This window comes from Aquamicrobium sp. LC103, from assembly GCF_001014615.2.
Classification (GTDB): Bacteria; Pseudomonadota; Alphaproteobacteria; order Rhizobiales; family Rhizobiaceae; genus LBCQ02.
On sequence record NZ_LBCQ02000006.1, the window covers coordinates 335,336 to 386,121 of the forward strand.

General features: G+C 64.0%; 49 protein-coding genes and 1 riboswitch (1 of these 50 cut by a window edge). Of the genes, 19 read left to right on the forward strand and 30 right to left on the reverse strand.

Annotation, left to right across the window (positions count from 1 at the left end; genetic code table 11):
• Positions 1-1,086: the 5' portion of a urate hydroxylase PuuD gene (locus XW59_RS14235; RefSeq protein WP_047145970.1), read on the reverse strand. The gene continues 132 nt to the left of window position 1, outside the view; only the first 1,086 of its 1,218 coding nucleotides appear in the window; it begins with the start codon at positions 1,084-1,086; its stop codon lies beyond the left edge, outside the window.
• Positions 1,087-1,221: 135 nt separating this feature from the next.
• Here XW59_RS14235 and XW59_RS14240 point away from each other — a divergent pair, with 135 nt between their 5' ends.
• Positions 1,222-2,142, forward strand: a complete 921-nt coding sequence (locus tag XW59_RS14240) for a LysR family transcriptional regulator (RefSeq protein ID WP_047145971.1) — start codon at positions 1,222-1,224, stop codon at positions 2,140-2,142.
• 40 nt (positions 2,143-2,182) lie between these two features.
• Here the strand turns inward: XW59_RS14240 and XW59_RS14245 are convergent, their stop codons facing one another.
• From XW59_RS14245 to uraH, 5 genes are all read right to left on the reverse strand, one after another.
• Entirely contained in the window at positions 2,183-3,040 is an 858-nt protein-coding gene (locus XW59_RS14245) for a hypothetical protein (RefSeq protein WP_052958170.1), read from the reverse strand.
• 206 nt (positions 3,041-3,246) lie between these two features.
• Positions 3,247-4,083 (reverse strand): xanthine dehydrogenase accessory protein XdhC, encoded by an 837-nt coding sequence (xdhC, locus tag XW59_RS14250; protein ID WP_047146075.1) that lies wholly within the window; start codon positions 4,081-4,083, stop codon positions 3,247-3,249.
• A gap of 33 nt (positions 4,084-4,116) precedes the next feature.
• Positions 4,117-6,471 (reverse strand): xanthine dehydrogenase molybdopterin binding subunit, encoded by a 2,355-nt coding sequence (gene xdhB / locus XW59_RS14255; RefSeq protein WP_047145972.1) that lies wholly within the window; start codon positions 6,469-6,471, stop codon positions 4,117-4,119.
• 88 nt (positions 6,472-6,559) lie between these two features.
• Entirely contained in the window at positions 6,560-8,029 is a 1,470-nt protein-coding gene (xdhA, locus tag XW59_RS14260) for a xanthine dehydrogenase small subunit (protein ID WP_047145973.1), read from the reverse strand.
• A gap of 7 nt (positions 8,030-8,036) precedes the next feature.
• Positions 8,037-8,402, reverse strand: coding sequence for a hydroxyisourate hydrolase (gene uraH, locus XW59_RS14265; RefSeq protein WP_082137609.1), 366 nt, complete (start codon positions 8,400-8,402; stop codon positions 8,037-8,039).
• Between the two features lie 219 nt (positions 8,403-8,621).
• On the opposite strand from uraH, the gene puuE reads away from it, so the two are divergent.
• The 4 genes from puuE to XW59_RS14285 all read left to right on the forward strand — a co-directional run bounded on the left by puuE (position 8,622) and on the right by XW59_RS14285 (position 12,078).
• Positions 8,622-10,037 (forward strand): allantoinase PuuE, encoded by a 1,416-nt coding sequence (gene puuE / locus XW59_RS14270; protein WP_047146077.1) that lies wholly within the window; start codon positions 8,622-8,624, stop codon positions 10,035-10,037.
• Positions 10,038-10,063: 26 nt separating this feature from the next.
• Entirely contained in the window at positions 10,064-10,906 is an 843-nt protein-coding gene (locus XW59_RS14275) for a bifunctional allantoicase/(S)-ureidoglycine aminohydrolase (protein WP_047145974.1), read from the forward strand.
• Between the two features lie 72 nt (positions 10,907-10,978).
• Positions 10,979-11,488, forward strand: a complete 510-nt coding sequence (locus XW59_RS14280) for an ureidoglycolate lyase (RefSeq protein ID WP_047145975.1) — start codon at positions 10,979-10,981, stop codon at positions 11,486-11,488.
• A complete protein-coding gene (locus XW59_RS14285) occupies positions 11,485-12,078 on the forward strand; it encodes a nucleoside deaminase (protein WP_047145976.1) in 594 nt (197 codons plus the stop codon). Before XW59_RS14280 ends, XW59_RS14285 begins: the two co-directional genes overlap by 4 nt.
• Here the strand turns inward: XW59_RS14285 and XW59_RS14290 are convergent.
• Positions 12,075-13,031 carry a cation diffusion facilitator family transporter gene (locus XW59_RS14290; protein ID WP_047145977.1) on the reverse strand — a complete coding sequence of 319 codons (957 nt, stop codon included), beginning with the start codon at positions 13,029-13,031 and terminating at the stop codon, positions 12,075-12,077. The genes XW59_RS14285 and XW59_RS14290 overlap by 4 nt on opposite strands.
• Positions 13,032-13,184: 153 nt before the next feature.
• Between XW59_RS14290 and vapB the strand changes: the two genes are divergently transcribed.
• Positions 13,185-13,433: a type II toxin-antitoxin system VapB family antitoxin gene (gene vapB, locus XW59_RS14295; RefSeq protein WP_047145978.1), complete on the forward strand. Its 249-nt coding sequence runs from the start codon at positions 13,185-13,187 to the stop codon at positions 13,431-13,433.
• On the forward strand, positions 13,433-13,840 hold the full coding sequence (locus XW59_RS14300; protein WP_047145979.1) for a type II toxin-antitoxin system VapC family toxin: 408 nt from the start codon (positions 13,433-13,435) through the stop codon (positions 13,838-13,840). Before vapB ends, XW59_RS14300 begins: the two co-directional genes overlap by 1 nt.
• On the opposite strand, the gene pcaF is transcribed toward XW59_RS14300, so the two are convergent.
• The 3 genes from pcaF to XW59_RS14315 are packed head-to-tail and all read right to left on the reverse strand — an operon-like array spanning position 13,837 to position 16,435.
• The gene (pcaF, locus tag XW59_RS14305) at positions 13,837-15,045 is read right to left on the reverse strand and encodes a 3-oxoadipyl-CoA thiolase (protein ID WP_047145980.1); all 1,209 of its coding nucleotides are present in this window, start codon (positions 15,043-15,045) and stop codon (positions 13,837-13,839) included. The two genes, XW59_RS14300 and pcaF, sit on opposite strands and share 4 nt — an antisense overlap.
• Before the next feature lie 2 nt (positions 15,046-15,047).
• Positions 15,048-15,719 carry a 3-oxoacid CoA-transferase subunit B gene (locus tag XW59_RS14310; RefSeq protein WP_047145981.1) on the reverse strand — a complete coding sequence of 224 codons (672 nt, stop codon included), beginning with the start codon at positions 15,717-15,719 and terminating at the stop codon, positions 15,048-15,050.
• A complete protein-coding gene (locus XW59_RS14315; protein WP_047145982.1) occupies positions 15,719-16,435 on the reverse strand; it encodes a 3-oxoacid CoA-transferase subunit A in 717 nt (238 codons plus the stop codon). The genes XW59_RS14310 and XW59_RS14315 overlap by 1 nt, the downstream gene beginning before the upstream one ends.
• A 169-nt stretch (positions 16,436-16,604) precedes the next feature.
• Between XW59_RS14315 and XW59_RS14320 the strand changes: the two genes are divergently transcribed.
• Positions 16,605-17,378 (forward strand): IclR family transcriptional regulator C-terminal domain-containing protein, encoded by a 774-nt coding sequence (locus XW59_RS14320; RefSeq protein ID WP_047145983.1) that lies wholly within the window; start codon positions 16,605-16,607, stop codon positions 17,376-17,378.
• 27 nt (positions 17,379-17,405) lie between these two features.
• On the opposite strand, the gene XW59_RS14325 is transcribed toward XW59_RS14320, so the two are convergent.
• Positions 17,406-18,128, reverse strand: coding sequence for a haloacid dehalogenase type II (locus tag XW59_RS14325; RefSeq protein ID WP_047145984.1), 723 nt, complete (start codon positions 18,126-18,128; stop codon positions 17,406-17,408).
• 212 nt (positions 18,129-18,340) lie between these two features.
• On the opposite strand from XW59_RS14325, the gene XW59_RS14330 reads away from it, so the two are divergent.
• From XW59_RS14330 to XW59_RS14345, 4 genes are all read left to right on the forward strand, one after another.
• A complete protein-coding gene (locus XW59_RS14330; RefSeq protein ID WP_246666097.1) occupies positions 18,341-19,654 on the forward strand; it encodes a tetratricopeptide repeat protein in 1,314 nt (437 codons plus the stop codon).
• Between the two features lie 175 nt (positions 19,655-19,829).
• Positions 19,830-21,284, forward strand: coding sequence for a xylulokinase (xylB, locus tag XW59_RS14335; RefSeq protein ID WP_047145986.1), 1,455 nt, complete (start codon positions 19,830-19,832; stop codon positions 21,282-21,284).
• A gap of 49 nt (positions 21,285-21,333) precedes the next feature.
• Entirely contained in the window at positions 21,334-22,644 is a 1,311-nt protein-coding gene (xylA, locus tag XW59_RS14340) for a xylose isomerase (RefSeq protein WP_047145987.1), read from the forward strand.
• Between the two features lie 87 nt (positions 22,645-22,731).
• Positions 22,732-23,391, forward strand: coding sequence for a glutathione S-transferase family protein (locus XW59_RS14345; protein ID WP_047145988.1), 660 nt, complete (start codon positions 22,732-22,734; stop codon positions 23,389-23,391).
• A gap of 9 nt (positions 23,392-23,400) precedes the next feature.
• Here the strand turns inward: XW59_RS14345 and arsB are convergent, their stop codons facing one another.
• The 10 genes from arsB to thiC all read right to left on the reverse strand — a co-directional run bounded on the left by arsB (position 23,401) and on the right by thiC (position 31,146).
• Positions 23,401-24,519 (reverse strand): ACR3 family arsenite efflux transporter, encoded by a 1,119-nt coding sequence (gene arsB, locus XW59_RS14350; RefSeq protein ID WP_047145989.1) that lies wholly within the window; start codon positions 24,517-24,519, stop codon positions 23,401-23,403.
• A gap of 33 nt (positions 24,520-24,552) precedes the next feature.
• Positions 24,553-24,978: an arsenate reductase (glutaredoxin) gene (arsC, locus tag XW59_RS14355; RefSeq protein WP_137327030.1), complete on the reverse strand. Its 426-nt coding sequence runs from the start codon at positions 24,976-24,978 to the stop codon at positions 24,553-24,555.
• 8 nt (positions 24,979-24,986) lie between these two features.
• On the reverse strand, positions 24,987-25,529 hold the full coding sequence (locus tag XW59_RS14360; RefSeq protein WP_047145991.1) for an arsenate reductase ArsC: 543 nt from the start codon (positions 25,527-25,529) through the stop codon (positions 24,987-24,989).
• Entirely contained in the window at positions 25,522-25,884 is a 363-nt protein-coding gene (locus XW59_RS14365) for a metalloregulator ArsR/SmtB family transcription factor (protein ID WP_047145992.1), read from the reverse strand. Before XW59_RS14365 ends, XW59_RS14360 begins: the two co-directional genes overlap by 8 nt.
• A 73-nt stretch (positions 25,885-25,957) precedes the next feature.
• A complete protein-coding gene (locus XW59_RS14370) occupies positions 25,958-26,761 on the reverse strand; it encodes a hydroxymethylpyrimidine/phosphomethylpyrimidine kinase (RefSeq protein ID WP_348639317.1) in 804 nt (267 codons plus the stop codon).
• On the reverse strand, positions 26,731-27,336 hold the full coding sequence (locus XW59_RS14375) for a thiamine phosphate synthase (RefSeq protein ID WP_047145993.1): 606 nt from the start codon (positions 27,334-27,336) through the stop codon (positions 26,731-26,733). The genes XW59_RS14370 and XW59_RS14375 overlap by 31 nt, the downstream gene beginning before the upstream one ends.
• Positions 27,333-28,103, reverse strand: coding sequence for a thiazole synthase (locus tag XW59_RS14380; protein ID WP_047145994.1), 771 nt, complete (start codon positions 28,101-28,103; stop codon positions 27,333-27,335). The genes XW59_RS14375 and XW59_RS14380 overlap by 4 nt, the downstream gene beginning before the upstream one ends.
• A gap of 29 nt (positions 28,104-28,132) precedes the next feature.
• Positions 28,133-28,330, reverse strand: coding sequence for a sulfur carrier protein ThiS (gene thiS, locus XW59_RS14385; protein WP_047145995.1), 198 nt, complete (start codon positions 28,328-28,330; stop codon positions 28,133-28,135).
• Entirely contained in the window at positions 28,299-29,309 is a 1,011-nt protein-coding gene (gene thiO / locus XW59_RS14390; RefSeq protein ID WP_047145996.1) for a glycine oxidase ThiO, read from the reverse strand. The genes thiS and thiO overlap by 32 nt, the downstream gene beginning before the upstream one ends.
• A gap of 4 nt (positions 29,310-29,313) precedes the next feature.
• Positions 29,314-31,146: a phosphomethylpyrimidine synthase ThiC gene (gene thiC / locus XW59_RS14395; protein ID WP_047145997.1), complete on the reverse strand. Its 1,833-nt coding sequence runs from the start codon at positions 31,144-31,146 to the stop codon at positions 29,314-29,316.
• A 107-nt stretch (positions 31,147-31,253) separates the two neighbouring features.
• Positions 31,254-31,371: riboswitch (TPP riboswitch) on the reverse strand.
• Positions 31,372-31,551: 180 nt separating this feature from the next.
• Here thiC and mobA point away from each other — a divergent pair.
• From mobA to XW59_RS14430, 7 genes are all read left to right on the forward strand, one after another.
• Positions 31,552-32,190 carry a molybdenum cofactor guanylyltransferase MobA gene (gene mobA, locus XW59_RS14400; RefSeq protein ID WP_047145998.1) on the forward strand — a complete coding sequence of 213 codons (639 nt, stop codon included), beginning with the start codon at positions 31,552-31,554 and terminating at the stop codon, positions 32,188-32,190.
• A 118-nt stretch (positions 32,191-32,308) separates the two neighbouring features.
• Positions 32,309-33,730 (forward strand): sodium:alanine symporter family protein, encoded by a 1,422-nt coding sequence (locus XW59_RS14405; protein WP_047145999.1) that lies wholly within the window; start codon positions 32,309-32,311, stop codon positions 33,728-33,730.
• 145 nt (positions 33,731-33,875) lie between these two features.
• A complete protein-coding gene (locus tag XW59_RS14410) occupies positions 33,876-34,814 on the forward strand; it encodes a glycosyltransferase family 2 protein (protein ID WP_047146000.1) in 939 nt (312 codons plus the stop codon).
• On the forward strand, positions 34,811-35,632 hold the full coding sequence (locus XW59_RS14415) for a glycosyltransferase (RefSeq protein ID WP_047146001.1): 822 nt from the start codon (positions 34,811-34,813) through the stop codon (positions 35,630-35,632). Before XW59_RS14410 ends, XW59_RS14415 begins: the two co-directional genes overlap by 4 nt.
• Before the next feature lie 131 nt (positions 35,633-35,763).
• On the forward strand, positions 35,764-36,231 hold the full coding sequence (locus XW59_RS14420) for a hypothetical protein (protein ID WP_136068238.1): 468 nt from the start codon (positions 35,764-35,766) through the stop codon (positions 36,229-36,231).
• Between the two features lie 152 nt (positions 36,232-36,383).
• The gene (locus XW59_RS14425) at positions 36,384-38,561 is read left to right on the forward strand and encodes a glycosyltransferase family 2 protein (protein WP_206077710.1); all 2,178 of its coding nucleotides are present in this window, start codon (positions 36,384-36,386) and stop codon (positions 38,559-38,561) included.
• Positions 38,562-38,605: 44 nt separating this feature from the next.
• Entirely contained in the window at positions 38,606-39,937 is a 1,332-nt protein-coding gene (locus tag XW59_RS14430; protein ID WP_136068240.1) for a class I SAM-dependent methyltransferase, read from the forward strand.
• A 63-nt stretch (positions 39,938-40,000) separates the two neighbouring features.
• Here the strand turns inward: XW59_RS14430 and XW59_RS14435 are convergent, their stop codons facing one another.
• From XW59_RS14435 to XW59_RS14475, 9 genes are all read right to left on the reverse strand, one after another.
• The gene (locus XW59_RS14435; protein ID WP_047146081.1) at positions 40,001-41,410 is read right to left on the reverse strand and encodes a DUF2793 domain-containing protein; all 1,410 of its coding nucleotides are present in this window, start codon (positions 41,408-41,410) and stop codon (positions 40,001-40,003) included.
• A gap of 223 nt (positions 41,411-41,633) precedes the next feature.
• Positions 41,634-42,752, reverse strand: coding sequence for a class I SAM-dependent methyltransferase (locus tag XW59_RS14440; RefSeq protein ID WP_052958174.1), 1,119 nt, complete (start codon positions 42,750-42,752; stop codon positions 41,634-41,636).
• A 15-nt stretch (positions 42,753-42,767) separates the two neighbouring features.
• Positions 42,768-43,697 (reverse strand): dTDP-4-dehydrorhamnose reductase, encoded by a 930-nt coding sequence (rfbD, locus tag XW59_RS14445; RefSeq protein ID WP_047146003.1) that lies wholly within the window; start codon positions 43,695-43,697, stop codon positions 42,768-42,770.
• A complete protein-coding gene (gene rfbB, locus XW59_RS14450; protein ID WP_047146004.1) occupies positions 43,694-44,767 on the reverse strand; it encodes a dTDP-glucose 4,6-dehydratase in 1,074 nt (357 codons plus the stop codon). The genes rfbD and rfbB overlap by 4 nt, the downstream gene beginning before the upstream one ends.
• Before the next feature lie 9 nt (positions 44,768-44,776).
• A complete protein-coding gene (rfbC, locus tag XW59_RS14455; protein WP_047146005.1) occupies positions 44,777-45,340 on the reverse strand; it encodes a dTDP-4-dehydrorhamnose 3,5-epimerase in 564 nt (187 codons plus the stop codon).
• Positions 45,337-46,218, reverse strand: a complete 882-nt coding sequence (gene rfbA / locus XW59_RS14460) for a glucose-1-phosphate thymidylyltransferase RfbA (protein ID WP_047146006.1) — start codon at positions 46,216-46,218, stop codon at positions 45,337-45,339. Before rfbA ends, rfbC begins: the two co-directional genes overlap by 4 nt.
• A gap of 292 nt (positions 46,219-46,510) precedes the next feature.
• Positions 46,511-48,814 (reverse strand): TonB-dependent receptor, encoded by a 2,304-nt coding sequence (locus XW59_RS14465; protein WP_082137600.1) that lies wholly within the window; start codon positions 48,812-48,814, stop codon positions 46,511-46,513.
• Positions 48,815-48,986: 172 nt separating this feature from the next.
• Positions 48,987-49,958, reverse strand: a complete 972-nt coding sequence (locus tag XW59_RS14470) for a FecR family protein (protein ID WP_246666091.1) — start codon at positions 49,956-49,958, stop codon at positions 48,987-48,989.
• Between the two features lie 113 nt (positions 49,959-50,071).
• Entirely contained in the window at positions 50,072-50,587 is a 516-nt protein-coding gene (locus XW59_RS14475) for a sigma-70 family RNA polymerase sigma factor (RefSeq protein WP_047146007.1), read from the reverse strand.
• Positions 50,588-50,786 lie beyond the last annotated feature (199 nt).

Below are 50,786 nucleotides of genomic sequence, written 5' to 3' on the forward strand. Positions count from 1 at the left end.
GGCTTCATCGGTGTCGAGCCTCACGCCCTTCGGCGCGAAATGGATGCCGTCCCAGCCGGGCTCGGCCGCGTGGCACATCGAGCAGCGGCCCATCACCGTGTCGCGGACGGCGGGAAAATGCGTCGACGCCATGAAGGTCTCTCCGACCGCGGAAACCTTGTCCTCCCCCGTCAGCGCCCTGGGCACGGTCGACAGCCACATGATGACGATGAACAGCAGCGTCGCGGCCAGCCACGTCCAGTGCGGATTGCCTTTCCGCGCGTACACCGTGTTGAAATAATGCCGGATGAGCACGCCGATGATGAAGATCAGCGAGGCGATGACCCAGTTGAACTGCGTGCCGAATGCCAGCGGATAGTGGTTCGACAGCATCAGGAAGATGACCGGAAGGGTGAGATAATTGTTGTGCAGCGAGCGCTGCTTGGCGATCTTGCCGTATTTCGCGTCGGGCTTGCGGCCGGCGATCAGATCCGCGACGACGATCTTCTGGTTGGGGATGATGATCAGGAAGACGTTGGCCGACATGATCGTCGCGGTAAACGCGCCGAGATGCAGGAACGCCGCCCGCCCGGTGAAAAGCTGCGTGTAGCCCCAGCTCATGAAGACCAGCACCGCGTAGAGCACCAGCATCAGGCCGGTGTCGCTCCTGCCCAGCGGCGACTTGCACAGAAGGTCGTAGATCACCCAGCCGAGCCCGATGGAGGCGAGCGAGATGAGGATGGCGACCGGCGCCGACACGTCGAGCACGTTGCGGTCGATGAGGTAGAGGTCGGCGCCCGCATAGTAGACGATCGCGAGAAGCGCGAAGCCCGACAGCCAGGTGGCGTAGGATTCCCATTTGAACCAGGTCAGGTGCTCCGGCATCTGCGCCGGCGCCACCAGATATTTCTGGATATGGTAGAAGCCGCCGCCATGGACCTGCCATTCCTCGCCATGGGCGCCTTCCGGCATGCCGGAACGCTGGCGCAGGCCGAGATCGAGCGCGATGAAATAGAAGGACGAGCCGATCCAGGCGATGGCGGTGATGACGTGCAGCCAGCGCGCCGCGAAGCTCAGCCAGTCCCAGAAAACCGCGAAATCGTACATGCTCGGTCCCTCACCCCTCGACGCTCCGACTTTACGGGCTCCAGTTCAAACCGAAAGAGGTGAGATGCGCGATGACTTTCAAAAAATTCTGGAAAATAATGCGGGTCCTGCCAGCCAACCGCCCGCCGGAGAAACATGGCCTATCTCGACAATATCGCCGTCTTCGTCCGCGTGGTCGAACTGGGCAATCTTTCCTCCGCCGGACGCGACATGCGGATTTCGCCAGCTGTGGCTTCCAACCGCATCAAGGAGCTGGAGAAGCATCTCGGCGTGCGCCTTTTCAACCGCACCACGCGCCAGTTGATGCCGACCGAGCACGGCCGCGCCTTCTATCAAGGCGCGAAACGCGTGCTCGAGGCGGTCGAGGAGGCCGAAGCCGCCGTCAGCGCGCTTTCAGGCCAGCCGCGCGGCACGATCCGGGTGACCGCCCCGCTCGGCCTCGGCCGCCGCCTGATCGCCTCGGGCATTCCCGAATTCCGCGACAGATATCCCGACATCGAGGTGCGGCTGCGCCTCTCCGACCATAATGTCGACATCATGAAGGAAGGCATCGACGTCGCCTTCCGGCTCGGCCTCCTGGAGGATTCGAGCCTGCGCATGCGCGGCATCTTGGATTGCGAGCGCGTCCTCGTCGCTGCGCCGAGCTATCTGGCGGCACGCGGCGAGCCTGAAAAGCCGCAGGACCTGGTCGACCGGAAGCACGATTGCCTGCTCCTGCGCTTTCCTGGCGCCCGCGAATTCTTCTGGACGCTGACGACCGAGAACGGTCCGCAGAAATTCGAGGTGCACGGCCCCTTCGATTCCGACGACGGCGACGTCCTCACCGGCTGGGCACTCGCCGGACGCGGCATCGTCAACAAGCCGCGCTTCGATGTCGAACCTTTCATCCGCGACCGGCGGCTGAAGATCATCCTGCCGCAGACGCCGCCGCTGCCGGTCCAACTCGCCGCGGTCTATCCGCACAAGAACTTCCAGGATCCGAAGGTCCGGCTTCTGCTCGACTTCATGGCCGAGCGCTGCCAGCGCATGATCCGGGACCTGCTGGCGGGGCGCTGAGCCTCCTCGCGCCCGCCGACGGCCCTTTGCCAGGGCCCCTCTACCAAGGCTTGTACCAGCCTTCGACGACCATCTGCTTGTCGCGATGGTTGCCACCGAGCGTCGCTCCGTAATAAGCGGCGGCGGCGCTGACGGCGAGCGAGGCGGCGACCATGAAAGCCGTGATCATCGCCACGCGACGTGCCGTCTCGGCCGTGTCGCGCGCCTGCTCGACGATCTGGTCGATGCGCTGCTCCGCCTCGGCGGGCTCTATGCCCGCCCGGGTGGCAACCACCGACACGAGATAGCTGCGGTCCCCGGCATCGAACTCGCCGTCGCCCAGCGTGGTCGCGAGCATTCTGGCGACCTCCTCGCGCGTTCCCTCGTCGATCGGCTGGGCATTGGGGCCGCCGCGCAGCGCGCGGTCGACGAGCAGCGTGTCCACTCCGAACCGGTCGGCCGTTTGGGTCACGACGGACCCTGCCGCGCCGATGGCCGATGTCGCGGTGGAAACGGTGCCGCCGATGCCCCAGAAAGCGATGAAGGCGCTGACGAGCAACCCGAGACCCCATACCACGAGGCCGTTCACCCCGTCGCGGACGTCGGATTCATATTCCGTCGCGTCGCCATGCCTGCGGCGCATCCGCCCCGCCACATAGCCGCCCGCCAGGAAGCTCGAGATCTGCACCCACAGGAGCCAGAGGGCGGCCACGATCGCCATCCAGAAGAGCGACATGCCCTCCCCTGCTTCCGCGGAGCTCATGGAGAGGCCTATGGCCGAGCCGAACGTAAGGAGCAGGAATGAAATGGCCGTCGCGAGCACGGTGCCCGCGAATATCGCCGGCCAGTCGATATAGGATCTGTCGTCGTCGCCGACGACGACGGCGTCCACGTCATTCGCGGGTTGGATGTTCGTCATTCCTGCCTCCCAGGCGCGTGAAAAGGACCACCGTGCGTTGCCTGCTAGCGAAGACCGAGCAGGGACAGGATGGCCATGATGACGACCACGAGGCCGATGAGGTAAATAATCCCGTGCATTGGAAAAACCTCCTTCGAGAATTCCCCAATCCAACTATTTGCGAGCTTCAAAGTTCCGAAAGCACACGGCTATCGTCGTTTTTACCACTACCGTGGATTTACTGCGCGAACGCGCGAAAAAGCCTGGATCACCTCGGCCGCGGCTAGCGCGGCGATCACCGCGGGCCGCTTGTCGTCGACCCCGGCGCCGCCGATGGGCGAGACGAGGCGCATGAACCTCTCCTCGCTGCCGCCGGCCTCCTTTAGATACCAGCTCCGGAACGTCGCCTTCTTGGTCTTGGAGCCGATCATGCCGACATAGGCCGCATCGTCCCGCTTCAACGCCTCGGCCACGATGAGGAAGTCGAGCGCGTGATCGTGGGTGAGCACGATGAAGGCCGAGCCGGGCGGCGCTGCGCGCACCGCCTCCTCCGGAACCGGCGTCAGCGATGTCTCGACCGTAGCCGGAACGCCCTCCAGCGCGGCCGCGCGCGTCTCCACCACCATCGTCTTTACCGGCAGCAATGCGAGGGCGGCCGCAAGCGCGTGACCCACATGGCCGCCGCCGAAGAGATAGACATGCGGACGGCCCGCGCTTTCACGGCTCTCCCTTTCTAGAAGTTCCGCGCGTTTCGCCTTGTCCACCGGCGAGATCGCGAGTTCGACCCGCCCGCCGCAGCATTGGCCGATCTCCGGGCCGAGCGGAATGGAGAGACTGGCCATGCCCGCCCGTGCGGAAGCTGCTGCGTCCGCCAGCAGCTCCCGCGCCTTGTCGATCGCCATGAATTCGAGCTGGCCGCCGCCGATCGTTCCGAGGATCGCGTCTGGCGACACCAGCATCCAGGCGCCCTTCTCGCGCGGCGTCGAGCCTCTCGCTTCCGCCACCTCGACCAGCGCGGCGGCCGGCGAGACGGCGAAGAAGGCGGAAAGGTGGGACGACGTCATGGCCGCAAGCATAGCCTCATCAACGAGCCGCGCCTACTTTCCAGTCTCTCCACGCAATCTCTCCACCGCCATCAGCACCCGCTCCGGCGTCGCGGGCGCGTCGAGGCGCGGGCAGATCCGGTGGTCGGCCACGCTCGCCACCGCATCGGACAGCGCGTGGAACACCGACATCGCCAGCATGAAGGGCGGCTCGCCGACCGCCTTGGAGCGATGGATCGTCGGCTCGTGCGCCTCCGCCCAGTCGGCGAGCGCGACGTTGAAGATTTTCGGCCGGTCGGAGGCGAGCGGGATCTTGTAGGTGGAAGGCGCGTGCGTGCGCAGCCTGCCCTTCTCGTCCCAGACGAGCTCTTCCGTCGTCAGCCAGCCCATGCCTTGCACGAAGCCGCCCTCGATCTGGCCGAGATCGATCGCGCGGTTGAGCGAGCGTCCGGTCTCGTGGAGTATGTCGCTACGCTCCACCATATATTCGCCGGTCAGCGTGTCGATCGACACCTCCGAGCAAGACGCGCCATACGCGAAATAGTAAAAGGGGCGACCCGCGCCCCTGTCGCGGTCCCAATGGATTTTCGGCGTCTTGTAGAAACCCGCCGCCGAAAGCTGGACGCGCGCCATATAGGCCTCGCGGATCAGTTCGGCGAAGGGAATTTCCTGATTGCCGACGCGCACCCGGTTGGGCAGGAACTTTATCTGGTCCTTGGGCAGGCCGTATTTCCTCGCGGCGAAGTCGCACAGCCGGTCCTTGATCTGCCGCGCGGCGTTCCGTGCAGCCATGCCGTTGAGGTCGGAGCCTGAGGAGGCCGCCGTCGCGGAGGTGTTCGGCACCTTGCCGGTGGTGGTCGCGGTGATCTTCACCCGGTCGAGATCGATCTGGAACTCCTCGGCCACCACCTGCGCGACCTTGACGTAGAGCCCCTGCCCCATCTCGGTACCGCCATGGTTCAAATGCACCGAGCCGTCGGTGTAGACATGAACCAGCGCGCCGGCCTGGTTGAAATGAGTGGCGGTGAAGGAGATGCCGAACTTCACCGGCGTCAGCGCGATGCCGCGCTTGACGATCCCGCTGTTGGCGTTGAAGGCCTCGATCTCGCGGCGGCGGCGCTTGTAGTCGGCGCTCGCCTCCAGTTCCTCGACGATGCGATGAACGACGTTGTCCTCGACCGTCTGGTGATAGGGCGTGACGTCGCGTCCCTCATCGCCGTTCCTGCCGTAGAAATTGCGCTTGCGGATTTCCAGCGGATCCTTGCCGAGCGCGAAGGCCACCTCGTCGACGATGCGCTCCGCGCCCATCATGCCCTGCGGTCCGCCGAACCCGCGGAAGGCAGTGTTGGAGACCGTGTTGGTGTAATAAGGCGCAGAGCGCGCCTTCACCGCCGGATAGAAATAAGCATTGTCGCAATGGAACAGAGCCCGATCGGTCACCGGACCGGAAAGGTCCGAGGAAAAGCCGCAGCGCGCGCCATAGGTGAAGTCGACGCCGAGAATGTTGCCTTCGTCGTCGAAGCCCACCTCGTAGTCGATCAGGAAATCGTGGCGCTTGCCGGTCGCGACCATGTCGTCGTCGCGATCGGGCCTGATCTTGACCGCGCGTCCCAGCCGCTTCGCCGCGATGGCGGCTACGGCGCCGAACTGGTTGGCCTGCGTCTCCTTGCCGCCGAAGCCGCCGCCCATGCGCCGCACCTCGATCGTCACCGCATGCGACGGCACGCCGAGCGCATGCGCCACCATGTGCTGGACCTCGCTCGGATGCTGGGTCGAGGAGAAGACGGTGACATCCATGTCCTCGCCCGGCACCGCCATGGCGATATGGCCCTCGAGATAGAAATGGTCCTGTCCGCCGACGCGCATCTGCCCAGCCACGTGCCGCGGCGCGGCCGTGATTGCCGCGGTCGCATCGCCACGCTGAAGCGTCAAGGGCGCGGTGACGAGCCGATCGCCGCCTGGGTCGAGGCCGTCGATATCGAGCAGCGCCGGCAGTTCGTCATAGTCGATCCTGGCAAGCCGGCAGGCGCGCCGCGCCTCCTCGCGCGTGCGGGCGACGACCGCAAAGATAGGCTGGCCGTGGAACTCGACCTTGCCGGTCGCCAGAACGGGCTCGTCATGCTTGCCGGAGGGCGATATGTCGTTTTCGCCCGGCACGTCCTCGCCGGTGATGACGTCGACGACGCCGGACGCGGCGCGCACGGCCGAAAGGTCGATCGAGCGGATTGTGCCGTGCGCCACGGTCGAAAGGCCGAGGCAGGCATGCAGCGTGCCTGCGGGCTCCGGCATATCGTCGATATAGACCGCGCCGCCGGTGACGTGCTTGCGCGCGGAATCATGCTTCTGGTCGGTCGCCACTCCGCCGGAGATTCTCGCGGCGCCGAGGCCGGTCGAGGCGTGCTTGTTCATGGCCCAACCTCGCAAAGATTGCGCTCGTCCCGGGAGCGGGGAGAGCAAGACGATTGCGGTGGAGGGGGCGCAGAGATCGTATTTCTCATCAAACCGCCTCGAACCGCTTGACCGTGATCGGCGTCGTCGTCCCGGTCGTATCCAGATAAAACCGCTTGAGCAGGTTCTTCGCCGCCAGCATCCGGTATTCGGCCGAGGCGCGCATGTCCGAGATCGGGGTAAAGTCGGTGCGATAGGCCTCCATCGCCGCCTCGATCGTCGCGATTTCCCACGGCCTGCCGACGAGCGCGGCCTCCACCGCGCGCGCGCGCTTCGGCGTCGCCGCCATGCCGCCATAGGCGATCCGCGCGAAGGCGACCTTGCCGTCCGCTCCAACCGAGACGCTGAAGGCCCCGAGCGCGGCCGTTATGTCCTCGTCGCGGCGCTTGGTGACCTTGTAGGCGGAAAAATGCGTGCCGGCATCCGGAACGGGCACATGCACGGCCTCGATGAACTCGCCGGCGGCACGATCCTGTTTGCCGTAATCGATGAAGAAGTCCTCGAGCGCGATCGTCCGGCGCGCCGCGCCCTTGCGCAGCGTCAGCGTGGCGCCGAGCACGATCAGCGGCGGCGGAGTGTCGCCGATCGGCGAGCCGTTGGCGATATTGCCGCCGATCGTGCCCATGTTGCGGACCTGCTCGCCGCCGATGCGGTCGATCAGCGGCCCGAGCGACGGTATCCTCGCCCGCAGCAGACGGTGGGCCTCGGAATAGCTGACGCCCGCGCCGATGGTGATGATGCCGTCCTTCTCCGACATCGAGCGGAGCTCCTCGATGCCGCCGATGAAAACGGCGGGCGAGATTTCGCGCATGAACTTGGTGACCCACAGGCCCACATCGGTCGAACCGGCGACGATCGTCGCCCCCGGCTCCCGTTCCAGCACCTCGGCGAAATCGTCGATGGTCGCGGGGACGATCAGACGGTCCTTGCCGGTGCCGATCTCGACGCGGGCACCATCGCGCAATTCGGCAAGGCGCGCCGCAACGGCTGAGCGCTCCGTGGCCAGAGCGTCCTTGCCGGCATCGCCATAGGAGGAAACCGCGCGCGCGGCGCGCATGATCGCCTCGTAGCCGGTGCAGCGGCAGAGATTGCCCTGCAGCGCTTTCTCGATCGCCTCGTCGCTGGGGTTGGGCGCACGCATCCACAATGCGTAGAGCGACATCACGAAGCCGGGCGTGCAGAAGCCGCATTGCGATCCGTGGAAATCGACCATCGCCTGCTGCACCGGATGGAGTGCGTCGTCGCTGCCCTTCAGATGCTCGACCGTGACGACATGGCACGCGTCGAGCGAGCCCAGGAAACGAATGCAGGCGTTCACGCTCTCATAGACGAGCTCGCCATCCACCAGCCTGCCGACGAGCACCGTGCAGGCGCCGCAATCGCCCTCCGCGCAGCCTTCCTTGGTGCCGCGCAGCGAGCGGGTGAGCCGCAGATAGTCGAGCAGCGTCTCGTCCGGCCGGATATCGGACAATGCGACCTGCTCGTCGTTCAAGAGGAAGCGGAGCTCGCGGCGGGCCATGTTCTCCTCAGCTGCCCCTGTAGGTCGAATAGCCGTAGGGCGAGAGAAGCAACGGGACATGATAGTGCCCCTCCTCCGAAATGCCGAAACGGATGGGAATCTGATCGAGGAAGGCGGGCTCGGCGAGCGCCGTGCCATTCGCACGCAGGTAGTCGCCGGCGAAGAACACCAGCTCGTACTGGCCGGCCTGGAAGGCCTTGCCCTCCAGGAGCGGCGCATCGCAGCGCCCGTCGGCATTGGTGACCACATCCTTGAGCTTGCGATGCGAGTTGCCGCTGACGCGGTAGAGCGCGATCGTCAGCCCCGCCGCCGGCCTGCCGGCCGCGGTGTCCAGCACGTGGGTGGTCAGGCGCCCGCCTCCTGCCATCGGCATATTCCCCTTGTTATCCTTCTTCACCGGCCGGCGATTGTGCGGCAAATATTTGCATTGCATAAGTCCTGGGCGTTCCGAAACCCCGCAAAAAGACTTTCAAATTTTTGAAGGGGAATGTTCGGGACTCCGTTTCGATTATTCTGAAGATAAATAGGGCAATTGCTGCCGAGGAAAGGACCGACCGGCGTGGCAAGCGAGCTGAAGCGATATCCGAGGGACATGCGCGGTTACGGCGCGAATCCGCCCGACCCGAAATGGCCGGGCGGCGCGCGCGTCGCCGTGCAGTTCGTGGTCAATTACGAGGAAGGCGGCGAAAACTGCATCCTTCACGGCGACGCGGCCTCCGAAGCTTTCCTTTCCGAAGTCGTGGGCGCCGCTCCCTGGCCGGGCAAACGCCACTGGAACATGGAATCCATCTACGAATACGGCACGCGCGCCGGCTTCTGGCGGCTGCACCGCATGTTCACCGAGGCGGACGTTCCAGTCACCGTCTACGGCGTGGCGACGGCGCTTGCCCGATCGCCGGATCAGGTCGCGGCGATGCAGGAGGCCGGCTGGGAAATCGCCTCGCACGGGCTGCGATGGATCGACTACCGCGACCACGAGGAGGAGGCCGAGCGCGCCGATCTCCTGGAAGCCGTCCGCCTCCATGCCGAAGTCGTCGGCGAACGCCCGACCGGGCTCTATCTCGGCCGCACCTCGTGCTGGTCCGTACGCATTGCCGCCGCCGAGGGCGGCTTCACCTGGATTTCCGACACCTATGACGACGACTTGCCTTACTGGCTCGACCATGACGGGCACGGCAACGCGATCCCGCCGCAGCTCGTCATTCCCTATACGCTCGACGCCAACGACATGCGCTTCGCCACCGCGCAGGGCTTCAACTCGGGCGACCAGTTCTTCGCCTATCTGAAGGATGCCTTCGACACGCTTCATGCCGAGGGCAAAACCGGGCGCGGCGGCATGATGAGCATCGGCCTGCATTGCCGGCTGATCGGCCGGCCCGGCCGCGCCGCCGCCCTGCGGCGCTTCATCGATTACGTAAAAGGTCATGACGACGTCTGGCTGGCGCGCCGCATCGACATCGCCAACCACTGGATCGAGCATCACCCCTACCGGCCCGCGCCGCTGCGCCCCAGCCGCATGGGCCGCGAGGAGTTCATCGCGAAATTCGGCGGCGTCTTCGAGCATTCGCCGTGGATCGCCCAGCGTGCGCATGGCCTGGAACTGGGTCCGGCGCATGATTCAGCCGGCGGGTTGCACAATGCGCTCGCCCGCATCTTCCGCTCGGCGAGCGGGGATGAACGGCTCGGCGTTCTCAAGGCGCATCCGGATCTTGCCGGCAAGCTCGCGCAGGCGAAGCGCCTGACGAAGGAATCAACCGGAGAGCAGGCGTCCGCCGGTCTCGACGCGCTGACGGATGCCGAGCGCGAGGCCTTCACCAATCTCAATGCGGCCTATGTCGAGAAATTCGGCTTCCCGTTCATCATCGCGGTCAAGGGGAAGACGAAGGACGAGATACTCGCCGCCTTCGAAACACGCATCGCCAACGGCCGCGAGGAGGAATTCGCCGCCGCCTGCCGCCAGGTGGAGCGAATCGCGCTGCTGCGGCTCAAGGACATTCTGCCCGCCTGACGGCAGGACAACAAAGGACCTCAGGGATGAACGCCCGCACCTACTACGCCCCGCATGGCGGCCTGCCGCCACAGACGCAATTGCTCACCGACCGCGCCGTCTTCACCGAGGCCTATGCCGTCATCCCCAAGGGCGTGATGAGCGACATCGTCACGAGCTGCCTGCCCTTCTGGGAGAAGACCAGGGCCTGGATCCTGTCGCGGCCGCTCTCCGGCTTTGCCGAGACCTTCTCGCAATACATCATGGAAGTCGCGCCCGGCGGCGGCAGCGACCGGCCGGAGCCGGACGAAGGCGCCGAAGGCGTGCTCTTCGTGGTGGAGGGCGAGCTGACTGTCGTTCTGGACGGGGAAAGCCACCGCATGGTGCCGGGCGGCTATGCCTTCATCCCGCCGGCAAGCGAATGGTCGGTGCGCAACGAGGGCCGCGAACCCGTCCGCTTCCACTGGATCCGGAAAGCCTACGAGAAGGTCGAAGGCATCGAGGCGCCACGGCCGATCTTCGTCAACGAGGCGGAGATCGCGCCAACCCCAATGCCCGGCACGGAAGGCAAATGGGCGACGACCCGCTTCGTCGATCCCGAGGATCTGCGCCACGACATGCATGTGACGGTCGTCACCTTCGAGCCGGGCGCGGTGATCCCGTTTGCCGAAACCCATGTCATGGAACACGGGCTCTACGTGCTGGAGGGCAAGGCGGTCTATAGGCTCAACCAGGACTGGGTGGAGGTCGAGGCCGGCGACTATATGTGGCTGCGCGCCTTCTGCCCCCAGGCCTGCTATGCCGGCGGTCCGGGCAAGTTCAGATACCTGCTCTATAAGGACGTGAACCGGCATATGAAGCTGGGAACAGCCAACCCCTCGAGACGGTAGAATCATCCCAATGCTCTCGCTGCCCACCAGCATGGGGAGCCAACCAATCAGACCAGGACGAGCGGTTGCATCATGACCCGCATCATTACCGCCCACTCCCTCACCCGCGAAGCCTTCGCCGAGTTCGGTGACGTGCTCGACACCGACTGGCCGAACCATTTCGCCATCAACAACGGCAGGACCGAGCGCTACCACGATCTCGCGAAGGTCGAGGCGGAAGGGCCGAATGCGCGCGTCCTGGTCTCCATCTTCAAGGGCACGCCATACGAGTTTCCCTTGAAGCTCTCGATGGTCGAGCGCCATCCCTTCGGCAGCCAGGCCTTCATGCCGCTGTCGCCCGCTCCCTTCCTCGTCGTCGTCTGCCACGACACCGAGGACGGCCCCGGCGAACCGCATGCCTTCGTCACCCGGCCCGGTCAGGGCGTCAGCTATCCGCGCAACACCTGGCACGGCGTGCTGACGCCGATCGGCGCCGCGCAGGATTTCCTGGTCGTCGACCGTGGCGGCGACGGCTCCAATCTCGAGGAGCATTTCTTCGACGAGCCTTACGAAATCCGCCTTCCGGAAGGATTCGAGCCGTGACCGATATCCCGCTCATCCGGCGCCTGTTCGACGTGATCGAGAACGACATCGCGCCGAAGACGGCAGCAGGCGTGGCCCGCGGCAACAAGCTGTTCGGCGCCGCTATCCTGCGCAAGGACGATCTGTCGGTGGTGATGGCCGAGACCAACAACGAGATCGAGAATCCGCTCTGGCATGGCGAGATGCACGCCCTGAAGCGCTTCTACGAGCTGCCGAAGGCGGATCGGCCGGACACGAAGGACTGCATCTTCCTTTCCACGCACGAGCCATGCTCGCTTTGCCTTTCGGCGATTACCTGGACCGGCTTCGACAATTTCTATTATCTCTTCAGCCATGAGGACTCGCGCGACAGCTTCGCCATTCCGCATGATCTCAAGATTTTGAAGGAAGTCTTCACGCTCGATCCCGGCGGCTACAATGCCGAGAACGCCTATTGGAAGAGCTTCGCGTTGCGGAAGATGGTACGCGAGCTTCCCGGAAGCGACCGGATGGCCTTGCAAGGGCGGATCGAGGCGATCTCAAGGCGCTATGAAGCGCTTTCCGGGGAATACCAGGATTCCAAATCGGACAACGACATACCGCTGAACTAAGCCGGCGGATCGCCGAGGATCGCCTCGCGCCGGCTGATCCAGGTCGCGTTCTTCTGCGGCTTGACGAAGACAGCGACGACCTCCGGCACCCGCTCCTTGACCGCCGCCTCGATGCGTTCCACGCAGATTTCGATCTCATGCGCGGTGAGCTCGTCCTTGAAGTCGATGCTCAGCCCGACGACGATCTGCGTCGGCCCGAGATGGACCGTCAGCGCCCCATTGGCCGCCTCCACCGCCGGGTCGGCGCGTGCGACCTCGATCACCCGGGCCTCGACCTTCGGCGAGGCCGGCTCGCCCATTAGCAGGCTCTTGCTCTCACGCGCGAGCAGGATCGCGGTGGCGCCGAGAATGCAGCCGATGCCGATCGACGCCGCGCCGTCGAGCTCGGGCATGTCGAAATAGTGCGCCGCCGTGATGCCGGCGAAGGCGAAGAACAGGCCGAGCAACGCTGCCGTGTCCTCGAAGAGAACGGTGAAGACGCTCGGATCCTTGCTCTTGTGCACGGCTTCCAGATAGCCCATCTTGCCCTTGACGCTCTGGAACTCCTTGAGCGCCACGCGCCACGAAAATCCTTCGAAAAGCACGGCGAGACCGAGCACCACGTAGTTGACGGTCAGGTTCTCCGCCGGATGCGGATCGAGAATGTGGATCACGCCTTCGTAGAAGGAGACGCCGGCGCCCAGCGCGAAGACCAGGAGCGCGACGATGAAGCTCCAGAAATAGAGCTCCCGGCCATGCCCGAACGGATGGGTCTTGTCGGCGGGGCGCGCCGCGCGTCTCATGCCGTAAAGCAGCAGGCCGCCATTGCCGGTATCGACCAGCGAGTGGACGCCCTCCGACAGCATCGACGAGCTTCCGGTGAGGAACGCCGCCACGAACTTGGTCACCGCGATCATGAGATTGCCGGCCAGCGCGGCGTAGATGACCGTCTTCGAACCGCTTTGAGACGCCATGGACGCATCCTGCCATTGTGGTCCGGAACATACATTACGCATCTCCGTAACGACCGGGCAAGCTGCATTCCTGGAACCGGCATGCCGACCACTTGAGAAGACTGCGGTGGCGATATATATCATTGGTATATACCAACGAGCGGAGGCTACCCGATGGCCACCACAGCCAAGCTTTTCATGAATGGCCGAAGCCAGGCGGTTCGCCTGCCCGCCGAGTTCCGCTTCGAGGGCAAGGAGGTCGATATCCGCCGCGATCCGCGGACGGGCGATGTGGTTCTGTCGGAGAGGAAGCCAGGCAAGTCCTGGGACGAATTCTTTCGCCTTGTCGACGAACTCGATCTCCCGGCGGACTTCATGCAGGACCGCGACCAAGGCGTCCATGAGCGCGAAGACGTCTTCTGATGCCGCATCGCTTCATGCTCGACACCAACACTTTCGGTGTAATCGCTTCGGACCGGAATGAAGCGGTCAGAGCGCGCTTTCGTGCTGCCAGCATCGAGGAAATCTGCGTCTCGGCAATAACACGCGGCGAAATCGAATTCGGATTGGCGAAGAAGCCGGAGGCAACCCGGCTTGCCCGCACAGCCGCGCTACTGTTCGCACAAATCGATGCGCTTCCCTGGACATCCGAGGCGGCCCAGACCTACGGAAACCTCCGAGCCTCACTTCAGCGCGCAGGGATATCGCTGGGTCCACTCGACATGCTGATTGCCGCCCACGCAATGACTAAAGGCGCGGTGCTCGTGACGAGCGACCGCGCCTTTCGTCTCGTTCCCGGTCTCGAGACCGAGGATTGGCTGGCGGGTTAGACCCGTTCCAACGCCACCGCTATGCCCTGGCCGACGCCGATGCACATCGTCGCCAGCGCAAGCTTGGCGCCGCGCTCGCGCAGTTCCAGCGCCGCGGTGCCGGAAATGCGCGCCCCCGACATGCCGAGCGGGTGACCGAGCGCGATCGCCCCGCCATTCGGGTTGACGTGCTCCGCGTCCTCGGAAATGCCGAGTTCGCGGAGCACGGCGATGCCTTGGGAGGCAAAGGCTTCATTGAGCTCGATGACGTCGAAATCGGACGGCGTGAGGCCGAGCCGGGCGCAAAGCTTCCGCGTCGCCGGCGCCGGGCCGATGCCCATGATGCGTGGCGGCACGCCGGCGGCCGCGCCGCCGAGAATGCGGGCGATCGGCGTGAGGCCATACTTCTTCACCGCCGCTTCGGAGGCGACGATCAGCGCCGCGGCCCCATCATTGACGCCCGAGGCGTTGCCCGCCGTCACCGTGCCGCCCTCCTTCTTGAAGGGGGTCGGCAGCTTGGCCAGCGTCTCGACGGTCGTGCCGGCGCGCGGATGCTCGTCCTTGCCGACGACGATCGCGTCGCCCTTGCGCTGCGGGATCGTCACCGGCGTGATTTCCTTGGCGAGCCGGCCATTCTCCTGCGCGGCGACCGCCTTCTCCTGGCTGCGCACCGCGAACGCGTCCTGATCGGCGCGCGAGACCTTGAAGTCCTCGGCGACGTTCTCGCCGGTCTCGGGCATGGAATCGACGCCGTACTGCTTCTTCATCAACGGATTGACGAAGCGCCAGCCGATCGTGGTGTCGTAGATCTCCGCATTGCGCGAGAAGGCGGTGTCCGCCTTCGGCATGACGAAGGGCGCGCGGCTCATCGATTCGACGCCGCCGGCGATCATGATCTCGGCCTCGCCCGCCTTGATGGCGCGCGCCGCGATGGTGAGCGCATCCATGCCCGACCCGCAGAGACGGTTGACCGTCGAGCCCGGCACTTCCTTCGGCAGGCCGGCCAGCAGCAGCGCCATGCGCGCGACGTTGCGATTGTCCTCGCCGGCCTGATTGGCGCAGCCATAGACCACGTCGTCGATCGCCGCCCAGTCGATGCCGGCGTTGCGTTCCATCAGCGCCTTGAGCGGTATCGCGCCCAGATCGTCGGCACGGACAGAGGAGAGCGAGCCGCCGAAGCGGCCGATGGGCGTGCGGATATAGTCGCAGATATAAGCTTCGGCCATGTTCAAACCTCCGGTACGACAAGATCTTTGACGGTGCCTTCGACCACCAGCGTGGCTTCGGTCAAGGCCTGCAACTCGTCAAGGCTGATGGTCGCCAGCTTCTCCCGAAGAACGAAGCGCGCATTCACGATATCGACCACGGCGAGGCTGGTATAGACCGTCGTCACGCAGCCGACGCCGGTCAAAGGCAGGCGACACTCTTTGAGAAGCTTGGGCCGCCCGTCCTTCGTGGTGTGGTCGGTGATGACGCAGACCCGCTTGGCGCCATGGACGAGATCCATCGCGCCGCCCACCGCCGGGACCGAGCCCGGCCCCGTGCTCCAGTTCGCCAGATCTCCGTTTTCGGCGACCTCGTAGGCTCCCAGGATGGCGACGTCCAGATGACTGCCGCGCACCATGGCGAAGCTGTCGGCGTGATGGAAGAAGGAAGCGCCCGGATTGAGGGTCACCGCCTTCTTGCCCGCGTTGATGAGGTCCCAGTCCTCCTCGCCGGCGGGCGGCGCCTCGCCGAAGTCGAGAATGCCGTTCTCCGTGTGGTAGATGACCTGACGGCCCTTGGGCTTGAACTTGGCGACCATCTCGGGGAAGCCGATGCCGAGGTTCACATAGGCGCCGTCGGGAATGTCCTGCGCCGCGCGCCATGCGATCTGCGCATTCGTCAGTTTGGCCGTCATCACTTGGTCACCTCGCGCAACAGAGCTTCTTCCTGCTTGGGATCCACGACTTCCACGATCCGGTTCACGAATATGCCGGGCGTCACGACATGCTCGGGATCGATCTCGCCCGGTTCCGTGATCCGGCTTGCCTGTACGATCGTGACCGCCGCCGCGGTCGCCATCAGCGGCGAGAAGTTCCGCGCCGCCTTGTGGTAGGTGAGATTGCCCTTCTTGTCGGCGAGCTCGGCCTTGATCAGAGCCACGTCCGCCTTCAGCCAGCGCTCCTGAACGTATTTTCGGCCGTCGAACTCCGCGACCGGCTTTCCTTCGGCGACCAAAGTGCCGAAGCTCGTCGGCGTATAGAAGGCGGGAATGCCCGCGCCGCCGGCGCGGATGCGCTCGGCAAGCGTTCCCTGCGGCACCAGCTCGAGCTCGATTTCTCCGGCCAGGTACCGCTCCGTGAAGGCTTTCGGGTCGGAGGACCGCGGGAAGGAGCAGACCATCTTGGCGACCATCCCCGCATAGATCATCGCCGCGATGCCGACCGCCCCATTGCCGGCATTGTTGTTCACGACGGTAAGCCGGCCCGGAGATCCGGTTTTCTTATAGCGTTCGACAAGCGCATGGATGAGCTCGATCGGCGCGCCCGCCCCGCCGAATCCGCCGATCATCACCACCATGCCGTCCCGGATGTCGGAAACCGCATCCTCCACGCTCGGACTGATTTTGTTCATTGCTGATCCTCACCCATCCTGCCGTCGACCACGACAGCGCGTCTCGCCGCCATAAACATCAAAAGTTCGTATTGCGAACATTTGTTTTATATGCGATACTTTCACATGATCGTCGTCGAAAAGTCAATCTGGCCTGCCGGTCGGAAGCGCGGATTCTGGAGGCGTGTCCATGCGCGCTGAGGAGACCCCCCGCGACCTCGTCGGCTCGCTGGAGCGCGGGCTCGGTGTAATGGAGATTCTCGCCGCCCATCCGGCGGGGCTGACACTCACCGAAACGGCCGAGAAGGCGGGCTTGACCCGCGCCGGAGCACGGCGCTTTCTGCTTACGCTGGCGGCAACCGGCTATGCGACGCAGACCGGGCGGCTGTTCACGTTGTCGCCGCGCCTGCTCTCGGTGGCGCATACATGGCTGCAGGGCACGTCGCTTTGGGGTTTCGCCGAGCCAATCATGCGACGCACGGCAGCCGAATTGCAGGAATCCTGCTCGGCCACCATCCTTTCCGGAGAGGACGTCGTCTATGTGGCGCGGGTCGCGGGCCCGCGCATCGTCAGCCTGGAACTTCACGTCGGCGCGCATCTACCGGCCTATTGCACGGCCATGGGCCGGGTCCTCCTCTCCGACCTGCCCGAGCCAGAGCTCGAAACGTTCCTGGCCCGCGCGAGGATAAGGCCGAACACGGTCAAGACGGTGACCGACCGCGGCAAGCTCGCCGAGATCATCGCCGGCGCGCGCGCCGCCGGCTATTGCGCGGTCGACGAGGAGCTGGAGATCGGCCTGCGCTCGCTCGCCGTGCCGGTCCGCGACCGCTCGGGCAGGCTCGTCGCCGCGATCAACGTTTCCACCCAATCGGCGCGGCATTCCGTCGAGGAGATGGAGCGCGAATTCCTTCCCCGCCTGCGCAAGGCCGCCGCCTCGATCGAGGATTTTTTCGTGGTGCAATAGAGCGCCGCGTCAGCCTCTTGAGCCGGGCTAGGACTGAAGCCGCTCGGCCAATTCGATGAAATCCCCGGCCACCACGTCCCAATCCCCATCAGCGTGCAAATCCGTGGTCTGCGCCGGTCCGTGCTCGGTCGGACGCGGGACGAAGGCCGTTCGCAATCCGCATGCCCGGGCTGCCGCAAGATCGTCGTTGTGAGCGGCCACGAGACAGATTTCCTCCGGCCTCATCGCCAGGACGTCGGCCGTGCGAAGATATGCTTCCGGCATCGGCTTGTATGCTTGCGCGACCTCGGCGCCGAGGATCGCATCCCACGGAATGCCGCTGCGCTTCGCCATGTCGAGCATGAGGATGATGTTGCCGTTCGAGAGCGGCGCGATGATGCGGCGGGCTTTCAGCCGCGTGAGACCGGCCACCGCGTCCGGCCACGGATCCAGTCTGTGCCAGGCCAGATTCAGTTCGTCCAGCGCGGAAACCGGCACCGAGGCGGGGTCGATCCCGAACTCCGGCAGTATCGCTTCGAGATTCTCCCGATGCAGCACGTCGAGCCGCGTGAAAGGCCGGCGGCCGCTGCGTATCTCCTCCATCGCGGGGGAATAGAGGCGTCGCCACGCATCGGCGAATGCCGTGGGATTGATTTCTTCCGCACCATGCCGCTCCAGGAACGGCTCGGCTTCCCGGGCCACGCCGCCCCGCCAGTCGACGACGGTGCCGAACACGTCGAAAACCAGCGCACGCACACCATCCAATGCCATAACCGGGGCTCCTTGATCTGCTCTATTTCCTCTTGGCGCAGAGTAGCGTGAAAAGCCGACTTTGCGCCACCGAGCCGACGAAGCACCCGATCGTTCTCCCGCTGTCGGATGTCCTCCGCGTCGTTCCTACTTTCCCGTTGGAGCCATGGCGCGGATTCCGATAGTCTGAGCTCGAAGCCGACACGGAGCCCGCAGACTTGCCTCACAGGGATATCCTCGACCTTCCGGTGAGCGGCGCCGGCGAACGGAGCCTCGCATCCTATCACGAGGCGCTGCGCGGCCTGCAATGCTTCATCGGCGATCCGGTCGCGTCGCTCGACAAGGCCCTGGCACTCGATCCGGGCTTCGTCATGGCGCATGTGCTGAAGGGATATCTCTACGGACTTTCCACCGAACGCGCCGCCCAACCGGTGACGCGGGCCTGTTTCGACGCGGCCGCCGCCCTCCCCGCCACCGAGCGCGAAAGGCGCCACGTCGCGGCCCTTGGCGAGCTTGCCGCCGGCCACTGGCACAAGGCCGGTGAATTGCTCGAGGACCTGACGATCGACCATCCTCTCGATGCGCTCGCGCTACAGGCCGGCCATCAGATCGATTTCTTCACCGGCAACGCGCGCATGCTGCGCGATCGCATCGCGCGCGCCCTGCCACGCTGGGATATGTCGATGCCGGGCTATCACGCGATCCTGGGCATGCACGCTTTCGGGCTGGAGGAGACCGCCGACTATGCCCGCGCCGAGGTCCAGGGCCGCCGCGCCGTCGAGCTGGAGCCGCGCGACGGCTGGGCCCAGCACGCTGTCGCTCATGTGATGGAAATGCAGAGCCGCCAGCGCGACGGCATCGCCTGGATGCGGGCCAATACCGAAAACTGGACGAAGGAAAGCTTCCTGCAGGTCCACAATTGGTGGCACCTGGCGCTCTACCATTTCGAGCTCGGCGAGACGGACGAAGTGCTCTCGCTCTTCGACGGGCCGATCTTCGGCTCGCGCTCGGAGCTCGCGCTGAACATGGTCGACGCCTCGGCGATACTCTGGCGGCTCCATCTGGCCGGCGCGGATGTCGGCGGCCGCTGGACCGCGCTCGCGGAGAATTGGGCACCGTTGGCAGATGCCGCCAACTACGCTTTCAACGACGCGCACGCGATGATGGCCTTCGTGGGTGCCGGAAGGCACGACCTGGCTCGGAGGCTTCTCGCCGCGCAGGTCCAAGCGATCGCCCGCGACGACGACAATGCCGCCTTCACCCGCGATGTCGGCAATCCGGTCACAAAGGCGATCCTCGCCTTTGCCGAGGGCGACTACGCCCAAACGGTCCGGCTCCTGAAACCGATCCGCAGCATCGCGCATCGCTTCGGTGGCAGCCATGCGCAGCGCGACGTTCTCGACCTGACGCTGATCGAGGCGGCCTTCCGCGCGGGCGCCCGTGGGCTTGCCGCCGCACTCGCCGCCGAGCGTCACGACGCCCGGCCCGATAGCCCGCTTTCCCGGCTCTTCGTGAGACGTGCCGAAAATCTCCAGGCGGCGGAATAGCGTCGCGCCGGCGCAGCCGCCTTGACCCGACCGCCGCTCGCGCGGTATTTTTTGCGAGTGTCGAAATAAATAGCGACTCGGCGCCGGACTATCTGCTAGAAGACGTTTGCCGGCGGGGAGGATGGCGGTCGCAGCCAGGCCGCGTCAGCATGGCCGATCGGGAGGAAAGGCGAAAATGTATCTTGGAATCGACCTCGGCACGTCGGGCGTGAAGGCGCTGCTGATCGACGACAATCAGAAGGCGATCGCCACCGCGACCGGCTCGCTCGACGTTTCACGGCCGCATCCGGGCTGGTCGGAGCAGACGCCGGCGGACTGGATTCGCGCCACGCAGGACGCGCTTGCCGCGCTGAAGCTGTCGCATCCGGCCGAGCTTGCAACGGTCAACGGCATCGGCCTTTCCGGCCAGATGCACGGCGCGACGCTGCTCGACGCCGCAGGCAAGGTGCTGCGCCCCAGCATCCTATGGAACGACACGCGCAGCCATGCCGAAGCGGCCGCCCTCGACGCCGACCCGCGCTTCCGCGGGATTACCGGCAACATCGTCTTTCCCGGCTTCACCGCGCCGAAGCTCGCCTGGATCAGGAACAACGAGCCCGACGTCTTCGCGAAGGTCGCGAAAGTGCTTCTGCCGAAGGACTATCTGCGTTTCTGGCTGACCGGCGAGCACATCTCCGAAATGTCGGATTCGGCCGGAACCTCCTGGCTCGACGTCGAAAGGCGCACATGGTCGGACGAGCTTCTGGCCGCGACCGAGCTCGATGTCGACCATATGCCTTCGCTGGTGGAAGGCACGCACCCGGCAGGCACGCTGAAGGCGGAACTGGCCGCCGAATGGGGCATGAAAGGCAATGTGACGGTCGCCGGCGGCGCTGGCGACAATGCGGCTTCCGCCTGCGGCATGGGCACCGTGCAGCCGGGCCACGCCTTCGTGTCGCTCGGCACGTCCGGCGTGCTCTTTGCCGCCAACGGCGCCTATCTGCCCAATCCGGAAAGCGCGGTGCATACGTTCTGCCATGCGTTGCCGGCGACCTGGCACCAGATGGGCGTGATCCTGTCGGCGACGGATTCCCTGAACTGGCTGAGCACGATCACCGGCCGCAGCGCCGGCGAACTGACGAAGGAGCTCGGCGAGGAGTTGCGCGCGCCGACAGGCGTGACCTTCCTGCCCTATCTTTCCGGCGAGCGCACGCCGCACAACGACGCCGTCATTCGCGGCTCCTTCACCGGCCTCGCTCACGAGACCGGCCGCGACGCCCTCACCCAGGCGGTTCTGGAAGGTGTGGCCTTCGCCGTCCGCGACAGCATGGAGGCCTTGCGTTCCGCCGGCACCGGACTTTCCCGCGTCACCGCGATCGGCGGCGGCTCGCGCTCCCGCTACTGGCTGAAGGCGGTCGCCACCGCGCTCGGCATTCCGGTCGACATACCGGCGGACGGCGATTTCGGCGCCGCTTTCGGCGCAGCGCGCCTCGGCCTGATCGCGGCGGAGAAGGCGGACCCGCTTGCCGTCTGTTCGGCACCCCCGACAGCCGAGACGATCGAGCCCGACGCGGGATTGTCGTCGGCCTATCACGACGCCTACCGGCGCTACCGGGCGCTTTATCCGGCGATACGCAAGGTGACTGAATGAGCGCCGCAGATATCGTCGCGCCATAGTTGATCTACAGGGAGTACCAGACATGAGCACAGGCTTCTTCGGCAACACCAGGCCGATCCGCTATGAGGGGCCGGATTCGACCAATCCGCTGGCCTACCGCTTCTACGACAGGGATGAAGTCGTGGCCGGGAAGCGGCTGGAGGACCATCTCCGCTTCGCCGTCGCCTATTGGCACTCCTTCACCTGGCCGGGGGGCGACCCGTTCGGCGGCCAGACCTTCGAGCGGCCGTGGTTTGGCGAAACGATGGATCTGGCAAAGCAGAAGGCCGATGTCGCCTTCGAGATGTTCTCGCTGCTCGGCGCGCCCTATTTCTGCTTCCATGACGCCGACGTGCGCCCGGAAGGCGCGACGCTCGCGGAAAGCATCTCGCGGCTCGACGAGATCGCCGACTATTTCGCCGGCAAGATGGAGAAGACCGGGGTAAAGCTGCTCTGGGGCACGGCGAACCTCTTCTCCAATCGCCGCTACATGTCGGGCGCGGCCACCAATCCCGATCCGGACGTCTTCGCCTACGCCGCCGCCACGGTGAAGAGCTGCATCGACGTGACGAAGCGGCTGAACGGCGAGAACTACGTGCTGTGGGGCGGGCGCGAAGGCTACGAGACGCTGCTCAACACCGATCTTTCGCGCGAGCTCGACCAGTTGGGCCGCTTCCTGTCGATGGTCGTCGACTACAAGCACAAGATCGGCTTCAAGGGCACCATCCTGATCGAGCCGAAGCCGCAGGAGCCGACCAAGCACCAGTACGACTACGACGTCGCGACCGTCTACGGCTTCCTGAAGAAGTACGGGCTCGAGAAGGAGGTCAAGGTCAATATCGAGCAGGGTCACGCCATCCTCGCCGGTCATTCCTTCGAACATGAGCTGGCGCTGGCCGACGCGCTCGGCATTTTCGGTTCGATCGACATGAACCGCAACGACTACCAGTCGGGCTGGGACACCGATCAGTTCCCCAACAACGTGCCGGAAATGGCGTTGGCCTACTATCAGGTGCTGCGTGCCGGCGGCTTCACCACCGGCGGCACCAATTTCGACGCCAAGCTGCGCCGCCAGTCGCTCGACCCCGAGGATCTGCTGATCGCGCATATCGGCGGCATGGATTGCTGCGCGCGCGGCTTGAAGGCCGCGGCCAAGATGATCGAGGACGAGGCATTGTCCAAGCCGCTCGACGAGCGCTATGCCGGCTGGAACGACGCGGAAGCACAGGCGATGCTCTCGGGCAAGCGCACGCTGGACGAGATCTCGGCGCGCGTCTTGAAGGAAGGCATCGAGCCGCAGCCGAAATCGGGCCGGCAGGAGCTGCTCGAAAACATCGTCAACCGCTACGTCTGAGACATTGGCACCGCAAGCTTGCGAAAGCCGAATTCTCTTGCTATCCCTTGACTGATTGCAAATCGCAATCAGTCAAGGGAGGAAGCGATGAAGCCCACGCTCTACGCGCACCCGTTCTCGTCCTATTGCCAGAAAGTGCTCACCGCGCTTTACGAGAACGGCACGCCTTTCACCTATCGGATGCTGGGACTCGAGGACCCTGCGGCAGCCGAGGAGCTGAAGGCGCTCTGGCCGCTGATGCGGTTTCCCGTGCTGGTCGACGAGGGCCGCACGCTCGTCGAATCCAGCATCATCATCGAGCATCTGGACCTTGCGCATTCCGGCCCGGTGCGCTTCCTTCCGGCGGATCGGCGGGCAGCGCTCGACGTGCGCATGATGGATCGCTTCTTCGACAATTACATCATGACGCCGATGCAGAAGATCGTCTTCGACAAGATCAGGCCGGAGGCGGATCGCGATCCCCGCGGCGTTGCGGATGCGCGCCAGATGCTGGACACCGCCTATGGCTGGCTCGACGGCACGATGACAGGGCGGCAATGGGCGGTCGGCGACGAATTCAGCCTTGCCGATTGCGCGGCCGCCCCGTCGCTCCTCTATGCCGACTGGGTACACGAGATCGGCAACCGTTTCCCGCATGCGGGCGCCTATCGCTCACGGCTTCTGGCAAGGCCATCCTTCGCGCGGGCAGTCGATGAGGCCCGGCCCTATCGCAGGCACTTTCCGCCCGGCGCGCCGGATCGCGACTGACGCGTCCGATCAGACCCGGCCGCCCGCCCTCTCCTCCTCGGCTTGTACCGGCCATGCCTCCGCGGTCTCCGTCGGCGCGTCATCGGGGAACCAGCGCGCGCCGAGCCGCAGCGCGACATGCACCAGAAGGATCAGCACCGGCACCTCGACCAACGGTCCGATGACGGCGGCGAAAGCGACCGGCGAGGCAAGGCCGAACGCGGCGATGGCGACGGCGATCGCAAGCTCGAAATTATTGCCCGCGGCAGTGAAGGCCACCGCCGTGGTTCGCGGATAGTCAGCCTCGATCAGCTTGCCCATGGCGAAACTGATGAGAAACTGGATGACGAAATAGAGCGAAAGCGGAACGGCGATGATCAGCGCGTCCATCGGAAGGCGCACGAGATCGCTACCCTTCAGGCTGAACATCGCAACGATGGTGAAGAGAAGCGCGGCGAGCGTGACCGGCCCGATGCGTGGCAGGAACTCGCGCTCGTACCACGCCTCGCCCCTCCGCGCGACGAGGATGCGCCGGGTGAGGAAACCGGCGAGGAACGGAACGCCGAGATAGACCAGAACCGCTTCCGTGATCGTCCAGAAGCCGACCTCGACCACGCTGCCCTCCAGCCCGAAGAACGGCGGCAGGACGGCCAGAAAGAACCATGCATAGATCGAGAAGAACAGGATCTGGAAGATCGAGTTGAAGGCGACGAGGCCGGCCACATACTGGTTGTCGCCGCGCGCGAGCTGGTTCCAGACCAGCACCATGGCTATGCAGCGGGCAAGCCCGATCAGGATCAGTCCGGTCATGTATTCGGGGTAATCGTGCAGAAAGAGCACGGCCAGCGCGAACATCAGCACCGGCCCGATGAGCCAGTTCTGGACGAGCGACAGGATCAGCACGCGCCTGTCGGAAAAGACCTGGTGCAGCTCCTCGTAGCGCACACGGGCGAGCGGCGGGTACATCATCAGGATCAGGCCGATGGCGATCGGGATGTTGGTGGTGCCGACGGAAAGCGCGTCGAGCGCGCTCGGCAGGCCCGGAAAAGCGGTGCCGAGCAGGACGCCGAGCGCCATGGCGGCGAATATCCAGACGGTCAGGTAGCGGTCGAGAAAGGACAGGCGCGAGGCCGGCTTTGCCGAAGCCATCGAAAATCTCCAGTCGAAATGTCGTCGATGCGTTCAGGTCGTGCGGACGTGGCGGCCGTGCTCGTCGATCACCCGCTCGCCGTCCTCCTTGGAAAATTCGCCTTGCTGCCGCGGCAGCAGGTCGAGCACCGTTTCGGAAGGCCGGCACAGTTTGACGCCCCTGGAACTGACGACGATCGGCCGATTGATGAGGATCGGGTCGGTCATCATCGCGTCGATGAGTTGCTCGTCGCTCAGCGCCGGATCGTCGAGCCCCAGTTCGGCATGGGGCGTGCCGTTCTTGCGCAGAAGCTCGCGCACCGGAATGCCCATGCGGACGATGAGTTGGGTGAGCATGACGCGCGACGGCGGCGTCTTCAGATATTCGATGACGTGCGGCTCGATGCCGGCGTTGCGGATCAGGCCGAGCACGTTGCGCGACGTGCCGCAGGCGGGGTTGTGATAGATGACGACGTCCATGGCGACCCTCACGCTGCGCTCGGGCGCGGCCTTGTCGCGCCTTCCGCCTGGCCGATCTCATGAAGTTTCGCGCCGAGAGCATTCTTGTCTAGGCTTGAAACCGGCAGCGCCGTGAAGATCGAGATGCGGTTCTTAAGATAACGGAAGGCGGTGACGAATGCCCGATGCCTCTCCGCCTCCGTGCCGGTTGCGGCGGCAGGATCTTCGATCCCCCAATGCGCGTTCATCGGCTGGCCCGGCCAGACCGGGCAGGCTTCGCCGGCCGCGTTGTCGCAGACGGTGAAGACGAAATCCATGACCGGCGCGTCGGGCGTCGCGAATTCGTCCCAGGCCTTCGACCGGAGCCCTTCCACCGGATAGCCGAAATCCTGCAGCACCCTCAGCGCCAACGGATGAACCTCGCCCTTCGGCCGGCTGCCGGCTGAAAAGGCGCGAAACCGGCCGTCCCCCTCCTTGTTGAGAAGGCTTTCGGCGAGGATAGAACGGGCGGAATTGCCGGTGCAGAGAAAGAGCACGTTGTAGACGCGTCCGGTTTCGGTGGCATCAGACATGGGCAGGAACCTTTTCGGTTTCGCAGCACGAGGAGAGCGCGGCGACAGCCGGATTGCACACTTCCGGATGGCCGTGGCAGCAGTCGCGCATCAGGAATTCGACAAGGCCGGAGAGCGCCGGAAAAGCGGCGCTGTAGATGATCGAACGCCCTTCGCGCCGCGACTGGAGCAGGCCCGCCTGTTCGAGATGGCTCAGGTGGAACGAGATGCGCGAGGAGGACGCCCCGCCCATCTCCTCGCCGATGACGCCGGCTGGCATTCCTTCCGGCCCGGCGGCGACGAGCAGCTTCACGATGCGAAGCCGGGTTTCCTGCGAAAGGGCGGCGAACGCGTCGAGCGCCTGCTTCTCGTTCATTCTCATCTCAATATCTCAACAATTATTGAAATATTCATAGCAGCGCTCGAAGCCCCTTGCAAGGGCTCTCGGCTCAACTTCCGGGAGCCGTCGATGTCGGGCGCACATTTTCCCACAGCGCGGCGAAGACTCGGGCCTTCGCCGCCCGCACCGCGTCTTCCAGGGTGAAGCCTCCGGCGAGATTGGCAGCTACCGCGCTGGAAAGCATGCAGCCGGAGCCGCGCATCGCAGCATCCAGCCGCGGCGCGTCGAAATGCACGGGCGGCCGGTCACGAAACACGAGCATGTCGCCGGCGCGTTCGAGCGGCGCATGCCCCGCCTTCACGAGCACCGCGCCACGGCCATTCGCGAGAAGCTGGCCGGCCTGTTCGATCGCTTGTCCTGGGCCCCTCGCCGCCGGGCGACCTGCCAGGACGGCAAGCTCCAGCCAGTTCGGCGTGACCAGCCGGCAGAGCGGCAGCAGTTCCTGCTTCAGCGCCGCCGTGCCATCTTCATCGAGAAGCCGCCCGCCCGAGGAGGTCACCAGAACCGGGTCGAGCACCACCGGCAGGTCTGGCCGGGCGCGCAGCACCGAGGCGATTTCCGAGACCATGCGCGCCATACCGAGCATGCCGATCTTGACCGCGCGGACGTCGTTGGCGGCGAGCGCCGCGCGCATCTGGGCGGCGACGAGGCTCGGCGGCATGATCTCCACCGCACCGGCCTCGCGATGCGTCTGGACCGTCACCGCCGTCACCGCGACGCAGGCGCGCAGGCCGTGGGCGGCGATCGTCTCGATATCGCGCACGATGCCCGCGCCGCCGGACGAATCCGAGCCCGCGACGACGAGCACATGCGGCTCGCCGTTCATCTCCAGGCGGCCGTGGCGGCCAGCCACTCGCGCGTGCGCGCCTCCGGATCCGGATTGAGCGTGATGTCGGTGACGACGGCCGCCGACGACGCCCCGTTCTCGAACACGCCGGGCAGTCTTTCCGGATTGAGCCCGCCGATCGCCACCAGCGGCAGGGGCGCAACGCGCCTTTTCCATTCGGCGAGGCGGTCGAGCCCCTGCGGCGCCCATTTCATCTTCTTCAGGATCGTCGGGTAGATCGGACCGAGCGCGACGTAATCCGGCCGGGCCGAGAGCGCGGCGCCGAGTTCGGCTTCGTCATGGGTGCTGACACCGAGCTTCAGTCCGGCCCTCCTGATCTCGCCAAGATCGGCCACGGCAAGATCCTCCTGTCCGAGATGCACGAAATCGCAGCCCTCCTCGATCGCAAGCCGCCAGTAATCGTTGACGATGAGCTGGCAGCCGTGCCGCCCGCAAATCTCCCGCGCCCTACGGATTTCCACGCGAAGCGCGCCTTCGGCCGCATTCTTGATGCGCAGTTGCACCAGCTTGACGCCGAGCGGCACCAGCCGTTCGATCCAGCCCGCGCTGTCGACGATGAGATAGAAGGGATCGAGCTTCACGAGAACACCGCCTTGCCGATGAGAGGGGTTGAGGGCACCGCCATGTCGCGCGGTTCGAGCAGCCCGGCGAGCCACCCCTGCCGTCCGGCCTCTACCGCCTTGGCGAATGCCGACGCCATCACCACCGGATCGCCCGCCTTGGCGACCGCGGTGTTGAGAAGCACGGCGTCATAGCCGAGCTCCATCACGGCCGCCGCATGCGATGGACGGCCGATGCCGGCGTCGACGATCAGCGGAACGTCGGGGAAGTTGGCGCGCAGCGCCCGCAGCGCGTCGATGTCGACCGGCCCCCGCGCGGAACCGATCGGCGCGCACCAGGGCATCAGCACCTCGCAGCCGGCCTCCAGCAGCCGCTCGGCGACGACGAGATCGCCGGTCGTGTAGGGAAAGACCTCGAAGCCCTCGCGCGTCAGGATTTCGGCGGCCTCCACGAGCGCGAAGACGTCCGGCTGCAGCGTGTCGTGATGGCCGATCACTTCGAGCTTGATCCAGTCCGTGGCGAAGACCTCGCGCGCCATTTGCGCCGTGGTGACCGCCTCCTTGACGGTGTGGCAGCCGGCCGTGTTGGGCAGAACGCGCATGCCGAGCGAGCGGATCAGCGACCAGAACTCGCCGCCGGCCTTGCCGCCGGCCGATTCGCGCCGCAGCGAGACGGTGACGATCTCCGTAGCCGAAGCACGAACCGCCTCGGCCATGATCGCAGGCGAAGGATAGAGCGCCGTACCGAGCAGAAGGCGCGAAGAGAGGGTTTGTCCGTAGAGTTCCAATGAGCTGGCGGCAGGGATATTCTCCAACGTCAGCCTCCCTTCATCGGCGAAAGGATTTCGACGCGGTCGCCCTCGTCGAGCCGGGCCTGCGCCCGCTCGCGTCCCGGCACGAATTCACCGTTGACGGCGGTCGCGTACCAATTGCCTTCATAGCCGAGCTCGCCAAGCAGGCCGTCGAGCGTGTCCGCCTCCGCCTCAAGCGCGTTTCCGTTGACGATGAGCCTCATCGAAGCTCTCTCCCTTCCATGAATTTCCAACGAGGATTTCGGCGGCCTGTCCGGCCATGGCCGGCGCCATGAGAAATCCGTGACGGTAGAGCCCGTTGACGGCGACTACGCCGCCCTTCGGCGTCACCCTGGGCAAATTGTCGGCATAGGCGGGCCGCACTCCGCTCGACGCCTCGACCAGCCGCGCCTCGCCGAAGGCGGGATGCAGCGCGTAGGCCGCGTTGAGAAGCTCCATCACCGAGCGCGCGGTGACCGGCCCGTCCGACGCGTTCTCGATCATCGTCGCGCCGATCATGAAGCGGCCATTGCCGCGCGGCACGACGTAGATCGGAAAGCGCGGATGCAACAGCCGTACCGGCCGCGTCAGCCTCACCTCCCCCGTTTCCAGATAGAGCATCTCGCCGCGCACGCCGCGCAGGCCTGCATCATGCGCTAGCGCCGCCATGCCGGTGCAGTCCACCACTCTGTCGAAGCGGCCGAGGGCGGCCGCATCCGCGCAGCCGAAGGCGAAGTTCACGCCTTTCGAGACGAGCTTTGCGTGAAGCCCGAGAAGAGCTTGCCTGGGGTCGAGATGCGCCTCCCGCCCGAAGAACAGGCCCGAGCGGAAGCGGCCGGCGAGGTCGGGTTCGAGCGCGGCGATCTCCTCGGCGGAAACGAAGTCGTAGCCCCGCGTGCGCGAGGCGAAGCGCCGCAGCTCCGACGCGTCGCGGGGCGGCGCGAGCACCAGCGTCCCCGCAAAATGGACGAGACCGGGAAGCGCGTCCTCCCACCAGGCGGCCGCATGCTCGCCCAATTCGATGACGGCCTCCTCGCCGCTTTCCCTCTCGCAGAAGGGCGCGAGCATGCCGCCCGCCATCCAGGACGCGCCGGCGCCGATCCCCGGTCCGCGCTCGGCAACGAGGATTTCCGCTCCCCTTCGGGCAAGCTCGTGGGCGACGGTCAACCCCGCGACGCCGGCGCCCTTGACGAGAACGCGCATCGCCTCAGTCCTGCACGGCCCGCTCGGCCGCTTCGATAGGCATGTAGAGGTCGCCGCCCTCGCGGTACTTCTCAGCCATCGCGGCGAGACCTTCCTTCTGCGCCTCGGCGCGGATATCGTGGGAAATCCGCATCGAGCAGAATTTCGGCCCGCACATGGAGCAGAAATGCGCAACCTTGTGGGCCTCCTTCGGCAGCGTCTCGTCGTGGAAGGAGCGCGCCGTCTCGGGATCGAGCGAGAGGTTGAACTGGTCCTCCCAACGGAACTCGAAGCGCGCGCGCGACAGCGCGTCGTCGCGGATCTTTGCCGCCGGATGGCCCTTGGCGAGATCGGCGGCGTGGGCGGCGATCTTGTAGGTGATGACGCCGGTCTTGACGTCGTTGCGATCCGGCAGGCCGAGATGCTCCTTCGGCGTGACGTAGCAGAGCATCGCGGTTCCGAACCAGCCGATCATGGCCGCACCGATACCCGACGTTATGTGGTCATAGCCCGGCGCGATGTCGGTGGTCAGCGGTCCGAGCGTGTAGAACGGAGCCTCGCCGCAGACCTCGAGCTGCTTGTCCATGTTCTCCTTGATCTTGTGCATCGGCACGTGGCCGGGGCCCTCGATCATCACCTGGCAATCCTTCGCCCAGGCGATCTTGGTCAGCTCGCCCAGGGTTTCCAGCTCGGCGAACTGGGCGGCATCGTTGGCGTCGGCGATCGAGCCCGGCCGCAGACCGTCGCCGAGCGAGAAGGAGACGTCATAGGCGCGGCAGATGTCGCAGATCTCCTCGAAATGCTCGTAGAGGAAGCTCTCCTTGTGGTGATGCAGGCACCATTTGGCCATGATCGAGCCGCCCCGGCTGACGATGCCGGTCACACGGTCGACCGTGAGCGGGATATAGTGCAGCCTGACGCCGGCATGGATCGTGAAATAGTCGACGCCCTGCTCGGCCTGCTCGATCAGCGTGTCGCGATAGACCTCCCAGGTGAGGTCCTCGGCAACGCCGTTCACCTTCTCCAACGCCTGATAGATCGGCACGGTGCCGATCGGCACCGGCGAGTTGCGGATGATCCACTCGCGGATGTTGTGGATGTTGCGACCGGTCGACAGGTCCATCACCGTGTCCGCGCCCCAGCGCGTCGCCCACACCATCTTCTCGACCTCCTCGGCCATCGAGGACGTGACGGCCGAATTGCCGATATTGGCATTGATCTTCACCAGGAAGTTGCGACCGATGATCATCGGCTCGGACTCGGGGTGGTTGATGTTGGCCGGGATGACGGCGCGGCCCCGCGCCACCTCATCGCGGACGAATTCCGGCGTGACATGATCGGGAACCGCGGCGCCGAAGCTCTGCCCGTCGCGCTCGATCGCGGCGCGCGCCTTCTCGCGGCCGAGATTCTCGCGAATGGCGATGAATTCCATCTCCGGCGTGACGATGCCGGCGCGTGCATAGGCGAGCTGCGTGACCGCCCGGCCGCCCTTCGCGCGGTAAGGCTGGTGGCGCAGCGGAAACTCCGGCGTCAGCCTGTCGCCCGAAACGAAACCATTGTCCTCCGGCTTGACGATGCGTCCGTCATAGCGCTCGACGTCGCCACGCGCGGCGACCCAGGCCTCGCGAGTGCGCGGGAGGCCGGCGTCGATATCCGTCATCAGCGAAGGGTCGGTATAGGGACCGGACGAATCATAGACGGTGACGGGCGGCTCGCCGGCACTGGGATGAACCGAGATTTCGCGCAGCGGCACGCGAATATCAGGATGAAGGTTTCCCGGTTTATAAATCTTCCGGGAGGCCGGCAGCGGGCCGGTCGTGACGTTCGGGGTTTGCGGAATCTTGGTCCGGGCGTTCATGTCGAGGCTCCTTTGCGATCGCAATGGAGACCCAGCTCTTTTCCGGAAGGATTGGATGAGGCTCTGCAACGGTTCGAGGGAATACGCCCTCTTTCGGGATTCCGGACTGCAAAGCCATCGCACCATCCCTACGCCAGTACGAACTGGATCAGGTTCGAAGGGTCACCGCGCTGCGAAAAGCCAGCAGTATCTCAGCCCGTTGTCCGGGCTCCCCTGGTGAATGCCGCGATAGTAGAAGGGCCGGCAGGCTTGTCAAGCCGAAGCTGCACGCGATCCGCCGACCGCGCTGCATTCCGGCCCGACCCATATTTCCGCTGACCTTGGAAATGCCTTTGGGGAGTGGCCTGGGCCTGATCAGGCTGTAGAATAGGTCGAGCTGACGCTGCGTGGGAAATCGCCTGGGTGATGACAAACAACGACCATCGCACGTATCCGGAAACCATCGGCGTCGTCCTTGCCGGCGGCCTCGCGCGGCGCATGGGCGGCGGCGACAAACCCATGCGCAGGATCGGCGGCCGTGCCATCCTCGACCGCGTCGTCGAGCGGTTCCTTTCGCAATGCGACGCGATCGTCCTCAACGCCAATGGCGACCCCGGGCGTTTTTCCGCCTTCGGCCTGCCCGTCGTCGCCGACACGGTGGCGGGTTTTCCGGGGCCGCTCGCCGGCGTGCTGGCGGCTCTCGACTGGACGGCGGCGAACCGGCCGGACGCGCGATGGGTGGCAAGCGTCGCCGGCGACTGTCCGTTCCTGCCGCGCGACCTCGTTGCGCGGCTTCACGAGGCGCGGAAAAAGGAAGGGACCCGCCTCGCCGTGGCGGCTTCCGGCGGCCGATCGCATCCGGTGATCGGGCTTTGGGATATCGGCCTGCGCGAGGATCTGCGCCACGCCCTGATGGTGGAGGACATCCGCAAGGTGGATCGCTGGACGGGGCGCCACCCGCTCGCGACCGTCTCCTGGCCCACCGAGCCGCTCGACCCTTTCTTCAACGCGAACACGGTCGAGGATCTGGCTGAGGCGGAGAAGCTCGCGGCTCTGGCACAGTAGCAGGTCCTAAATCACGGTCGGTCGGCTAGACTTTTCACCGCAGCGCGAAATATTCAGGAAAGCTTTCCTTTAGGTAAGCTTAGCTTGAGCGGCGGGGGGGGTGAACGGGGACAATACAATGACGGCCATCATCGATTTCCTGAATACGATCTTCTGGAGCTACGTACTCGTCTACGGCCTGATCGCCGTCGGCATATTCTTCACGATCAGGCTCGGCTTCGTTCAGTTCGTCCATTTCGGCGAAATGTTCCGTGTCGTGCGCGGCTCGGACAAGAACGACAAGTCAGGCATCACGCCCTTTCAGGCACTGACGACGAGCCTGGCCTCGCGGGTCGGCACCGGCAACATCGCCGGCGTGGCGGTGGCCCTCTATCTCGGCGGGCCCGGCGCGATCTTCTGGATGTGGGTCGTGGCACTGGTCGGGATGGCGACCGCCTATGCGGAAAGCACCCTTGCCCAACTCTACAAGGTCAGGAACAAGGAGGGGCAGTATCGAGGAGGGCCGGCCTTCTACATCGCGCGCGGCCTCGGCGCGCCCTGGGCCGGCGGCATCTTCTCCGTCTGCCTGATCCTCGCCTTCGGCCTCGTCTTCAACGCGGTGCAGGCCAATTCGATCGCCGACGCCATGCAGGGCGCCTTCGGCTTCCCGAAGATCGGCACCGGCATAGTCGTGGCGGCGATCACCGGCGTCGTCATCTTCGGCGGCATCAGGCAGATCGCGCGCGTGGCCGAGATCGTCGTGCCTTTCATGGCCGGCGCCTATCTGCTGATGGCCGTCGTCGTCCTCATTATGAACATCACCGAGGTCCCCGGCGTGATCGGCCTGATATTCAGCAGCGCCTTCGGCCTTTCGGAAGCCGCGGCCGGCTTCACCGGCGGGCTGGCGGCCGCGATGCTCAACGGCGTCAAGCGCGGCCTGTTCTCCAACGAGGCCGGCATGGGCTCGGCGCCCAACATCGCCGCTGTCGCCACGCCCGATCCGCACCACCCTTCCTCGCAGGGGCTGGTACAGGCGCTGGGCGTCTTCATCGACACCATACTCGTTTGCACGGCAACGGCGGTGCTCATTCTGCTGTCGGGCGCCCTCGTGCCGGATTCCGGCGTGACCGGCACCCAGCTCACCCAGGCGGCGATGCAGGAGCATATCGGGGCGGCGGGCGTCTATTTCGTGGCGCTGGCGATCTTCTTCTTCGCCTTCACCTCGATCATCGGCAACTATGCCTATTCGGAAAACGCGATGACGTTTCTCGGCGCCGGCACCGGCATCCCGATCGCGATCCTGCGCGCCGCGGTTCTCCTGATGGTCGTCTGGGGCGCCTACGAAACGGTCGCGACCGTCTTCGATGCCGCGGATGCCTCGATGGGCCTGATGGCCACCATCAACCTCATCGCGATCCTGCTTCTGTCCGGAACGGTGGCCAAGCTGACCAAGGACTATTTCGACCAGAAGAAGGCCGGCGAGCGGCCGACCTTCCACGCGGCCAATTATCCCGAGCTGCAGGGGCAGATCGATCAGGAGATCTGGTCGGAGCGGCAATAGCGCACATTCGCCGGCCTTTCGACGGGCGGAAGGCGGCACCAACCATGCGCGTTGCCGCCATGCGGACCGAAAGCTGGATTCGGGCGGTAAAAAGCTGCGGACGGGTGTATTCCCAACAGGTGCCCCGATCTGATAGCACCCGTCGATGCAGTCAGAAATTTCCGCAGACCTCGATGGCAATTCCCGGCTTTCGGCCACGGTCAGCGCCGTCATCGTCACCTACGAGCCCGATCTCGCGGCGCTCGGGCGGCTCGTGGCGGCGATTTCGGCGCAGGTCGGCCGCATCATCGTCGTCGACAACGGTTCGCGAAACGACGTCGGAAGCTGGCTGTCCCGTCAGGAGGCCAGCGTCGACTTCATCGCCCTCGGGGAGAATTTCGGCATCGCCCGGGCGCAGAATGCCGGCATAGGCCAGGCCCGCGCCCATGGCGCACGCCACGTGCTGCTGTTCGATCAGGACAGCTTGCCCGCAGCCGACATGGTGGCCCATTTGCTACGAGCCGCCGAGGCCAAGCGTGCCGAGGGCGTGAAGGTCGCGGCCGTCGGCCCGCGCTACGAGGATACGCGGCAGATGAACCCGCCACCCTTCATCAAGGTGGAGGGATTGCGGCTGAAGCGCCATGCCTGCGCCTCGCCCGATGCCGTCGTGGAAGTTGACTACCTGATCGCCTCGGGCTCGCTCCTCCCGATGACCGCGCTGGACGCGGTCGGCGGGATGCAGGAAGAACTCTTCATCGACTATGTCGACATCGAATGGGGCTTGCGGGCGCAGCGCGAGGGCTTCCGCTCCTTCGGCGCATGCGCGGCACGCATGCAGCATTCGCTCGGCGACAATCCGATCCAATTCCGCAACCGCCACATACCGGTGCACAGCCCGCTCCGGCACTACTACCACTTCAGGAACGCCGTGTGGCTTTATCGGCAGCCTTGGCCACGATGGAACTGGAAACTCGTCGACGGCATTCGCCTGCTGCGGAAGTTCGTCTTCTACAGTCTCTTCACGCCACCGAGGATCGAGCACGCCCGAATGATGGCGCTGGGCATCGCGCATGGCCTGACCGGCCGGATGGGGAAGCGGCGATGACCACGGAACGGGCCGAAACGGCGGCTCCGCTCCTCACCATCTGCATCGTCGTTTACAGGTCCGATCCCGCGACGATGGAAGCGACGCTCACGAGCTTGAGCACGGCTGCGCGACCGCTCGGTCTCGAGCGGGTGAGGCTCGTGATCGTCGACAACTCCCCGGAGGAGACACCACGCGACTGGCTCGGCGCCTTGCCGTCCGAGTTGCCCTTCGAGGTCATATCCGGGCATGGCAATGTCGGCTACGGACGCGCCAACAACATGGTGCTGGACCAGCTCGGCGAATATCATCTCGTGCTCAATCCGGACGTGGAAATGGCCCCGGATGCGCTTTCCCGGGCGCTCGCCTTCATGGCGGCCAATGCCGATTGCGGGCTCCTGGCGCCCGCGGCATTCCATCCGGACGGGCAACGGCAATATCTGTGCAAACGCTACCCCGCGATCGTCGACCTCCTCCTGCGCGGCTTCGCGCCCGCAGCGATCAGGCGATTGTTCCGCAAGCGGCTGGACCACTACGAGATGCGCGACCTGATCGGCGAGGAGACCGTATGGGACCCGCCGATAGCCAGCGGCTGCTTCATGTTCTTTCGTGGAGCGGTCTTCCGGACGCTCGCAGGCTTCGACGAACGCTATCTGCTTTACTTCGAGGATTTCGACATCTCGCTGCGTGCGGGCCGTATAGCGCGCATCGCCTACGTGCCGTCGGTCCGCATCGTCCATGGCGGCGGCGCCGCCGCGCGCAAGGGGTTTTGGCACATACGCCAGTTCGTCCGCTCCGCCGGCATCTTCTTTACCGCGCATCGGATCAAGTTCTACTGAGCGCTGTTCATGGCAAGACCAAAGAAGGAAGCCGAGCGACTTGTCTAAAAGGCACATAAAATCTGCGCAAAGTTGAAACTTCTTCTTTCATCTTATTTTAGCGGGCGCTATAGCTGTACCGGGATCGATTGATGGCTGGGGGGCCGGAAAGATTGATACTGCCGCATTTCGAGCGCATTCTGGAAATCTGCAGGATCCGGGGCTGGCGCGAGGGCCACAAAACCCTGACGGTGGATCGCGACGGGTTGAAGGCGATCCTGCAGGAAATTCTGCGAGCATTGCCCTTCGACGAACGCTGGTACATCGACAACTATCCTGACGTCGCGGACGGCATTGCGAAGGGTGAGATCGCCTCGGCGCGCACGCATTACATGGAGTTCGGCTTTTTCGAAGGCCGCCTGCCGGGCCTCAACGGATTCGACGGTGCGGCTTATTGCCGGCATTACCCGGACCTCGCTCCCCTGCTTGCGCAGCCGCATGGCGCCGCCCTGGCGCAGTCGCATTTCATCGAACACGGCTATCGCGAAGGCCGCGAGACACCTGCCCGGGAGATCGAGATTCCGCCAAGGCAGGAAGCGACCACGCAGCCACTCAGCTGACGCATTGCGTTCCAATTCTTAACGCATGATCGCGACGCAGGGGGAAGACAGAACATTCCCGAATGAAACGGGAATACTTTGATAAGTCTCTATGGGGAATCATGGCAGCGATCGAATTTCTTGACAGAAATGTATCTAGAGAATTTGACGGATTGCACGCCGGAAACAGCGATTCCGAGCTCCTGCAACTCGAGGCTTTAAACAGCGATCCGCAGATCATCTTCAAGCCGGAGGAAATCATTCAGCCCGGCTGGTACCATGTCGCTCTCGCCATGGAGATGGGCGGCGATGCACATCCGCAAGTCTTCTTCGATTTCGGCAGCGGGTTCGACGAGGCCTTTTCCACCCGCCTCAAACGCAGCAAGGGAAGCCTTTTCTCCGCTGCTTTCAAGCTGCCCTCCCCTGCTTTCCTCGTGCGGCTAGACCCAACGGAGAACCGCGGCGCTTTCAAGATCAGCTCTTTCCGCCTGCGCGAATTGTCCGCGCCGGAGTTGGCCATGATGCTCGCCCGCCAGGCGCTGAGCATCATGCGCCGCGACCCGCGCGGCTTTATCCGCCGGCTGCCCGCCTACCTCAATGCATTGCGCGGACCCGCCTTTCTGCAGTTCCGCGACAACGCGCACGTGAAGGGCGGGGGAGATTATCCCACCTGGATCGCCCGTCATGATTTCGATGCCGAGCGTGACATGGGGGAAGTCGCCGCCGCGGTGGAAAGTCTGGACGTCAAGCCTCTCATCAGCGTGGTCATGCCGGTCTACGACACTCCAGCCGATCTGCTCGACCAGGCGATCGCCTCGGTCGCGGCCCAGATCTACCCGAATTGGGAACTCTGCATCGCCGACGATTGCTCGACCGCGCCGCATGTGCGCCCGCTGCTCGAGGATTGGCAGCGTCGCGATGAGCGCATCAAGCTGGTTTTCCGCGAAGAAAACGGACACATCTCGCGCGCCACCAATTCCGCCTTCGCGCTGGCAAGCGGCGAATGGATCGCGCTTCTCGACCATGACGACCTCTTGCGTCCGCATGCGCTGGCCGAAGTCGCATTCGAGATCGCCCGCCACCCTGCCGCCGAACTCATCTATTCCGACGAAGACAAGCTCGATGCCAAGGGCAACCGCTACGATCCATTCTTCAAGCCGGATTTCTCGCGCGAGCTCTTCCGATCCCAGAACTATCTCAACCATCTGACGGTGCATCGAGCGGAAAACATCCGCGCCGTCGGCGGCTGGCGGCCAGGCTTCGAAGGCAGCCAGGACTATGATTTGAGCTTGCGCGTCTTCGAGGGAATAGATGCGGCGAATATCCGTCACATTCCCAAGGTGCTTTATCACTGGCGCGCCGTCGACGGCTCCACGGCCGTCTCCCGCGATGGAAAAGACTACGCCCATGGCGCCGGCATGAGGGCTCTCCAGGAGCATGTCGCGCGCGTGAAGCTGCCGGCGGCCGTCGAGGAAGCGCCCGAAACGCCTTTCTACAGGCTCAGATTCGCGGTCCCGGAACCGCAGCCGCTGGTAAGCCTCATCATTCCGACACGCGACCGGGTGGAGTTGCTCAAGGGCTGCGTGGAATCGATTCTCGAAAAGACCACTTACAGCAATTATGAGATCGTCATCGTCGACAACGGCTCGGTCGAGCAGTCGACGCTCGCCTATTTCAAGGAGTTGAAGAGCCGGAAGAACATCCGCGTGCTCGCCTATCGCAAGAAATTCAACTATTCGGCGATCAACAATTTCGCGGTCGGCAAAGCGAAGGGCGAAATCGTCGGGCTCATCAACAACGATATCGAAGTGATCTCGCCCGATTGGCTGACCGAAATGGTCTCGTGGGCGGCCCAGCCGGATGTCGGCTGTGTCGGCGCGAAGCTCTACTATGCAAACGACACCATCCAGCACGCCGGGGTCATTCTGGGGATCGGAGGTGTCGCGGGACACTCGCACAAATATTTTCCGCGCGACCATCCCGGCTATTTCTCGCGGCTGAAAGTGATCCAGAACCTCTCGGCGATAACCGGCGCCTGCCTGATTGTTCGTAAGAAGATCTTCGAGGCGGTCGAAGGGCTAAACGCCAAGGACCTAGCAGTGGCCTTCAACGATGTGGATTTCTGCCTGAAAGTGCATGAGGCAGGGTATCGCAACGTTTGGACCCCATATGCGGAACTCTATCATCTCGAAAGCATTTCGCGCGGCGCCGAGGACAATCCGGAGAAGATAGCGCGTTTTATATCAGAGGCGACTTTCATGAAGAATAGCTGGCATAGTGAATTAAAATATGATCCATTTTATTCTCAAAATTTATCGAGATTTAAAGAAGATTTTTCGATGAAAGAGTGATGAAATTAATATAATATTAATACTCTTGTAAAGAGGAACATTATATGAAGTTGAATATCTTCAAATTAATGTCTGACATGAATATATCACAAATAAATATTAGAATACCTAACGCCAAAACGCGAACAAATTTTAAAACGGTTCTCATAGGCCATTCTGCATCAGGAAAATCTTCTCTTCTTAACAAGCTGGGACTTGCGCGCGATGAGTGCGATATGGACGTATTCGTTCAACAGAACAAACTTGAGCATAATTTGGAATCCTTTTTAGAGATGATTCACCGTTACCCGGATTATCCTATTTATGTTATCTCAAATGATGCATCTCTACTAAAGGAAGTTTCTCAAGCTAAAAATCAAAAGATACTTTCTGATTTTATATTTGTATATCTCAAAAGGCCGGCGGATAAAACATTCGAATTTTTCAAATTACCAAACACGGACGGTCAGAGGCATAAATATCTAAACAGAGATGAGTATGACATATTATATACAGCCTTTGATAATAAGTTCAGGGAAATATCTGATTGCTTAATCGAATATGACGGTACAGATATATCTGAACTAGCTGAGGGAATAGATTTTGTTTTTGGCGCGAGTTTACAAGCCAAACCCATATCGCCCGACGCCCCGCCCATCCGCCGATCTGAAAAACGAAATGGCGGGGAAGAACGTTCATTTCAGGAATACTACGAGATCGCACGCTCCGGGGTAGTCTCCAACCTGATCTCTCAGGAAGAAATGAGAGAAATCACCGCTGGCGGGTACCAGGTATTTGACGCGACAAGATTTCCCCCAGTACCTCATCCGCAATCGATCTGCGGGAAAAAATTAAACGACCTTCAGTGGAAAACCGATGAGTTCAAGGAACAATCAGTTTTGGAGATCGGTTGCCAGCTTGGTTTCTTCACCTTCATGGCTCTCGCAAAGGGGGCATCTGAGGTTGTTGGGTTCGATCTGAATCCGCGTTTCATCACAGAGGCGAACAAGATCGCTTTACACTATAAGCAGAATGTCTGCGGGTGGGGGGACGCTAGAGCGAAGTTTGCCACGCGGCGGTTCGCGCCCGGAGAAAACTTAGGTCTTAAGCCGGATATCCTGATAACGAATTCGATCGTTCATTGGTGGGTAATTCAGAATCCTGACAAGAGCATCGAAGAGATCATGGATTGGTTACGGATTTCAGTAAATCAATCCGTATATTTTGAAGGATGCGTCACTGCGGAAGAGTCGATAATGCAACAGAATGGAGTTTCTTTGGAAAGGTACAACGAAAAACTCTTTATTGATGTTTGCAAATCTCTATTCTCGGATTTCGAATTTATTGGACGTTGCTCCTATGATAAACGCCGTATCGTTGTACGTCTCCATCGATAGACCTGAAACGTGATGAACTCATCAAATATGCCGATCTAATGCATATTAACTTGGTTCCATCTGCTATAAGTATTGTCCGCCGCCTATTATAACTCCCCCCGCGTTCCCCGGGAAAACTGCCTCGCCACTGCCATTGACGAAAATGACACCATTACCGCTGGCACGGTAACGTACGCCGGTGGCAACGCCGGAATAGGTGTTGCCGTAGGCCGATAGAAGCCCGGTATATTGAGCAAGTGCAAAGGCACTCGAAAAAGCCGGCGTGCCCGTCAGCGTCACCGTGCTGTTGGTCATCAGGATGTGCCCACCCTGGTTGGCGTAGAGATGCTGCTGCGCGCCGCCGGCGATCTCGACATTGCCGATAATCTCGACATATGCGCCGTTGTCCGCGCCGACATGGCGCGAGGCGGACGGCCCGAAAGCGACCCTGCCGCGCAGGAAAACCACCGCGCCGTAGCGCGCCCATAGGCCGATGGACCCGGTCAGCTTCACCCCCCTCACCGTCGCCTTGGCGCCGGCGGCGTCGACGCGCAGCGCCGTGCCCGTCGCGCCGCCGTCGATGACGACGTTTGCCGGCGCCGCGTCATTGCCCTGGATCGTCAGCGTGCCGCCGTCGAACATCGGCCGCGACATCGTCGCGGAGGAATAGCTGCCGCTGGCGAGCTGGATCGTCACCGCATTTCCGGCGGCGTCGAGCGCCAGAGCGGCATCCACGGCCCTCTGCAGGGTGGCGAAGGCCTGCGGCGTCGACAGGCCGGAGGCTCCGTCGTTGCCGCCGGGGTTCACATGGTAGATGCGCGGCGCGAACAGCATCTCGCGGACACCGCCGGAAGGAAACCCGACACGGCCGGTGGCGCGCTCGACACGCAGCGCCTCGCGCCATTGCACACCGTCCGGGCTGACCTTCACGGCGAAGTCGTCGTTTCCTGCCAGCCCCATCTCGGCCCTGCCCTGATAGGCTGACTGGAACAGGAGCGACGCCGTCTCGGCCTCGCCCGCCTTGTTCACCTTGAGCCGGTGGCCGTCGCCGGCGTGGTTGAAGAGGCTCGACGGCGACGCGACCGCAAGCCGGTTTTCGGCATCGGCGGCGGCGTTGATGCCGACGGTTTCGAGATTGGAAAGCTCGGAGGGCGACGGCAATTCGATCCATCCCGTGCCATCGAACACGAGCGGCCGGCCACGCGCCCTGTCGAACGCCAGCCAGCCCGGCTGCGGCTTCACGAACTCCCAACCGCCATCGCGAAAGACGGCAAGCTCCGCTTCACGGCCGGCAAAATCGCCGGAAGCCACCGCCGCGACGATCATCCTGTCGCCCGGCGAGGGACTGGCCGGCGGAGCCGCGGCCTCTCCGGAAACCGAAAGTTGGACAAGAAGGTCGAGCATCTGCAGCGCTTCGTTGTGCGTCACGTGCTTCTGGGCCTGCGACGGCATGATGAAGGGCAGGGAAAGAATGTCGGTGGTTTCGGTGGTCATGTGTCGGCGCTTCCGTTCCGGTTCTCTGCGCCGATCATCACGCCGGTCCGCGCCGCGTGGATGAAAAAAGGTGCGAGAAAAGAGCAGAAGCCGCATGCGGACGGAAATCAACGCATGGCTTCAAACGCTTGCCGGCGCGCGGCGAGGGCCGCGACCGTGTCTAGTCGACCGGTTTCATCCACATGGCCTGGGTCGGCGTGATGAACCCGTTCGACCCTTCAGCCTATTTTTCCGAATCCGCCGTGATCTGCGCGAGGCGCTGGGCGAACACGTCCATGTCGGGAGCGCGCACGGTCGCCTCCCGCATCGCGTCGATCGCCGCCGGCCAGTTGCGCCGCCGCGCCTCCAGATTGCCGAGATGGGCGTATCGTCCGGCATCGGGGCGCATCTCGATGGCCTGCTTGATTGCGTCGACCGCCTCGTCCACCCGGTTGTTCCTGTTCAGCGCCAGGCTCAGATTACTGAGCGCGCCGTCATTTTTCGGATTCTCCGCAAGGACGGTGCGCAAGCGGACGATCTCGACCGCGTTGGTCAACTCCTCCCGAATCGCGTCCTGTCCCGCGGGGAAAGCACTCGAGACGACGCCGCGGAGGTCCGCCCCGCGCGCGATCGCATCGCGCTCCACCTTTTTGATGGTCTCCGCCATCGTGGCGCTCTGTCCGACCGCCTGGCCAAGATGGGCGAAGATCGTGCGAACCCCCTCCCGCCCCTCGGCTGTCCGTCCGGCGGCGAAGAGCGCTTCGAGCGCGCGCGGAAAATCGTCACCCATCCCGAGCACGCCGAGGCCGTGGCCGTGCAGAAACTCGAAATGCGGACGGTCCGCCGCTATTTCGGCCCACAGGCGGAAGACACCGAAATCGCGCTCGCGAACGTTCGTGTCGTGGAAAAGCACGACCGCATTGGGCGCAAGCTTCGGGCGCCACGTTTCGAAATCGTGGGCAACGGCATCGTAGCTGTGCAGGCCGTCGATATGCAGCAGGTCGATGCTGCCGTCCTCGAAATGCGCGGCCGCCATGTCGAAATTGGCGCGCACCAGCCTCGAGAAGGCGGCGTAGCGCGGATCGTGATAGGCCGCGAGATCGGCATAGACCTCCTCGCCGTAGAAGCCCGCGTGCTCGTCGCCCTTCCAGCTATCGATGGCATAGCAGCTACAGTCGAGATGAAGCAGCTCGATTGCCTGGCAGGCTGCGCAATAGGAGATGCCGTTGTGGACCCCGAGCTCGACGAAACGGCCGGGCCTCAACGCATCGACGAGCCAGAACATGAAAGGCACATGCTCGATCCAGGCCGACTGGGCGACGCGGTCGGGGAAGCGGAACGCGGTCGGAGTGAACGGGATCATGGCGACGCCTCTGGTTTATCGACCTCGAAGGAAAGCTGCGTTGGTGTTCGGCACCGCCGGCGCTGCACCAAGCAGTCGCGCGACGACATGTTCGGTCGAACGCTCCCAGAACGGAGCGCGCCAGCCATATGCCTGCTCCAGCTTGTCCGTGGACAGGCGGGAATTTGCAGGCCGGCGTGCCTTGGTCGGAAACTCGGCCGACGTGATCGGCCGTATCGTCGCGAAAGGCCCGCCCAGAACGCGGCTCGCCATCATCACCTTTTCGGCGAGGCCGCTCCAGTTGACGTCGCCCGTCCCCGCGAGATGGAAAATGCCGAAGCGTTCGTCGGACCGTTCTTCCGCGAGCCGGCTCGCGACATGGAGAATACCGTCGGCGATGTCGAGGGCGGAGGTCGGATTGCCCCATTGATCGGCGACCACGGCGATCTCCTCCCGTTCCCCGGCAAGCCGCAGCATCGTCTTGACGAAATTTTTGCCGAACGGGCTGTAGACCCAGGCCGTCCGCAGGATCACGTGACGAGGGTTTGCCGCGGCGACGGCGTGTTCGCCTTCGAGCTTCGTGCGGCCGTAGACGCCTTGCGGATCCGTATCGTCGGCTTCGCCATAGGGCTCGCTCGAAGCGCCGGAAAACACATAATCGGTCGAAAGGTGGATGATCGGAATCCCGGCCTCGGCGGCCGCGCCCGCCAGCACGCCGGGGCCGGTCGCGTTGATCCGGTGCGCGATGTCCGGCTCGTCCTCGGCCTGGTCGACGGCGGTGTAGGCAGCGGCGGAGACGACGATGTCCGGGCGCACGCTGGCGACAGCGCGGGACAGGCTCGCCGCATCGGCAAGATCGAGCTGCGGCCGCCCGAGCACCACCACCTCCAATGCTGCTCCGCCTTGCGCCCGCTCGAGAAGACACCGGACGACCTGTCCTTCCGTGCCGGTGACGAGCAGCTTCATGCCGCGCCTTTCAACGCCGTGCCGAGGCGCTCCCCGGCATAGGTCTTCTCGCGTATCGGCCGCCACCACCATTCGTTCTGCAGATACCAGTCGACGGTATGCGCCAGGCCGGTCTCGAAGGTCTCCTCGGGCCGCCAGCCGAGTTCCCGTTCGATCTTGGCAGCATCGATGGCGTAGCGGCGGTCATGGCCCGGCCTGTCGGTCACGAAAACGATCAGCTCGCGGTGAGACTTGCCGGATGCCCTTGGCCTCTTCCCGTCGAGGATATCGCAGATCGCCTCGACGACGGAGAGATTCGTGCGTTCCGCGCGCCCGCCGATATTGTAGCTTTCGCCCACGACACCGCGAGTGGCGACCTGCGCCAGCGCGCGTGCGTGATCCTCGACGTAGAGCCAGTCGCGGACGTTCGCGCCGGCGCCGTAGACCGGCAAGGGCTGTTCGTGCAGCGCGTTCAGGATGGCGAGCGGGATCAGCTTCTCGGGGAAATGATACGGGCCGTAATTGTTCGAACAGTTGGAAAGCACGACCGGCAGCCCGTAGGTCTCGTGCCAGGCGCGTACGAGATGGTCGGATGCGGCTTTCGACGCCGAATAGGGCGACGACGGCGCATAGGGCGTTTCCTCGGTGAAGATGCCTTCGTCGAAGGGCAGGTCGCCGAAAACTTCGTCGGTAGAGATATGGTGGAAGCGGAACCGCTCCGCCCGTTCGGGCGACAACTCCCGCCAGTGGGCGAGCGCGGCGTTGAGCAGCCGATAGGTCCCCACGATATTGGTCTCGATGAAGGCGCCCGGCCCGTCGATCGAACGGTCGACATGGCTTTCGGCGGCAAGATGCATCACTGCATCCACGCCTTCGCCGCGCATGATCTCGCGCATCGCCGCCTCGTCGCAGATGTCCGCGTTGTGGAAACGATAGTTCGGACGGCTCTCGATCGAGCGGAGCGAGGCCAGGTTTCCGGCATAGGTGAGCTTGTCGACATTGATCACCTTCGTCTCCTCGTCGTCCGCGAGGTGACGGCAGACCGCCGATCCGATGAAACCAGCCCCTCCGGTTACAAGAACGGTTCTCATCTGCTTCTCCTAAACGCCCTGAGCGAACACTTCGGCTGCCGCCAGAAACGGAGCCGCGCGGTCCTTTTCAGAAAGCTGGATCTCGTCCGCCGGTATCGGCCATTCGATTCCGATCTCGGGATCGTCGAAGCGAATGGAGCGATCATGCTCCGGCGAATAGAGTTCGGTGACCTTGTAGATGACCTCGGTGTCCGGTTCGAGCGTGATGAAACCATGGGCGAATCCCGCGGGAACGAGGATCTGGTTCCATTTCTCGGCCGAAATGACCAGCGAAACCCAGCGGCCGAAAGTCGGGGAGCCGCGCCTTATGTCGACAGCGACGTCGAGTATCGAGCCCCGCACGACACGCACCAGCTTGTCCTGCGCCTTGGGAGGCAACTGGTAGTGAAGCCCGCGCAACACACCCCGCGCCGCCGAGTAGGAGTGATTGTCCTGCACGAAGTCGAGCTCGATGCCGGCAGCAACGAACTTCTCGCGATTGTAGGTTTCCGAGAAGAACCCCCTGTCATCGCCGAATTTTCGCGGCGTGATCTCGACAACGCCGTCCAGGCCCAAGGGCGTTACCGTAATCATGACTCGAGAAATTCCATTCCGCGGCGGCGCAGATAGGCCGCATATTCGGTCTTGCCGAGCCTATCGGCCCGCGCAATGACCTGGTGCGGCTCGAGCCAGCCCATTTCCATGCTGATCTCCTCCGGGCAGGCGATCTTGATGCCTTGGCGGCGCTCGATCGTGCGGACGAATGAAGACGCCTCGTGCAGACTGTCATGCGTGCCGGTATCGAGCCAGGCATAGCCACGGCCCAGCCTGTGGACATGCAGGCTGCCGCGCTCGAGATAGGTGTTGTTCACCGTCGTGATCTCTAGCTCGCCGCGCTCCGAGGGTTTGATCGACGAGGCGATGCCGACCACGTCGTTGTCGTAGAAATAAAGCCCGGTGACCGCCCAGTTCGACTTCGGCTGGGCTGGTTTCTCCTCGATGGACAACGCCTTGCCGGTCGTCTTGTCGAAAGTGACGACGCCGTAGCGCTCCGGATCCTCGACATGATAGGCGAAGATCGAAGCCCCTTCTTTCCTGCGCACGGCCTCCTTGCAAAGGGCCGAGAGGCCGTCGCCGTGATAGATGTTGTCGCCGAGGATCATCGCGACATTGTCGTCGCCGATGAAATCCTTGCCGATGAGGAAAGCCTCTGCGAGGCCGTTGGGATGAGGCTGCTCGGCATAGGAGAGCGAGATGCCGAATTCGCTACCATCGCCCAGCAGGGAGCTGAAGACGCCAAGATCTCGCGGCGTCGAAATGACAAGTATATCCCGTATTCCCGCCAGCATCAGTACGCTTAGCGGGTAAAAGATCATCGGCTTATCGTAAACCGGCAAGATCTGCTTCGAAACGGACAGCGTCAGCGGATACAATCTCGTTCCGCTCCCCCCCGCCAGTATAATCCCCTTCATAGGTATTCCCATTGCAACCAAGCCATCAGGCAACGGTCTGCACCGAATTCCTTCCTCGGTAAAGAGACGAATTCAGATTATGGGTATTATCAAGACGATTCCAATGGCCGCTTGATGCGCCGAACTCATCCATTGGGACAGGGGCTGGACGGGATGGACGTACCCCGCCCGGGCAGCAGCGCCGTGCAGAACTTGAGCCCCCGCCAAACGGGATCAAAGTCAGGCGGTGCGCCCGCTCCTTCGGCCGAACCGTCGAAGGAGCGACAAGATGGCTCTTCCGGGCGACCGTACTTTAGAACGTCGCCTTCGCGGTCAGCAGGAAGCTCCGTCCCGGTTCGTAGAGCGGCGTCACGTTGCCGAACTCATGGCCGTAGGTGGCCCGCTTGGAGTAGGCTTCGTTGAACAGGTTCTGAACCTCGGCGCGGAAGGTGAAGTTCGGCAGCCTTTCTGGCCGGTACTCGGCGAAGACATTGACGATCTCGTAGGCCTTGTATGGTTCGACTCCCTCGGCGACGTGGTCGTACTCCGGCGCGATCTCGATATCGCCGCCGATCGTCAGCCCCAGATCGGTGAAGGTGTGGGCCGCCGCGATCGTGATGATGTGGCCGACCGGCGTCGCCAGGTAGTTGCCGATGTCGGTATCGGCGGGCGCGCCGTCGATGTCGACGTCGATATGGGCGTATTTCACCTGCACGTAGCCGCTGCGCCAGTCATAGCCGGCACCGATCTCGAAGCCTCGCGATTCGACCTCGCGCGTCATGAGCGCTCCGGTGGCGGCGGGGCTGTAGCGCGGCGAACGGGCGTTGTTGATGTCGGTGCGGAAAATGCTGCCTTCCAGCGTGAACCCGTCATGGTGCGCCTTGAGGCCGACCAGGTAGTTGTTCGCCGTGACCGGCTCGGGACCGTCCGCACCATACATCCAACCCGGATTCATGATGAAGTTCTCGGCGAGCGGAATGCCGGCCCAGACATGCGAGAAGCCGGCTTTGGCGGTGAGGAACTCGTTGAGATCGTATTCGCCCGAGACATTGGCGCTGAGGCCTGAATTCTCGAACTTCGATCCATCCACGCCGGTAAACCACTGATGGTCCGCCCGAGCTCCGAAGGAGAGGCGGGTGCGCTCCCAAGGTTCGAGCCGCGCTTGCGCGTAGAGGCCGACATTGCTCGCCTTCTCCTCGCCCGGCTCGTAGAGGTCGTCCAGTTCCGCCTTGTCGCGGTAGAAATCCAGCCCCGCCGTCACGCTGCCGATATCCAGACCGAACCTGTTCTCGATTTTGCCGTTGATGGTCGAGGTTTTGCCGCTGGTATCATAGGAAGACCCATCCTTCAGAAACACCGGCACTTCGACTTCCGTCGATCCATAGGCCAGCACGACCTTCGGGTCCCACCACCCTTCCGGCGTTTCGTCCGTAAAGGTGAACACCGTATTCTGCCGTTCGAGGCGATAGTCGCGAATGGGCGGCTCCCATGGCTTGCCGGTATCGACGAAACCGGCATTGGCGCGGAAGGGCCGCGGCGCGTCGTCCACCAGGCGGTCGTGGCTGATCTCGAAGCGATGGCCGCTCGCGAACTGATAGGCGAGCTTGCCGAGGCCGCTGAGCAGGTGGGTCTCGGTCCCTTCGACCTTGTCGCCGTTGCCGGCGTCGAAATCGCCGCCCTTGCCGAAATTGAAATAGCCCAGGAACTCCAGCCCCTCATGGACGCCGTAGCCCGCGAGCCCGGTGGTGACGGTGTCGCTGTTGAAATTGTAGGTCGACGTCACCAGCCCGCCGATCGATCGGCCCTCGGCGAGAAGATCGCGCGCACGCTTCGTCTCATAGCCGATGGCGCCGGCAAGCGCACCCGGCCCGGCGTCGGCCGGAGCGACGCCGGCGTCGACCGATACCGCCCTCAGCAGGCTCGGATCGATCAGATTGGTGGCATTGTGATGAAAGACCTTGTTGTTCTGCCGGCTGCCGTCGATGCTGACGGCGAGATTGGTTTCCTCGATGCCGTGCACGTAGACCTTCTGCGACATCGGCAGCGAGCTGCCGACCTGGATACCCGCTTCCTCGCGGAAGACGTCCGCAAGGTCGGTCGGATTGAGCCGTTCGAGCTGCTCCTGTCCGATCACGGTCTCGGAAACGCCGCCCCGGCCCGCTCCCTGTCCGGTGACCTCGATCGTGTCGAGAACCATGGCGCCCTCGCCCAACTCGCCGAGCGGTGCCGCACCGCCGGAGGCGGAAGGCGCGCCGATGACGGCGGTGCCGTTGGCGATGCGGAAGGAAATGCCGGTTCCCGCCAGAAGCCGCGAGAGCGCCTGCTGCGGCGTCAGCGAGCCACGCACCGGGCTCGCCGCCACGCCGCGCGAGGTCGAGGCCGCAAGCGTCACCTGCAATCCGGACTGACGCCCGAAGGCGTTGAGCGCCGAGGCGAGCGGCTGGGCGGGAATGTCGAAGCTGCGGGCCGCTTCCTGCGCCCATGCCGGCGAAATGCCGACGGAAACCACCCCTCCAAGCGTCGTAAATGCGACCGTTGCAAGCAGTTTCGCGGCAAAGGCGGCCTTGTCCTTCGTCGCCCTTGAAACCTGCCCGTGCCCGGCTATCGGAAAAATCATCAGCCCCGTCTCCTGAATATTTGCAGGCCCCGGCCCGCATTCACAACAGGGACGATCGGCGTCCGCCGTTTTTTCATCGCGGCGAAATTTTTCTTGCCCGGCCAGCGGCAAGATCGGCTCTCGCTAGCATCGAAGGTCAGAAAGCCGGGGCCCGCTTTTCGGCCCAACGCCTCTAGAACGGTGCCACGACGCGCAGATAGGCCGACACGCGGTGCACCTTTCCGCCATGCGGCTCGACCAGCGCCTCGAGCGCGCGGTCGGGATCGGTCAAGTCGTAAAGGCCGGTGACGCGCCGCCCGGCCAGCGTGCTGTCGGCAATGCCGATCCAGGCACCGTGATAGCGCCGCAGTTCCTCCACCACCTCCGCTATTGTCACGTCGTCGACGAACAGCCGGCCATCGCGCCAGGCGGCAATGTCCTCGGGAGCGATGTTCCGCCGAGTGATCGACCCGTCGGCATGGGCAACGATCGCCATCTCGCCGGGCGAGAGCTCCGTGGTCACCGCGGACGCGCCGGCGACCGAAATGCCGACGACGCCGCGCGCGAGCTGCACCGTGGTCTGCGTCTCGGAGAGGCGCACGTCGAAAGCCGTGCCGATCACCGCGACCCTGATGCCACCGGCCTCGACGGTGAACGGCCGCGCCGGATCGCGGCTCACGTCGAAGAAGGCTTCGCCCGAAAGAAGCGTCACGCGGCGTTCTTCCGCGCTGAAATCCGTTTCGATCGCGCTCGCCGCGCCAAGCTCCACGGTCGAGCCGTCCTCGAGCGCGACGGTACGCAACTCGGCCGTCTCGGTCCGGTGATCGGCTCGAAACGCCAGGAGAACCGAAGGTCCGGCGAGCCCCAGGACGAGGGAGGCGGCGAGCGCGGCGCCGAGGCCCGCTCCCCATATCCGCCGGCGCCTGCCGGCCGCCGGAGCCGGCGCCTGGCCCCGACGCCGCCACAGATGCTGGTGGGCAGCCGGCACCTCTCCCATCGCCTCCCAGGTGCGTCCGGCCTTTTCCCAGGCCTCCCGATGCGCGGCCGAGCGGCTGAGCCAAAGCGCGAATTCCCGCTCCTCCGCGCCGCCGCCCCCGGCCCTGAGACGCAGGAACCAGTCCATCGCTTCTTCCAGAATCTCCTGGGTTTCGTCTTGCCGCGTCAATGCTTGCCTGCCCTGGTTCCTGCCGGGATTCATAGCGGATTGCCGTGAAAATTCCCTCCCTCTCTATTCGTAGGACGATCGAGGCGCGGAATTTTTTCGCCCGGCAGGTTTGATCAGCCATCCTTCATGTCGAGCGCCAGCGCGATCTTCACCATGGCGGTGCGGACATGTCTGTGCGCGGTGGCGACCGAGATGCCGAGACGGCTGGCGACTTCCTCCAGCGTATAGCCGCCCAGCCGATGCATTTCGACGGCGATGCGAATATCCTCGTCGAGCGTCGCCAGAACATCCGCCGCGATCCTCGCTCCGTCGCGGTAAAGCAGACTGTGTTCGGGCGACGGCAGTTCCCGCGAGATCGTCCAGGCCGGCGGATCCTCTTGCGCGCGCGTCTCGACGCGGCGACGCTTCAGGAGATCGAAGCAAAGGTTGCGCACGACCCGATAGAGATAGGCCAGAGCCTGCCCCGGGGATTCCCGCTCGATTTGCCCCGGGCGGAAGCGAAGATAGGCGTCCTGGACGATATCCTCGGCCACGTCGCGCGATCCCAGGATGCGCGCCGCGTAGTCGATGAGCGCGGAGCGGTTGGCAAGATAGAGTTCGTGATCGAGACGTTCCGGGGAGGCATCCACTGGCGGCCGGCATAAAACATGAGTATCAAAATCATGTTTATATTCTCGTGCGGGCCCTGAAAAGCCGCATTTTCATCATCGGGAAGGATTTCGGTCCGCCCGGCAACTCTTCGGCAGGTGCGTTCCATCTGCGCCTTGCTTGGATAGGCCAACCAGAAACGCAAAAACCTCCGCAGCCTGGGCTTTGGAGGTATCGCAA

What these genes read in the sequence shown, in the direction of transcription:
- XW59_RS14240 (WP_047145971.1), top strand. Translation starts at nt 1,222, where the DNA reads ATGGCCTATCTCGACAATATCGCCGTCTTCGTCCGCGTGGTCGAACTG.
- XW59_RS14245 (WP_052958170.1), bottom strand. Translation starts at nt 3,040, where the DNA reads ATGACGAACATCCAACCCGCGAATGACGTGGACGCCGTCGTCGTCGGC.
- xdhC (WP_047146075.1), bottom strand. Translation starts at nt 4,083, where the DNA reads ATGACGTCGTCCCACCTTTCCGCCTTCTTCGCCGTCTCGCCGGCCGCC.
- xdhB (WP_047145972.1), bottom strand. Translation starts at nt 6,471, where the DNA reads ATGAACAAGCACGCCTCGACCGGCCTCGGCGCCGCGAGAATCTCCGGC.
- xdhA (WP_047145973.1), bottom strand. Translation starts at nt 8,029, where the DNA reads ATGGCCCGCCGCGAGCTCCGCTTCCTCTTGAACGACGAGCAGGTCGCA.
- uraH (WP_082137609.1), bottom strand. Translation starts at nt 8,402, where the DNA reads ATGCCGATGGCAGGAGGCGGGCGCCTGACCACCCACGTGCTGGACACC.
- puuE (WP_047146077.1), top strand. Translation starts at nt 8,622, where the DNA reads ATGCGCGGTTACGGCGCGAATCCGCCCGACCCGAAATGGCCGGGCGGC.
- XW59_RS14275 (WP_047145974.1), top strand. Translation starts at nt 10,064, where the DNA reads ATGAACGCCCGCACCTACTACGCCCCGCATGGCGGCCTGCCGCCACAG.
- XW59_RS14280 (WP_047145975.1), top strand. Translation starts at nt 10,979, where the DNA reads ATGACCCGCATCATTACCGCCCACTCCCTCACCCGCGAAGCCTTCGCC.
- XW59_RS14290 (WP_047145977.1), bottom strand. Translation starts at nt 13,031, where the DNA reads ATGGCGTCTCAAAGCGGTTCGAAGACGGTCATCTACGCCGCGCTGGCC.
- vapB (WP_047145978.1), top strand. Translation starts at nt 13,185, where the DNA reads ATGGCCACCACAGCCAAGCTTTTCATGAATGGCCGAAGCCAGGCGGTT.
- XW59_RS14300 (WP_047145979.1), top strand. Translation starts at nt 13,433, where the DNA reads ATGCCGCATCGCTTCATGCTCGACACCAACACTTTCGGTGTAATCGCT.
- pcaF (WP_047145980.1), bottom strand. Translation starts at nt 15,045, where the DNA reads ATGGCCGAAGCTTATATCTGCGACTATATCCGCACGCCCATCGGCCGC.
- XW59_RS14310 (WP_047145981.1), bottom strand. Translation starts at nt 15,719, where the DNA reads ATGACGGCCAAACTGACGAATGCGCAGATCGCATGGCGCGCGGCGCAG.
- XW59_RS14315 (WP_047145982.1), bottom strand. Translation starts at nt 16,435, where the DNA reads ATGAACAAAATCAGTCCGAGCGTGGAGGATGCGGTTTCCGACATCCGG.
- XW59_RS14320 (WP_047145983.1), top strand. Translation starts at nt 16,605, where the DNA reads ATGCGCGCTGAGGAGACCCCCCGCGACCTCGTCGGCTCGCTGGAGCGC.
- XW59_RS14325 (WP_047145984.1), bottom strand. Translation starts at nt 18,128, where the DNA reads ATGGCATTGGATGGTGTGCGTGCGCTGGTTTTCGACGTGTTCGGCACC.
- xylB (WP_047145986.1), top strand. Translation starts at nt 19,830, where the DNA reads ATGTATCTTGGAATCGACCTCGGCACGTCGGGCGTGAAGGCGCTGCTG.
- xylA (WP_047145987.1), top strand. Translation starts at nt 21,334, where the DNA reads ATGAGCACAGGCTTCTTCGGCAACACCAGGCCGATCCGCTATGAGGGG.
- XW59_RS14345 (WP_047145988.1), top strand. Translation starts at nt 22,732, where the DNA reads ATGAAGCCCACGCTCTACGCGCACCCGTTCTCGTCCTATTGCCAGAAA.
- arsB (WP_047145989.1), bottom strand. Translation starts at nt 24,519, where the DNA reads ATGGCTTCGGCAAAGCCGGCCTCGCGCCTGTCCTTTCTCGACCGCTAC.
- arsC (WP_137327030.1), bottom strand. Translation starts at nt 24,978, where the DNA reads ATGGACGTCGTCATCTATCACAACCCCGCCTGCGGCACGTCGCGCAAC.
- XW59_RS14360 (WP_047145991.1), bottom strand. Translation starts at nt 25,529, where the DNA reads ATGTCTGATGCCACCGAAACCGGACGCGTCTACAACGTGCTCTTTCTC.
- XW59_RS14365 (WP_047145992.1), bottom strand. Translation starts at nt 25,884, where the DNA reads ATGAACGAGAAGCAGGCGCTCGACGCGTTCGCCGCCCTTTCGCAGGAA.
- thiS (WP_047145995.1), bottom strand. Translation starts at nt 28,330, where the DNA reads ATGAGGCTCATCGTCAACGGAAACGCGCTTGAGGCGGAGGCGGACACG.
- thiO (WP_047145996.1), bottom strand. Translation starts at nt 29,309, where the DNA reads ATGCGCGTTCTCGTCAAGGGCGCCGGCGTCGCGGGGTTGACCGTCGCC.
- thiC (WP_047145997.1), bottom strand. Translation starts at nt 31,146, where the DNA reads ATGAACGCCCGGACCAAGATTCCGCAAACCCCGAACGTCACGACCGGC.
- mobA (WP_047145998.1), top strand. Translation starts at nt 31,552, where the DNA reads ATGACAAACAACGACCATCGCACGTATCCGGAAACCATCGGCGTCGTC.
- XW59_RS14405 (WP_047145999.1), top strand. Translation starts at nt 32,309, where the DNA reads ATGACGGCCATCATCGATTTCCTGAATACGATCTTCTGGAGCTACGTA.
- XW59_RS14410 (WP_047146000.1), top strand. Translation starts at nt 33,876, where the DNA reads ATGCAGTCAGAAATTTCCGCAGACCTCGATGGCAATTCCCGGCTTTCG.
- XW59_RS14415 (WP_047146001.1), top strand. Translation starts at nt 34,811, where the DNA reads ATGACCACGGAACGGGCCGAAACGGCGGCTCCGCTCCTCACCATCTGC.
- XW59_RS14420 (WP_136068238.1), top strand. Translation starts at nt 35,764, where the DNA reads ATGGCTGGGGGGCCGGAAAGATTGATACTGCCGCATTTCGAGCGCATT.
- XW59_RS14430 (WP_136068240.1), top strand. Translation starts at nt 38,606, where the DNA reads ATGAAGTTGAATATCTTCAAATTAATGTCTGACATGAATATATCACAA.
- XW59_RS14435 (WP_047146081.1), bottom strand. Translation starts at nt 41,410, where the DNA reads ATGACCACCGAAACCACCGACATTCTTTCCCTGCCCTTCATCATGCCG.
- XW59_RS14440 (WP_052958174.1), bottom strand. Translation starts at nt 42,752, where the DNA reads ATGATCCCGTTCACTCCGACCGCGTTCCGCTTCCCCGACCGCGTCGCC.
- rfbD (WP_047146003.1), bottom strand. Translation starts at nt 43,697, where the DNA reads ATGAAGCTGCTCGTCACCGGCACGGAAGGACAGGTCGTCCGGTGTCTT.
- rfbB (WP_047146004.1), bottom strand. Translation starts at nt 44,767, where the DNA reads ATGAGAACCGTTCTTGTAACCGGAGGGGCTGGTTTCATCGGATCGGCG.
- rfbC (WP_047146005.1), bottom strand. Translation starts at nt 45,340, where the DNA reads ATGATTACGGTAACGCCCTTGGGCCTGGACGGCGTTGTCGAGATCACG.
- rfbA (WP_047146006.1), bottom strand. Translation starts at nt 46,218, where the DNA reads ATGAAGGGGATTATACTGGCGGGGGGGAGCGGAACGAGATTGTATCCG.
- XW59_RS14465 (WP_082137600.1), bottom strand. Translation starts at nt 48,814, where the DNA reads ATGATTTTTCCGATAGCCGGGCACGGGCAGGTTTCAAGGGCGACGAAG.